This is a genomic window from Acinetobacter sp. AM, assembly GCF_003105055.1.
GTDB classification, from domain to species: Bacteria; Pseudomonadota; Gammaproteobacteria; order Pseudomonadales; family Moraxellaceae; genus Acinetobacter; species Acinetobacter tibetensis.
Window position 1 is genome coordinate 1 of the sequence record NZ_QETG01000017.1, and the last position, 57671, is coordinate 57671.

Here is a 57671-nt window from a genome sequence, read left to right on the forward strand (position 1 = left end):
GCAGACTTCATATGTGAAGTCTTTAAATTATCTAAAGCATGTAATGTATCGTCAATGTGTGTATAAGTCCTATTATAAAAATGCTCAGAGTCCTCCTTTATTTCAGAAGCTTGAAAAATCAAGAATCTCGCGTATGTGTACTCATTTCGTAATTCATCAAAATTTGAATGAAATACTAATGATTCTTTTAAACTTAAAGTACTATTAATCTTTTGAACCATAGATGGAAGACCTAACACGTCTTGAAATACTATTTCCTCATTCAAAAGATCATTCAAGTCATTAATAAATAATTTATTCTGGGCAACCCAATTTAAATAACGTGATTCAGTTTTTGTACTTGTTTTTTGTTTATATTCTATTAAATAATCAAATTCATTTTCTTTAAAGTTCTGCTCATACCATTGATGAAAAATATACAATGAATGATCTTGTTGAAGTGATATTTTTTGCTCTTCTTCTAATTGGTCAATATTTAAATATGCCTCTAATATAAAATTGTTTGCAAAATAATAATGAATAAATTTATGAGAATCTTCATATAATTGTTCGGTTCTAAACAGAATATCCTTTGCTTTAGATACTATTGCTACAGGATTTCTATTAATCTCGATTGCTTTATCCCAATAATATTGAGCACAAAAGCTTCGCCCTTGCGAGGAAAGAAAATTACCTAAATTTGTTAATACATCAGAAAGTAAACTAATATTTTTAGTTTCATTTCTTAAAAAGTAAACAGATTTTTGATACAAATTAACCGTATTAATTAAGTTTTTTGAATACCATTCTTGATCGCTATACTGATAAAGACCAGAACTACAATTCCCCAAAATATAATAAAAATATCCTTTGCATGTATCATTTTCGAATGCAAAAGATGTTTGCAAATGCGTATTCAATAATTCAACTAGCTCTGCCTCCCTATTTGTATCTAATAATAATTCATCTGCCAACTCAGCTAATGCATTTAGTTGCTTTATATTTAATTTAAACATTCTAATTAAATGTGAGGTTGATACTATACTTTCTACATGAATTCCAACTGAGTTACAAATTCTTCCTCGGTGGAATAGATAGTATTTAGTTATAAAAAAGCCGATGCATTTGCATCGGCTTTTTTCACATCATCGGCTAAAAACCGATTTTGCTAAACTTAAACAGTTTCAAGCGCAGCATTCAACGTTGCACTTGGACGCATTACAGCAGTTACTTTCGCTGTATCTACAGCATAGTAACCACCGATGTCCGCAGCTTTACCTTGAACAGCAGAAAGCTCCGCAATGATTTTGTCTTCATTTTCAGCAAGTACTTTTGCAAGTGGCGCAAACTTCGCTTTCAACTCAGCATCTTCATCCTGAGCAGCCAAAGCTTCAGCCCAGAACTTCGCTAAATAGAAATGGCTACCACGGTTGTCCAACTCACCTGTACGGCGTGATGGAGACTTATCATTGTCCAATAACTGACCAGTTGCTTGATCTAAAGTCTTCGCAAGAAGTTTAGCCTGAGCGTTATTTTCTTTAATGCCCAACTCTTCAAGCGAGACTGCAAGCGCCAAGAACTCACCTAAAGAATCCCAACGTAAGTGGTTTTCTTCTACGAGTTGTTGTACGTGTTTAGGCGCTGAACCACCCGCACCAGTTTCGTACATACCACCGCCCGCCATTAACGGAACGATAGACAACATTTTCGCTGAAGTACCCAATTCCATAATTGGAAACAAGTCAGTCAAGTAGTCACGTAAGATATTACCTGTTACAGAAATCGTATCTAGGCCACGCGCTACACGTTCAAGTGTATAACGCATTGCACGTACTTGAGACATGATCTGAATGTCTAAACCAGTAGTGTCATAATCTTTCAAGTACTTTTGTACTTTCTTGATGAGTTCATTTTCATGTGGACGGTACGGGTCAAGCCAGAAAATTGCAGGCATGCCTGAGTTACGTGCACGATTTACTGCAAGTTTTACCCAGTCACGAATCGGTGCGTCTTTCACCTGACACATACGCCAGATATCGCCTTCTTCCACGTTCTGTGACATCAACACTTCACCAGTTTCTAGGTCAGTGATGTTTGCAACACCCGCTTCAGAAATTTCGAAAGTTTTGTCGTGTGAACCGTATTCTTCAGCTTTTTGCGCCATTAGGCCTACGTTTGGTACAGTACCCATAGTTTTCGGGTCAAAGTTACCATTCCACTTACAGAAATTAATCATTTCTTGGTAGATACGCGCAAAAGTTGACTCAGGCATTACTGCTTTACAGTCATAAGGTTTGCCGTCAGCGCCCCACATTTTACCGCCACCACGGATCATTGCAGGCATTGAAGCATCTACAATTACGTCGTTTGGAGAGTGGAAGTTTGTAATGCCTTTCGCAGAATCAACCATTGCAAGCGCAGGACGGTGTTCTTGACAAGCATGTAAGTCTTCGATGATTTCTTCACGTAAAGACGTCGGTAAAGTTGCGATCTTCTCGTAAAGACCAGCCATACCGTTGTTTACGTTAATACCCAGCTCATCGAACAATTTGCCATGCTTTTCGAATGCATCTTTATAATAAATCTTAACGCAGTGACCAAATACAATTGGGTGCGATACTTTCATCATGGTTGCTTTAACATGCAATGAGAACAAAATACCTGCTTCACGACAGTCTTCGAGTTGTTTCTCGTAGAAGTCACACAGTGCTTTTTTGCTCATGAACATTGAGTCAATGATTTCGCCATCTAAAAGCGCAACTTTTGGCTTAAGTACAATGGTTTCACCAGACTTAGTGATCAATTCCATTTTCACGTTACGCGCGCGATCAAGCGTCATCGATTTTTCACCATGATAGAAGTCACCTTCTTCCATGTGTGAAACGTGAGTTTGTGACCATTGCTTCCACTCGCTCATAGAGTGCGGGTGTTTTTTAGCATAGTTCTTTACTGCAGCAGGTGCACGGCGGTCAGAGTTACCTTCACGTAAGACAGGGTTTACAGCTGAACCTAAGCACTTACCATAACGTGCTTTAATCGCTTTCTCTTCTTCTGTTGTTGGGTTCTCAGGATAGTCAGGAATCGCATAGCCTTTTGATTGAAGCTCTTTGATACATGCTATTAACTGAGCAACAGATGCACTGATATTTGGAAGTTTGATGATGTTTGTGTCAGGATCTTGTGTAAGACGACCTAGTTCTGCAAGATTGTCTGGCACTTTTTGCTCTTCTTTTAGGCATTCAGAGAATTCTGCAAGAACACGTGCGGCAACAGAGATATCCGTTTTAACGATCTCTACACCAGCAGATTTAGTAAAGGTCTCAATGATCGGCAGTAGCGAATAAGTCGCCAACAATGGCGCCTCATCAGTCAGTGTGTAAATGATGTTTGACTTTCCACCAGCCATATATAGCCCCTTGTGTTAAATTGAGTATTGAGAACTAGACTTTTGACCCAGTCCTACGAACCGATTGCTTGATTAAACCCTGAGAGTATCGGCCTTCAACGCTTATCAGTCAACGATATATCTTGTGATAACGACATTTCGTCAGAAAATACCCAACAGTTTATGTGGTTTTTTTAAACGTTTTTTAAAGTCAATCATTTACATATAGAACAAAATATCCCCCTGCACTATTTATTCTTGTTGTTATTCTTTCAAATCGCTAATGTTCATATGCAATTCAATATATGGCGATGCGATAACCAATTCATCTTAAATTACAATCTATTTCCTCCTGAGTCTTGAATATTTGTTGAACTTTCAAATTTCTCATTTTTATGAAAACCACTTGATCAGGCTCTATGATAATGCTAATTATGATTCAAATTTAATAAAAAATTAAGCAATAGCGTATCAAAAAAGGATGAAACATGGACACTATAAAAGGACATACATTATTTAACAATGATCAGGTGATGCAAGACATTGGTGCCCGCTTGGTCGACTATAGAGACTGTTATGCCAAAGTGCAGCTCTTGGTTGAAAAACGGCATACTCAAGGGCATGGTACTTGTCATGGCGGAATTATCTTCACTTTAGCAGATGGTGCTTTTGCCGTAGCTTGCAATACAGGTGATTACCCTGCCGTGGGACAGCACTGTAATATCAGCTACATTAAACCTGGACAGATAGGCGATGTACTCACTGCAACTGCGGAGTTACGCTCCCAAGCAGGTCGTTCCGAATTTTACGACATTCAGGTGGTGAACCAAAAGCAAGAAACAATTGCAGAGTTTAGAGGTGTATCACGGATGTTGGTTCCAACTAAAAAAGAACAACCATAACGCTGAGTTGGCTCTGCATATCCATTGTTCATTAATGTTCTGTCGCTTCTGGTGACGGTTACATAATGAAATGTTGATCTCTGATTGATTGTTTAAAATCAATCTTTTTTAAGCTTTAGGATCAATCAGATGGTTAAATATTTCTTGCCAATTGTTGGACTTGGCCTCTCTTCTTTCTGCTTTGCACAAAATCCCTTAAGTGTTCATGTACTCAATTTAGACAATGGTTTACCGTCTACAAATGTGAAAGTCGTACTTGAAACGCAGCAAAACAATCAATGGGTCGAGATCAATTCAGGTACGACCAATGAACAAGGTCGAATTACTGAGCTTTATCCCAAAGACACAGCTTTACAGAAAGGCATCTATAAAGTTACCTTCAAAACAGGTGACTGGTTCCGTCAAAAGAATCAACGTTCATTCTTTCCAGAAGTTCCTGTGGTATTTGTAATTGATGGCTCACTTGATCATTACCATATTCCACTGTTAATTAGCCCTTATGGTTATTCTACTTACCGTGGGAACTGATGCTTCAAAACTGGTTTTGAATGCAATATAAAAAACGATGCTTTACAGCATCGTTTTTTAAACTCTATTTAAACCCGACAGCTTAAGCTTTTAACCAGGCATCTGCCTTCGCCTGATCTTCCACTTTTAATTCCACAGTGGTTAAGCCAATTTCACCAGCTTGAACTTCAAATTGCATCAGCTCATCACGACGGAAGGCAAAAATAGTGAACGTCTCTTTACATTTTGCATATTGCGCCAAAAGCTTTTCACTGGCTTTTAAGCCATCAATCGCAAGGATCACGTCGTTAGCTGAAAGACCTGCTTTCGCAGCAGCACCATCACGGCGAGTTTGCTGAATCAGTACCCCTTCTGGCTTGTCTACAACTTTCATGCCAAACGGCAATGATTTGTCATTTTTTAAACTATAGCTTAAGCCAAATTCTGGGAATAATTGATCAAGCGGTAATTCATCGACTGTATTGATTAAATGGTTAATTTGTTCAATCCAATTGTCACCTGTCAACTCATTACACAGTTCAACAATCGTGCGTTCGTGTACCTGTATACCCTTTTGCGCATTTTCATACAATTTGCGCATTAAAGCATCTAAGCTTGAACCCCGTAAACGCAGACCTAAATCTAGACACAATGCGACTAAACAACCTTTGTTGTAATAGCTGGTGCCTGCGTTGTTCGAGTTTTCATCCTGACGATAGAACTTGACCCACGCATCAAAACTGGATTCCGCTACGCTTTGCACATTACGACCAGGGTTCTGTAGATAACGATCAATCTGGGTTTTTAATAACTTTAAGTAAGATTCTTGTGATACCACGCCACTGCGTAGCAAAATCAAATCATCATAATATGAAGTAAAGCCTTCAAACACCCAGAGCAAAGTGGTGTAACTTTCTTTATTTAGGTCATAATTAACCAAATTTTCAGGACGAATAAACTTGACCAACCACGAATGGAAATATTCATGGCTGCACAAGCCTAAAAAGCGCTGATAATCTTCCGAAGGTTCTACAGGTTCATCAACTTTCGGCAAATCACTACGCGGTGTAATTAAACTGGTGCTGTTTGGATGCTCTAAACCACCATAGCTATTGCCTGTTGCCATGGTCATAAAGGTATAGTTGGCAAACGGTGCCGAACCAAACATTTTAATTTCAGTGGTACAGATTTTTTCGATGTCCTGCTGCATACGCTCGGCATTCATGGCATGTTGCCCTGAAACCACAAATTCATGCGCGATGCCTTCAACATTGAAACTAAAACGAGTTTGCTCTGCCAACTCAAACGGTGCATCAATCAGTTCTGCATAATTTTTGGCTTTTAAGGTATAACGACCTTTGACCAAACTTTTAGATGCCAAGCCTGTTGCCAATTGGAAATGTTTTAATTCATCAGGCAAGAACAGTTCAACTTCAATTTCTTTTTCTTCCTGACCATCTAAACCTAAACAGGCACATGCAGGATTGACATATAAACGGTTCTGATCGACATAAGCACCACGTACGGACAAATCATAGGCATAGACATCATATTCAACCGTAATAAATTCATGATCCGTGTTGAACAAACGCCATTTATTCTTTTCAAATTTCTGAATTTTTAGAATGCGCCCCGATTCATCATACGCGCGCACAGATTCGATGTGTTTAGAAAACTCACGAATCAAGTAACTACCAGGAATCCATGTTGGGAGAGAAAGGACTTGAGTTGGGTTTGCCAAAAAACGCAGTGTGACATGTACAAGATGCTGACGATAATCGTCAAATTCGATTTGATAATGCAACATAATAGGCAGTTCAAAATAAAATAATTAATCTTAGCAGCTAGCTTAGCATTTTTTTCTAAACCGATGCAGAACTGTGTTATTTGTCTGCAACTCGGACTAGCCATCAAGTTAAAAAAGGCATAGCATTCCACTAGTTTTGTCAGTTTCTTGCTGATGGATTAGCTTGATAGGAATACCTTTGAAACGTTTCATTTACCTCCTCGCTTTATTTGCTTTGCTCTGCACTTCTTTTGCAAACGCAACACTCCTTAACTTAGTTCCCGAAAGTGTTCAAGCCGAATCATGGACGATTTTAGACACCCAATCTGGACAAGTGATTGCTGAACATAATAGCCATGCGCAGCGCGCACCTGCTTCATTAACAAAAATGATGGTCGGTTATATTGTGCTGAAAGAAATTCAAGCAGAACATTTGCGTAAAGATGAGGTACTCACAGCCACACCTGTAGTGAAAACAGTCATGTGGGATGAATCTCAAATGTACCTAAAGGAAGGCGAAAAAATTTCGGTAGATCAACTTCTGGCAGGCTTAGTTGTGATGTCGGCAAATGATGCGGCCGTGACACTTGCCGAGCGTATTTCAGGCAGTATTCCAAAGTTTGTCGAACGTATGAATCAGGAAGCAAAAGCGCTCGGTATGAAAGATACTCACTTTCAAAACCCAGCAGGCATTACTATGCCAGAGCACTATTCATCTGCAAATGATTTAGCACAATTAGGACAAGCGATCAGTAAGCAAACGCCAGACTATTTTTATTATTCCAAGCAACAAAGTTTTAGCTATAACCAACGCTTCCACCACGCAACTAATTTAGTCCTGAAAATGGACCCTACCGTTGATGGTTTAAAAACAGGCTATACCAAAGCAGCGGGTTATAACCTTGCCCTCACTGCAAATCGTCCAACCATGAACCCTGATGCACCAAATCGTCGTCTCGTGGTTGTGGTCATGGGAACCAAGAGTGCTGCAAAACGTGCAGAAGTTGCCTATGACCTGATGAATTTGGCATATACCTACACACGCAACGAAGTTGCAATTAAGGACAAGCAACTGATTGCTGAGCTACCTGTGGTGAAATCCACACTGAAAATGTTTAAAGTTCAAACGCAAGCACCTGAACTAATTACAACGTCGTTGTATGATCAACCTTATGCGATTGACTTAAGTACCTACGATAAGGCCAATCAGCGTATTATGCTCAATACAGGTGATGGCAGCTTACATCCAATTAACCCTTTGGCAGAAACAAAAACACATTTAAATATTGAAATGAATGAGCATGCTTTGACTGCTCCGTTGGCGAAAGTCATGCAGTTGGCAACCGTACATGTTTATCAGAACAACCAACTGATTCGTACGATTGCAATTGAAGATGATGTTCAAATTGAAGAAGCCAATGTATTTGAGCGCTTCTTCATCTGGTTAAAACACATCCTCCCATTTTTTGGTTCAGATGATTTTAAAGTGAAAATTTATCCACTCCATTAAAGTTAAATGCTTTAGTTTGGTTTATGTAAGTTGTTGTAACTTGTAAAACAATTCCAACACAACGAATAAAAGAAGATGGCATGTTAAGCCATCTTCTTTTTTTTAATAATAAAATAGGTCGGTCAAAATGAACGAACTACATAAAATTGTGATTGTCGGTGGTGGCGCTGGAGGGTTAGAGCTGGCTACTTTATTGGGAGAACATTTTGGTAAACAGGCTAAAGCCAAAATTATTTTGGTTGACCAAAACCTAACGCATATTTGGAAACCGTTATTACATGAAATTGCAGTCGGTACACTGAATGCCCACAGCGAAGAACTGAATTATTATGCTCATGCAGCGCAACATGATTATGAATTTGTCTTAGGTCGCTTTACTGAATTAGATCGAAGCAATAAAAGTATTTTATTAGAACATCCACTTTCTGGTGCGAACGAAGATCAGCATCACTATTCCCTTCGCTATGACACACTTATTTTTGCCCTCGGCTCTACATCGAACGACTTCAACACAGAAGGCGTACGTGAACATTGCCATTTTCTAGACAGTCGTGCACAAGCCGAGCAATTTCAGCAACAACTTTTGCACTTGTATGTGGCCGCACAAACTCAGTCTTCGCCCACGGATTTGAATATTGCCATTATTGGCGCGGGTGCAACTGGAGTAGAATTGGCGGCAGAACTGGTACAGAGTACACAAAGCTTTCATCAATATGGGCTCAATAAAATCGACCTCAAACGAGTAAAAATCGCACTCATTGAAGCTGCTGACCGAATTTTACCTGCACTGTCAGAGAAAATATCGCAACATACTTTACGCGAGCTACATCATGCCAATATTCAAGTTTTGACCCATAAGCGGGTCAGCAAAATTGATAAAAAACACATTTATTTCGCTCATGGTGCCAGTATTCCCGCAGATCTAAAAGTTTGGTGTGCAGGGATTCAAGCGCCAAAAGTATTTCAACAATTGACGGAATTTGAAAAAGATCATTTAAATCGTTTAAAAGTCTACGCGACCATACAAACCCAAACAGACCCGAATATTTTTGCTTTTGGTGATTGCGCACATTGTCAACCCATTGCCGATGAACCTGTACTTGGACCTCGCGCACAAGTCGCGAGTCAACAAGCGCATTTCTTGGTGAGTGCAATGTCTGCACGAATTAAAAACAAAGCACAACCGATGTTTAAATTTGCAGATAAGGGCTCCCTAGTGTCATTAAGTCATCATAAAGCTGTAGGAGAATTACTCGGGCAAGTGAATGTGCAAGGTTGGGTGGCGAAATCACTCTACATCTCGTTATATCGTATGCATCAAGCAACCTTACATGGATATACCCGCACAGCTTATTTTATGGCAAAAGATGCAATGAACAAAAAACTGGCACCTAATATTAAATTGCATTGAATTTTTTCAAACTGCCCTTATTAACTTTAAAATGTCGTAAAAAAGTACAAATTGCAGAATTTTTGATGAAATACAGTCAACAAATTCTGCTTTTCACTTTATGATGTACCCTTAAAAATTGAATGGATCAATAACATGACTGCTATTGCAAATAACCACGTGGTTTCTTTCCACTACACATTGACTAACGCAGAGGGTGAAACTCTCGACCAATCTCAAGGTGAACCACTTGCATATTTGCACGGTGCGGGCAACATTATCCCTGGTTTAGAAAAAGCGCTTGAAGGCAAAACAGTAGGCGAAAAATTTACTGTTAACGTTCCTGCTGCTGAAGGCTATGGCGAATACAACCCAGACCTAGTACAAGAAGTTCCAGCGCAAATGTTCCAAGGCGTTGACAACATTCAAGCGGGCATGCAATTCCAAGCGCAAACTGATGACGGCGTTCAAATCGTTACTGTTAAAGCAGTTGAAGGCGACAACGTAATCGTTGATGCAAACTTCCCACTTGCTGGTCAAGACTTAACTTTCGCAGTTGAAATCGTAGAAATCCGTGAAGCTTCTCAAGAAGAATTAGATCACGGTCACGTACACGGTGCGGGTGGTCATCACCACTAAGATCGAAAGATCAAAAAAGGGCAAATTTAACTTTGCCCTTTTTTACACCTAGTGTTTTATTTTTATACATCTCATCCTACTGAATTTTAGCAAATCGTTTTAGAATCAAGATAAGTTGTTTATTCAAGTACTAAGCTCATGCAATTGATTTGGTTCCGACAAGACTTACGTATACAAGACCATGCTGCTCTTTGGTATGCCACGCAAACTGACTCCTGTATTGCTGTGGTTATCTTGTCTCCCGAACAGTGGGCTATTCACCATGATGCTCCTGTTAAAATAGATTTTTACTTACGTCAATTACATTCATTAAAAGAACAACTCCATCAACTCAATATTCCTCTCATCATTCACCAAGTGCCTTTGTGGAAAGATATTCCTCAAGCTCTACTGGATTTGAGTACAACATATGCAGTAGAAACGCTTCATGCCAATATTGAGTTAGGTGTGAATGAGTTAAAGCGTGATAGCGAAGTTCAAAATCTACTCCAGCAACATAAAAAATCATTAGAACTTTATCAAGATCGTACGCTTTTCCCAATTGGTTCCATCCGGAATAAATCACAGCACCCCTATCAAGTCTTTGGTGCATTTAAAAAATATTGTTATGAACAATTCAGTTTGAGTCTACCTCAGTGCTACCCGACACCTATCGCTCAAGCACCTGTTAATCTCATGGTAGATAACAAGGTTCCTAAACTCACTGAATTATGGAGCAATACACTTGATGATGATTTTGAAACTCAATGGCCTGTCGGTGAAGACTATGCCTTACAACGCTTAGATGATTTCATTAAAAACAAAGTTAGCTACTATCATAATGAAAGGGACTTTCCTCATTCACAGGGTACCAGTCAAATATCAGCTTATTTAAACATTGGTATGCTTTCCATTCGCCAATGTATTCAAGCTCTATTCAGAGCGCAACAAGGACATTTCCTCCCTGAAAATTTAGGACAGCAAACATGGTTAGATGAACTGCTTTGGCGTGAGTTTTATCAACATATCCTGTATGACTTTCCGCAGGTATCTAAGCACCAACCTTTCAAAGCAAGTACCCAATATATTCAATGGCGTGATGCACCTGAAGATTTAGCGGCATGGCAACAAGGACGGACTGGCATCCCGATTGTTGATGCAGGAATGCGACAACTGCTTGCCACGGGCTGGATGCACAATCGTGTCCGTATGATCACTGCAATGTTCTTATGTAAAAACTTACTGATTGACTGGCGGCTTGGCGAACAATGGTTTATGCAACATTTAATTGATGGTGACTTAGCTGCAAATAATGGCGGTTGGCAATGGTGCGCATCCACAGGTACAGATGCTGTACCCTATTTTCGGATCTTCAACCCAATTAGCCAATCACAAAAATTTGATGCCAATGGCGACTATATTCGCAAATGGCTACCCGAGTTAGCCCATCTCGATGCCAAAAGTATTCATGAACCATTTGCCAAAAATGCAAACTTAAAACTGGATTACCCTCACCCTATCGTTGATTTAAAATCCAGTCGTCAGCGGGCAATTGATGCCTTTAAAGGTATCTAATCCATTTAGCTGATAAAGTACACTAAAGTTTCTTTATCAGCATTTTCAAACTGTTGCCCATCGTAGGCAGAAGAATATGGAAGTGCTCTAATAATAAACAATTTATACGTGATTTTTCATGTTATACTTCACTCAATAATCTACCCAGCTACATTCTTTTCGAATCTGGTCTTTCTATAACCAGATTCTTGCTGACTTAATTCCTAGATTAAATAACTTGATATCTCCTCGGACTAAAACGTTGTCCTGATCAAGTTTGCTTTACTTACATTGAGCAAATCTATCTCACAAGTATGATCTTGCCCAAAGATTTTGATTGGCGATATTTCGCTACTCCCAAAAGTCAGATCTTCACATGAAGAATGCTGTTTTGTTGACTTGCGCTATGCTTGCATACAACAACATGAAGTGTGGTTAGCTTTGATGAATTTGAGTCAGTTATGAGCCATTCATCAGATCTTATTTGACTGAATCATAAGTCTAATATGCACTTAACTGTGCATATACAACTTCGTCAATCGGTACATCTGTATATAAAGTATCTAGCGAACAAGGCAATAAAGGGTAGATGAATCTCTTTTTTTTCCTTCAATGAGGTGCTTATGCGTACATTTCTAGTGGTTTTACTCACATCATATTACTTGGTTGGCTGCCAAGGAGCTGTGACACCTCCTCCACCGTCTACACAACCACTTATTCAAGATACGCCAAGTGGCTGGGTTGGCTAAATTAAAAAGCCCCTTTGTTTTAAGGGGCTTATTTTTAAGTGGTGCTTGATAAAACATTCATAAAGAACCACTCAAGCGTGATCTTCAGATTTTTAAGCTGCTTGTTCATCACGCTTAAAGACCAACTCACCTTGCATTGAACTGACTGCATCAAAATAATAACCATCGGTATTGAAAGATTTTAAATCTTCTACGCAATTCAATTGATTCTGAATGATATAACGCGCCATTAAGCCACGTGCTTTCTTCGCATAAAAACTAATGACTTTGTATTTGCCATTTTTCTGATCTAAGAATACAGGCTTGATAATTTCAGCCTTCACTTTACTTTCTTTCACAGATTTATAGTACTCATCCGAAGCCAAATTCACCAACAAATCTGAATTTGCCTCTTCTAAATCAGCATTCACCAATTGCGTAATCTTGTCACCCCAAAACTCATATAAATTATGACCACGCGCATTGGCTAATTTGGTGCCCATTTCTAATCGATACGGCATCATCAAGTCCAAAGGACGCAATAAACCATAAAGACCAGACAACATACGTAAATGTGTTTGTGAAAATTCCAAGTCTTGCAAAGTTAAATCGTAAGCATCTAAACCTGTATAAACATCGCCTTTAAAAGCAAAAATGGCCTGACGAGCATTGGAAAAATTAAACTCAGGTTGCCAGTCACGGAACCGAGCTACATTTAATTGGGCAATTTTTTCACTGACACTCATTAAACTGGCGATTTCTGAAGCAGATAGTTTACGACTTACGTCTATAAGTTGTTGTGAATGCTCTAATAGTCTTGGTAAAGTGTATTGGTCAGTTGGAAGTGCAGATTCATAATCTAAAGTCTTAGCAGGAGAAATTAAGGCAAGCATATACAATTTGATTAAAAAATAATTAAACAAACTATAACAGTAGACTTATTTTTTTTCCAATCTGTGTTTTTACTGATCATAATCGGTAAAATAGCGGATTCTCCTGCTATTAATCCATTTATCTTATGTCCGAGCAAATTTTCATTCCCGGTCCAGTGGGTCAAATTGAAGTTTTCGTTGATTATCCACAAGGCGAAGTGAAAGGATTCGCGGTAATTTGCCACCCTCATCCATTGCAAGGCGGCACGCCACAACATAAAGTTCCAGCACTTTTGGCTCAAATTTTAGCTGAAAATGGCTGTGTGGTTTATCGTCCAAGCTTCCGTGGCTCAGGTCAGAGTGAAGGTGTTCATGATGAAGGGCATGGTGAAACTGACGATGTATTAAAAGTTATTCATCATGCGCGTTTACAGCATATTGGCTTGCCTTTTTATGCGGGCGGCTTTAGCTTTGGTGCACATGTCATGGCAAAATGCTACGATGCTTTACCAAGTGAACTCAGATCCATTCAAACTATTTTGTGTGGTTTGCCGACTGCGACTGTTGCAGGTGTTCGTCACTATCAAACGCCTGATCTTAAAGGTGATATTCTATTTATTCACGGTGAAGCCGATGATGTAACTTTACTCTCAGACATGATTGCTTGGGCAAAGCCACAGCGTCATTTGGTCACAGTTTTACCAGGTGCGAATCACTTCTTTACTGGGTATTTAAAACAGTTACGTATTGCGATTTCACGTTTCCTGCTGGTTTAATCTGCAAATATCAAGAAAGAAATCATGATCATTCAAGATGGTTTCTTTCTTGAACCTATACTCTCACTGAATATTACTCGTTATATTTGATCTACTGGATTAAAATCTTGAATCGGTCTAACGGATGCTATTTCCTCTTTTCACAATTCATTCCTATCCTTATTGCAACACTTTTATTTGGCTAAGATACCAATTTATCTGCCTGAATTTCTTGATTAATGCATAATTAAACACTCTTCGATTATCGACATTCATGCAACATGGAGTATTGCTTTACAAGTTTATTTTCTGATATCTTTTTGGCATTTTATGCACATCATTATTTAAATAATTAATTGTACAATCAATACTTTAGCTCGCTATAGCTTTCCACTTTTAAATTTCAAAACTACGGTCAACAATTCTATGAAAACATTTTTTGGGGCAATTTTACTTGCTTTAGCCACTACATCAAGCTTTGCACAGGATATTACTGGTACTTGGCACTTTATTGATGACAAAACAGGTGAGCCTAAAGCTCTGGTAAAAATTGAAAAACAATCAAATAACACGTACGCAGGTACTGTTCTCAAACTGACCCCACGTCCTGGTTATACGCCAAAAGAATTTTGTACTCATTGCCCTGCACCGTATACCAACAAACCAATTATCGGCATGAAAGTCATTACAGGCTTAAAGACGAATGATCATATAAATTATAGTAATGGTAAAATTATTGACCCTGTTTCTGGAAAGATCTATAGCTTAAAAGGTAAGGTTAGTGCGAATAGTAAAAAGCTCTTTTTACGTGGCTATTTCGGTGTTTCTGCTGTAGGTCGTAGTCAGACTTGGTTACGTGTGGAATAAGATCTGTTTTGCATACTATCGCATTTGGTATTCTTTAAATCAAAGGTACCATAAATGATCTGAGTGCTAAGTCATACGTAATTTAGCACTTTAAAGTCATTTGAATACAACGTGCTGCTAAAATTTTTCGATCCAATTATAATCTTTATCCACATGCCCATCACTTAGCCGTAATTCAACATAAGGGCATTTAGCATGTTCTAACTTATCTGATAATATTGTTACGTCTACTACTTCTAATTCTCTTTTATAAAATGCATCTGTCTGTGGCTTAGTCAAGCCATAACGAAGTAGCCCGCAAGAAATTGGCTGTAAATCATCTCGTTTAAACATTTCAACTTGTAATGTATTTTCTATATCACCAACATGATATTCAGTTAACGATGCAACTGCAACATAATGTTCAGAACATAAAATTTGAGGGCTAAATACTTTTTTATTCAGAAAATTAATTTTTTTATTTTCAAATATAAAAATATTATAAGATTCATTTATCCATTCACATTTTTCAATTAATTTTTCTGGTGCTTCAAATTTTTCAAGAGATACAAAACTGCCAAATTTTCTATTTAAAGAAGATGAATCCAATTCAAACACTGAATTCAGTTCTTGCTCATACTGCTTAGGTTCATATGTACATCCATCATAGCCACCATTTGCCAAAAGAGTTTGCTGATATAAAATATGTTGATCTGCTTTACGAATAAGTTGAATAACCGTATGCAACGAATCAATATTCTTAGAGCGATAGATTACCGTTCCTTCCTGTTGAGTCGGATATCCTACAGCGATATTTCCTGAATTTAAATATCGTGTCCAAGAATATCCATTATCAATATAACGTGGAGGAAAATACAAAGCATGTTGGTTATTCTGTTTTAACTTACATTCAGCCTTTTTATTATTAGATTCTGGAACATCAATCGTTTTGTTAAAATCTAATTCAATCGTCTCATTGATTAAACTTGATAAATCCACAGTATCATTAGCTACTTTCTGCCCATTCAACCATCTGTATGAATTGTTTTGCTGTACCTGAGTTAAAGTTGGTATTACATATCCACTATTCTTAGGGCGAAATAAATAATGTTTTAGACCTTCTTCTTTAAAGCCTGTTTGATATTTAGACACGTAGGATTCATTTTGATAAAGTTTAAAACTTAAAAACACAATAAACCCAATTCCCAGAACTAAGCCTATTTTATCCCAGAAAGGAGATATTTTAGTTAATGCTAGCGCCAAGATTAAAAAGAATCCTGAATATAACCATATCACAGCACCTATATTAACTTTAGTAATTGCTGTAGAAAATCCAATACACATAAGAACACATGTAACAATACCATACATCCATGCTTTGGATTCAAATGTTTCCAGCATCTCACTTTCTTTAAAATAGCATCTCACTGCTAATAAAAAAGTTAAATTTGCCCATACAGGAAACACTTTAGGAATAGGGACAATCAAAAAATGATATAAAATTGATGTCACCATGACGCCAAAACCAACCATACCATCAACAGCAGGCACGCACCACGATAGAAAAAATAAAAATATCGCAATAAATATAGCTATTTTAGAAGACATTTTTTTATTTTTGTGGAAATAATGGTTTTAAATATTAACCATTCCTCCACTCAAATTCACTAAAACTTTGATCTTTTTTTAATGTATTTTCAACTGCTTGTGCCAATTGGTTCAATAAGCTTTGTTCCGTAATACGATCCAACCAGTCCTGATCCTCGGTTGGATATGAAGTAATTTCACAAACAAGATGCCCTTCTTGATCTGAACTTTGACAGGTAATGGATAAAGGTAAAGCGTGATTATCGACACTTACAGCAACATGATCACCACTTTGCGGCAAGGTATGAAATCCATATTGATTCAGCTTACCTACCAACAAATCTGCCACATATTCTTGTGTAATATGACATTGGTTCCCTGATTCCACCATATGTTGATGCTGCTCGCAATTGGCAGTGAATTGTAATTTTCGCATAGCTCTACCTAAAGGCTTTTTTGTTTTATGGGTTTAGCATAAGCAATAAAAACAAAACAGCCAAGCATTTGCTTGGCTGTTCAATCATAAATAACGGACTTGTTGAGTCAAAATGCTTATTCAGTGACCTGAATTGCTAAACCGGCTTGATTGCTAAGTTCAGTAAATGTCGGAAAACTAGTTGCAACAGTTTCTGTACCCATAATTTTAATCTCACCTGAACTACGTAAGCCAGCCATACTAAAGCTCATCGCAATACGGTGGTCATGATGGGATTCAATCTCACCGCCAGTGAAAATCTCAGACCAATCTCCAGATTGACCTTTACCTTCAATAATGATGCCGTCAGCCGTCGGAGTGCAGTCAATGCCCATAGTTTTCAGACCATCTGCCATCACTTGAATACGGTCAGATTCTTTCACACGCAATTCCGCTGCACCTGTAAGTACAGTTTGCCCTTCGGCACAAGCCGCAGCAATAAACAACGCTGGGAACTCGTCAATCGCTAGTGGTACTTGGTCTTCAGGCATATGAATACCTTTTAAAGTACGACTGCCACGAATACGAATATCTGCAATGGGTTCGCCACCTGCAATACGTTCATTTTCAACAGTGAGATCAGCACCCATTTGTTTCAAAATTTCAATCACGCCTGTACGCGTTGGGTTAATGCCTACAGCTTCAAGCGTCACGTCTGAACCTTCAGTAATTGCAGCACCAACCATAAAGAATGCAGCAGAAGAAATATCAGATGGTACCTGAATGTCCGTACCGACCAACTTACCGCCACCTTGCAGTGAAATATGATTACCTTCCGTTTTTACTTCATAACCAAAAGCACGCAACATACGCTCAGTATGGTCACGTGTTGGCTCTGGCTCAGTCACAGAAGTTTCACCTGCTGCCCACAAACCTGCCAATAAAATACCTGATTTCACCTGAGCAGAAGCCATTGGTAAATCATAGTGAATGCCTTTTAATGGCTGGCTACCTGTAATCGAAACTGGCGGTGTACCACGTTCACCTGTCGTTTGAATTTGTGCACCCATTTCACGTAACGGTTTCGCAATACGTTCCATTGGACGTTTTGACAACGAAGCATCGCCCGTCATCACAGAGTCAAATTTTTGTGCAGACAGCATTCCCGACAAAAGACGCATCGAAGTACCAGAGTTGCCCATATACAACGCGCCCGCAGGTGCTTTTAGACCATGCATGCCAACGCCATGAATGGTCACTTCACCATTTTTAGGACCTTCAATACTCACGCCCATATCACGGAAGGCTTGTAACGTTGCTAAAGCATCTTCACCTTCAAGGAAACCTGTTACATGGGTCGTGCCTTCTGCAATCGCACCAAACATGATAGAGCGGTGAGACACAGACTTGTCTCCAGGCACGGTAAATTTACCTTGGAACGTCTTAGGGCCTGGCAAAATGGTAAATTGTTGTGTCACCTTATTTTTCTCCATCAGGGGTTTCTTGGCTAACATGTGATTGAAATGTTGTCGTGCAGCTTGAGCATTGCCAAGCAAGCCCATTAAGGCTGGCGAATCTTCATCTTCAATCAGTTTTCTAAGTACAGCAAGTTGTTGTTCAAAACCATCTACAGCATTCAAAATAGCTTTTTTATTGGCAAAGAAGATGTCATGCCACATTTGCGGATCACTGGCCGCAATACGTGAGAAATCACGAAAACCGCCCGCAGCATAACGGAAAATATCCAAATTATCTGCGCGATTGGCCAATTGCTCGACCAAGTTAAATGCCATCAAATGCGGTAAATGACTGGTATGCGCCAACACTTCATCGTGTTTTTCCACATCCATGCAAATGACTTCTGCTTTTGCCGCTTGCCAAAGGGTAATCAGTTTTTCAACCGCCCAAGGTGCACTGCTTGGAAGAGGCGTCAGAATGACTTTATGATGCGCAAATAAATCAACTTTACCCGCATGAACACCTGTATGTTCCGCACCCGCAATGGGATGGCCTGGTACAAAACCAGCAGGCAGCATTTCGCCATAAACGGCTTTGGCTGCATCAACAACATTCCCTTTGGTGCTTCCCACATCGGTAATGATGCAGTTTTCTGACAAATAAGGCTTGATGGTGGCTAAAACTTTTTCTGTCGCTCGTACAGGTAAGGCAAGTACCACCAAATCGGCACCTTGCACAGCATCAACTGGATTAGTAAAACCTTCTGCAATTAAGCCTAAAGCTTTTGCATCGTCCAAGGTCTTACTTGAACGTGTTGATGCGACAATTTGTTTCGCCAGTTTTTCAGCAACTATTACACGAGCCAGACTTGAACCAATCAGGCCAAGTCCAATAAATGCAACTTTTTCAAATAATGGCTGTGTCATCTTTTATGCTTTCGCCTCTAAACCCCACACTTTGGCAAGTGCATTTCAACGATATCTATATGCTTAAGTTTGTTTAACTTAAAGATTCTTGCAAGCAGTCTCGACATTATTGATCTAATCAAAATTAAGCTTCAATCATGCAAGACAGCAAACCATCTTTTATAGCGAATATTAGAGCACAGCAATTGGATAAGAACCCAATACACGCACTTCTTTGACTAAAGGACGAATTTCTTCAATTGCTGCTTTCACATTTTCTTGTTCAATATGCCCTTCAAGATCAATAAAGAACACATAAGCCCATTTTTCTGGTAAAGCTGGACGCGTTTCAATACTGGTCAAACTAATTTGGTGTTTTGCAAAAGGTGCTAAGATTTCAAGTAATGCACCCGCGCGGTCATGTGCTGAAATCAACAAAGAGGTTTTGTCATTACCACTTTGTGGCACTTTTTCACGACCAATGACCAAGAAACGTGTGGTGTTTTCTGGATTATCTTCAATATTACTGTGCAGAATTTCTAGCTCATAAATACTTGCAGCAACATCCGATGCAATCGCAGCCGAATGCCATTCATTACGAATACGGCGCGCCGCTTCTGCATTTGAATTGAGTGCAACACGTTCTACACCAGGGTAATGTGCATCCAACCATTTACGGCATTGTGCCAAGGTTTGTTGATGCGCATAAATCTGTTTAATACTGTCTTTACGCGTATTTTCGGAAATTAAGAATTGATGATGAATACGCAGTTCCACTTCACCAATCACATTTAATGTCGATGATTTAAAACAGTCTAAAGTATGGTTCACGACCCCTTCAGATGAGTTTTCGACTGGTACTAAACCGTAGTGTGCACTGCCCGCTTCAACTTCACGGAATACTTCATCAATCGTTGGTAAAGGACGAACCACCGCATCCTGACCGAAATGCTTAAGCACAGCCGAATGCGTAAAGGTACCGACTGGACCTAAAAACGCAATACTTTGTGGTGCTTCTAATGCTAAGCATGCTGACATAATTTCACGGAATAAACGTGCCATTGTTACATCGGACAAAGGACCTTCATTGCGCTCCATGACATTACGCAGAACTTGTGCTTCACGTTCAGGACGGTAAAACATTGGATTCTCTTCAGATGCAAACTTTGCTTTTGCTACTGCTTCGGCCAAGCGCGCGCGACGATTAATCAGTTGTTGAATCTGTTGATCGACAGAATCAATATCTTCGCGAATCTTGGTCAAGTCCAGAGAAGTCGTAGTGTTTTGATCGTCGTTGATCATTGTTATTTCGCCCTTCGAAAACGTGAATGCCGACAGTATATCAAGACTTCAATTAAATGGTAGGCAATAAAATCTGGATTCATCCTGATTTCAACGCTATAGCCAGTAATATTTGCCAAAATCCAACTAAAGTTTTGAATTATCGAGTAGATATAACGTCTGGCTTAGCAATCTTGGGAATAAGATGATTTGAATACATAGACTGAATGATTGAAACCCTCCATGAAATGTCCTGATAAATACAACTCAACCTTAAAAATTGCTGAATCACGTTATTTTTATTATTTTTTATTTAAAACATAGCACTAGAAAATTTCTTTAAGAATATGACATGATCAAGGCATATTACTTTAGATCACAATTTAACCACAATTTAATATGACGTATTTCACAATTTGTCTGTTATTTTAGATTTAAAAATGCTATTCGGAGAATAAAAATGCCAAAAAGAATTGCAGTTTTAGTCACGCATGACTTCGAAGACATGGAATATGTCGAACCCGTTGAAGCCTTTCGGGCTGCGAGCCATAGTGTAATTAATATTGAAAACAAAGCTGGCAATATTGTTTATGGGAAAAAACGTCGATATTCCGTCACTATTGATTTAAGCATTGATGATGTTACAGTCCATGAATTTGATGCCTTGCTTATTCCTGGTGGTTATTCACCAGATCACTTAAGAGCAGATGAGCGCTATGTCGATTTTGTCCGTCGCTTTGCCAATGCACAAAAACCGATTATGAGTATCTGTCATGGTCCACAATTACTGATTAATGCAGGCGTTGTAAAAGGTCGGCGTATGACCACTATGAAATCTGTTGTTGTCGATTTGCTTAATGCGGGCGCAGTGTTTTATGACGAAGCCGTGGTGAATGACAATAATTTGTATATTTCTTCGCGCTCTCCAGAAGATCTACCCGCATTTATTCGCGAAAGTTTGACTGTGCTCAAGCTTTAAGTCAAAAAAAGAGCCTTTCGGCTCTTTTTTATTATTAGCGTCCTATCATTCCACGCGCGACAATTTCTTTCATAATTTCGTTGGTTCCACCATAAATCCGCTGAATTCGAGCATCGACAAAGAAGCGGGAAATTGGATATTCCGTCATATAACCATAACCACCAAACAATTGTAGTAATTGATCTGCAACTTTCATTTGCATGTCGGTTGAAAAACTTTTTAATGCTGCGGCTGTTTCTACATCAAGTTTACCTTGCATATAGAGCTCTACATTTTGATTATAAAAAGCTGCTGTCGCCAGCTCATCAATTTTTGCCTGTGCAAGTACAAAACGCGTGTTTTGAAATTGACCAATCTTTTGTCCAAAAGCCTGACGTTCTTGTACATATTGTGTGGTCACATCGAGTGCCCCACGAATCGCCCCTAAAGCCGTCGCGGCAATCGCTGTTCTTTCACGTGGCAACTCTTGCATAAGATAGTTAAATCCATGCCCTGCTTGTCCCAATAACTGATCCTTAGGTACTTGCACATTATCAAAAAATAATTCTGAAGTATCCTGAGAATGCAACCCGATCTTGTCTAAATTGGTTCCTTTCTTAAATCCATCTAAATGGGTATCTAATAAAAGTAATGAAACCCCTTTAGCTCGTGCTTGCGGATCGGTTTTCACTGCAAGGACCACGAGGTCAGCATGTTGTCCATTTGAAATAAAGGTTTTAGAACCATTCAGTACATAATGATTGTCTTGCAAAATTGCAGTGCTACGAATTGCCTGCAAATCTGATCCAGCGCCTGGCTCAGTCATCCCAATCGCACCCACGACCTCACCCGTTACCATTTTGGGTAACCAATATTGTTTTTGCTGTTCGGTTCCAATATGTAAAATATAAGGCGCAGCAATTTCAGAATGACATGAAATCGCGGTAGAAAGTGCGCCATATCCTGCACGAGCAGACTCTTCTACCAACATTAAAGAATAATGGGTAGGCACACCATAGCCACCATATTGCTCAGGTACATCTACACATAAAAAACCATTTTCACCCAATTTATTCCATACCGAACGCGGCATAATGCCTTCGCGCTCCCATTGGTCATAATCTGGGGCAATATGCTCTTGCATAAAGCGCTTAAAATTATCTTTAAATAGTTCTAAATCTGCATCGTAGGCTAACATTATTCTTCCTGAGTTATTTTTAATCTTCATCTGACATGCTAGGCAATTTTACTGCATCTGTCATGTGCAGCTTTTGTCTTATTTATGGCTACTTTAGGTCAATGCAAAAACAAAAAAGGAAGCCGCAGCTTCCTTTTTTAAACAAATCGCATTAAGCGTGAGATGGATTACTTTCTTCTAGCATAAGCTTATCCACTTCCTCAGGATTCGCTAAAGCATAATCTAGTTTTTTCTTGTCAAGCTGACCGACCCATTTCGCAACCACGATAGTTGCCAACGAGTTACCCACCAAGTTAGTTAAAGCACGAGCTTCTGACATGAAACGGTCAATACCTAAAATCAGTGCTAAACCAGCAACTGGAATATGACCTACCGCAGATAACGTTGCTGCCATTACAATAAAGCCTGAACCCGTTACACCTGCAGCGCCTTTAGAAGAAATCAACAACACCAATAACAAAGTAATTTGATGTGAAATATCTAATTGAGTATTGGTCGCTTGAGCAATAAAGACCGCAGCCATGGTTAAGTAAATTGAAGTACCGTCCAAGTTAAATGAATAACCTGTTGGAATCACGAGACCCACTACAGATTTTTCACAACCTGCAATTTCAAGTTTCTTCAACATACGTGGCAAAACAGATTCTGAAGATGATGTTCCTAAAACAATCAATAATTCTTCGCGAATCATACGAATCATTTTTAAGATACTGAAACCACAAAAACGGCTGATGGAACCCAGTACAATAAAAATGAACAATAAACAGGTAAGGTAGAAGCAGATAATTAACTGAGCCAATTGCGCTAAGCTGCCAATACCATATTTACCAATGGTAAATGCCATTGCACCAAAAGCACCAATAGGCGCAAGCTTCATAATCATATTTACAATATTGAAGAAGACATGCGAAATTTGGTCAATTAGCTTAAGAACTGGCTTACCAGAATCACCTAATTTATGTAGTGCGAATCCAAATAAAATAGCAAATAACAATACTTGAAGAATTTCACCTTCAGCAAAGGCACCCACCACAGTATGTGGGATGATATTCATTAAGAAATCGACAGTGCTTTGTGACTGACCTGATTCTACATATTTAGAAATACCCGATACATCTAAAGATGCAGGGTCAATGTTCATGCCTACACCAGGTTTGGCAATGTTAATCACCAACAAACCAATCAATAAGGCAATCGTAGAAACGATTTCAAAATAAAGGAGAGCAATACCACCCGTTTTACCCACCGATTTCATGCTTTCCATGCCAGCAATACCGCTAACAACTGTACAGAAAATCACTGGGGCGATGATCATTTTAATCAATCGGATAAATGCATCACCTAAAGGTTTCAGCTGTTCGCCTAAACCTGGGACATATTGTTCAGCACCATTTACAATCTGGGTTCCACTTGGAGAGAAATGACCAACCAGAATACCTGCAATGATGGCAACAATCACTTGAAAATACAGTGATTTATAGATGGGTTTTTTAGCCATAGCGTTACTTCTAAACATATTTCTAGAACTAGAAACATCCAATATTTGTCTATTCCTAAGAATACACAGCCCTTAAAAATTCCTTTTATAATCACTACAAAAGGCTATAGGTATTAAGTTAGTCTTAATACCTTCTCATTAAACTAAATAATAATATCCGCGATTCCATCGCAGTTAGACTATTGAAAATGAGTATTTTCAATATGATAGAATAAACAACTAATAAGAAAAACTTAACAGTCATCCTTATTCGATGGAATTCTACCGAACTTTTGAACAGTAAATCTACATATATTTTTAAATTCGATTAAATTGTGTTCGATTTTTATTAGACATTGGTCGTATACCTAACCCGTCATTTTTCTTTCTTTTACATCAAAATCTTTCTATTATCCATTTAAACATTCTCCCTCGAAACACGAAATTACACAGTGATCTAAGCAAATGACAACCAAAAGAAATTTATACAAAGATTTTGAGCATCCATTTGCCCAATTTGTCCGTATTGTCGGTAAAGGCAAGAATGGTGCACGATCACTCACTTATGATGAAGCCTATCAAGCATTCAAAATGATTTTGAACGATGAAGTCTTGGATGTGCAATTGGGTGCTTTTTTGATGCTGTTGCGTGTTAAAGAAGAATCTGTAGATGAATTGGCTGGTTTTGTACAAGCAACACGTGACTCACTAAATTTTAAAGCCCTCGACGTAGATTTAGATTGGTCTTCGTATGCAGGGAAACGTAAACATTATCCTTGGTTCTTATTGGCAGCATTAACATTAGCTCATCACGGCTATAAAATTGTCATGCATGGTGCTGCGGGGCATACCTTAAATCGTGTTTATACCGAACAAGTGCTTGAATATTTAGATTTCCCTATCTGCCAAAATCAAGATGAGGTTGAGCAGCAACTACAACAACGTAATTTTGCCTATTTACCCTTAGAGGTTATTTCACCCATCCTGAGTGAACTGATTGCATTACGCAATGTCATGGGATTACGCTCACCAATTCATACCCTAGCAAGACTGATTAATCCGTTTAACGCTAAAGCCACTTTACAAGCCATCTTTCATCCTGCCTATCGTAGCTCTCATCAACAGGCTGCCTTTAAACTCGGTTATCAAAACAGTGCTGTCATTAAAGGTGAAGGTGGTGAGTTCGAACGTAATCCTGATGCCAAAACCTTAATTTGTGGCATTAAAAATGGGGAACTCTATGAACACGAGCTTCCTAAACTGACAGACAACCGAAGTCCTGTCGAAGAAGAACTCGATTTGGCTGTATTTAAATCTGTCTGGCAAGGTCAGCAACAGCATGAATATGGTGAAACTGCGGTCATAGAAACTATGGGCATTGCCTTGTATACCATGGGAGTATGCGAAAGTTACCCTGACGCGATGCTGAAAGCGAAACAGCTTTGGTTAAATCGTTTTTAATTCTGCCATTCCAATGTAATGACAAAAATATGACAATTAACAAAAAGGACTCCAATTGAGAGTCCTTTTTCACATCTTGGCTATTTGCAAAACTGTTTTGACTTAAACAAAACGAATTGGCTTAAATTCAGGTTCATTCTTGTGATGATCATCATCGCACTCTTCACCTTCTTCTTTCGTGCCACGATCAATATAACCACTGCGCTCTGTTTCTGGTAAATGCTTCATTTCCCACGCATACACGGCTTGCATACAAATTTCACGTTGCTCTTTGGTTAATGCAACACCATTTGGCCATTTACCAATTTCAATTGCGGTCTTTAAACGACTAACAATATCAGGATCGAGTACAGCCAGCATTTGTTCAATATTCATATTTAATCCTGTTGTTGCAATGAATCAAAATCACGATTCCAACCTAGTTTGGTACGACAAGCCATATAAAAGTCATACCCAGGCGGATGCAAGAGGTTTAATTTAAATGGATGTTTGCGGATATGCAAACTATCTCCCACATTGAGTGAAACACTATGTTGCCCGTCGGCACTGACCATTGGCAATACACGATTTTCACGAATGAGTATTTTAATTTCGCTATGTCCGCCCACAACAATGGGACGTGATGACAAGGTATGTGGGTGCATTGGGACTAAGGAAATCGCATCCATACTTGGATGTACAATAGGTCCGCCACCCGATAATGCATAGGCGGTTGAACCCGTTGGTGTAGAAACAATCAGCCCATCACTGTGCTGACGGTACACATATTGCCCATCGATGTTTAATTCAAAGTCAATCATGTGTACAGATTTACCCGAATGCAGCACAACATCATTTAAGGCAATTGCATCATGAATCGTTTCACCTTTGGAGCGAACTTCCATTTCCAACAAAAAACGACGGTCTTGCTGAAACTCACCTTGTAAGACTCGATCTAACTTATAGATAACTTCAGTCGGTTTAATGTCGGTAAGAAAACCCAAACGTCCACGGTTTACCCCCATAACAGGCGTATTATATTTCACCAAAGAACGTGCAGCATGTAACAAGGAACCATCACCCCCAACCACAATAACCAAATCTACAACCTCACCTAATAAGGCTCGACTGACCGTTTGTGTATTTTTATAAGGGACAAGCTCGGCGGTTTCTGCATCAAAAACAGGATGTAAACCCAAGCTCATAAGATGATCGTGAATGAGGCTTAAAGTTTCAACAACAGAAGATTTGTCTGGTCGACCAATTAATCCAATATTCCGAAAAGACTTGTGTGAAAGTTGCACCTATGTGATCGCTCCGTTAGGATTCTGGCTTATCATATCATTAAACCCGAATGAAATAAAAAACCTTATAAATAGCCTGATTAGCTCAAACATTTATATGGCTTTTCGCATCTGTGACAGATTTATTATTGCAAATTGGGAAAAAGCTTCGCATGATTAGCAAAATTTATCAGGATCTTATCACCTTTTATGAAGTTTGAACGTGGCATAGGATTATTCGCACTTATTTTCTCCATATTGGTCATTGGTATTTTTCTAGCATTTAGTTTTTACCTGATTCGTCTAGATAATATTGTGAGAGAAAAGTTTGAAGGTAAGCGTTGGGATATTCCTGCGAAGGTTTTTGCTCGTCCGCTAGAAATTTACACCAATGCCCCTATTAGCCAAAAAGATTTCGATCAAGAATTGAAACTATTGGGCTATAAAAATGCGGATAGTTATGCCAAATCGGGCAATTATGTCAGCACCGGGGATACTTTATATGTGCACACCCGCGGCTTTGACTTCGGTGATAGCATTGAACCTGAACAAGTCTTAAAAGTCAGCTTTGCAAATGACCAGATTAGTGAAGTGAGTGCAACCAAACCATCTTCTACAGGGATTGCGCGTTTAGAGCCTTTATTAATTGGCGGTATTTATCCGCAGCACAATGAAGATCGCGTCCTGATTAAATTATCCAATGTGCCAAAGCCTTTAATTGAAGCCTTAATTGCAACTGAAGACCGTAACTTCTATAAGCATCATGGTATTTCTGTTCGAGGGACTGCGCGAGCTTTGGTCAGTAATGTGACTGGAGGAAAACGCCAAGGTGGTTCGACGCTCACACAACAGTTGGTTAAAAACTTTTATTTAAGCCCAGAACGTACCTTAAAGCGTAAAGTCAACGAAGCCTTAATGGCGCTCTTGGTTGAACTACATTACAACAAAGATGAAATTCTGGAAGCTTATTTAAATGAAGTGAATTTGGGACAAAACGGTAACTATTCTATTAATGGTTATGGTTTGGCATCACAGTTCTATTTCGGTTTACCCTTACGTGAACTCAATATCTCGCAACAAGCCTATTTGGTTGGTTTAGTACAAGGTCCTTCTTTATTCAATCCATGGCGTAACCCAGAAGGTGCTAAAAAGCGTCGGGATATCGTGTTAAATAATATGTTGGTGATGGGATATTTATCGCAAGAACAATATGAACGTGAAATTGCACGCCCATTAAATGTTTTAGCAAAACCCACTTTAGGACCTGCACGCTTCCCAGATTTTCTAGATATTGTGCGTCGTCAATTACGGACTGAATATCAAGAGTCTGATTTAACCAACCAAGGTTTAAAAATCTTCACCACACTTGATCCGATTGCACAAACCAATATCCAAACTGCATTTAAGAATTCTGTTGCACGTTTAAGCAATAATAATCCAAAACGCTTAAAAGACTTACAAGGTGCAGTATTAGTTTCTCATCCTGAAAATGGTGAACTGGTTGCTGCGGTAGGTTCAACCCAAGATTTTACTGGTTTTAACCGCGCACTTGATGCAAAACGCCAAGTCGGTTCATTACTCAAACCTGTGATTTATCTCAATGCAATTGAGTCTGGACGTTACAACTGGGCCAGTCCAATTGAAGATAGCTACATTAGCATTCCAAGTGAAGGTAAATCATGGACACCGAAAAACTATAGTGGTGGTGAACATGGTGTAGTCCCAATGGTACAAGCCCTGTCCAATTCTTATAACTTATCTGCAGTTCGTCTTGGACAAGAATTTGGGATTGCGAGCTTTACTAATCATTTGAAAAAATTTGGTGTGACTTCTAACATTCCAACCTACCCTTCTATCTTTTTGGGTGCGGTAGATATGTCTCCGATGGAAGTCATGAGCATCTATGGAAACTTTGCTACAGGCGGTTTCAAATACCCAATTAAATCAATCCGTTCGGTGGTCGATTCTAATGGTCGTGTTTTAGAGCGTTATAGTTTAACTGTGCAACAAACCATCGATCCTGCGGCGGCCTATATTGTGAATTATGGCTTACAACAAGTGATGAATTCAGGCACAGGTCGTTCTGCTTACAGCAGCCTGCCAAGTTCATTAAAGCTTGCTGGTAAATCAGGCACCACCAATGATACCCGTGACTCATGGTTTGCAGGCTATTCAGGCAATTATCTCAGTGTGGTTTGGCTTGGTTTAGATGATAATAAAGTCACTGGACTGACTGGTTCTTCAGGTGCTTTACCTGTTTGGACCAATGTGATGAGTCAATTACGTCAAAAACCAGTCAATTTACGTCAAACCGACGATGTGCAATGGCAATGGATCGATAGTGGCTCTGGCAACTTATCGGCTCAGGGTTGTGAAGGTGCATTGTATATACCGTTATTAAGGAGTGCTGTACCACGTCGTGCTACAGCATGCGGCTTTCCTCACTACCAAGTGGAACCAGTTTACACACCTGATACGGAAATGAACCAGAACCAACCAGCACAACCCGATAGTATGGACAACTATATCCGCGAGAGTGAAAGTGACATGCAAAATGACTTGGATCAAAATTCAGGTCGTGTCATTTCGAGCGGAACTTATGCCAACTAAGGAATTTTAATTGCATATGCTGAGATCCATTCTCCTTTCTGCTGCTGTTGTGGCTTTAGTAGGCTGCCAAAGCCTACCAAAGCCAGAAAGTGCTAAACCTGCTGTTACCACCGAAAAGCCCAAAGCTGCTCAACCAAAATCTTCTGGTGTGGTCATTACACCGTATGATCAACCAGAAATTAAACGGCAAAAAGTGCAAGTCGTGGTGCCTGAACAAAAATCTCAGCAGAAATTTGAAGATGGACGCTCACTTCCAGCCTTTAAACAATTAATGCAACAAACACAGCAAGCTTATAAACAAGGGCGTTGGAATGATGCAGAAGCGGCTGCCTTACGTGCACAACGTCTAGCACCGCAGTCAGCGGAAACTTTCTTGTTTCTGGCTTTAGTTGCCAATCAAAAAAATCAGCCTGCCAACGCAGAAGCTTTAGCTCGTCGTGGTTTAAGCTATGCGCAAACCCAAGCCATGAAAAAGCAACTTTGGGGAGCCGTAGCCAAAGCGGGTCAAAAGCAAAATAACAGTAAAACCGTACAGCAAGCACAACAGGCATTAAAGACACTTTAATGCCTGCTTGTTCTACATTTTATGAATAAGTTACCAACGTTTTTTAAAGATACCGAATCCCTGCAATACCGTAAGCATGATGTGATTGCGCTTGTTGTAACAGTTCAACATGCATCCCCCCCAAAGCAAACACAGGAATATCCACTTGCTGAGCATATTCTTGAAAACGTTGCCACCCTAATGGTTCTACATCAGGATGGGTCGCTGTTGCCAAAACTGGACTCAAAATGATGGCATCACAACCAATATTTTGTGCATGTTGCATGGCCACAACATCATGACATGCCGCAATAAAACGGAAACCGACAGGTAATTCTCCACGCTTAAATGCCATCAACTGATGTTGTTTAAGATGAATTGCAGCTACTTTTCTCTGCATTGGCAGCGTCAATTGTTGCCATGCGTGCAGATTGACAATTAAATGACTTGCCTGCTGTTCAGACAATTGCTCTAAATCTTCTAAATCTGCTGCTTCATGTTCAACACGCCAATACAATAATTGCTGCGGTTTAAGTTGTTCCAAATCATTCAAATGCTCAGAAATTTTAATTTGGTTTGGCCAGTATAATCGCTGCAAAATATTAAAATTGGCTTTCGGAAAATTCAGACTCAGTAATTCTGTACGGCTATACCATGTCCATGGCTGTTGGATTTCATTTAATAATGCTTCGGGCACCATGGCATGAAATAAATGTAAATTCACCACCACATCATCATATTCATGGCAAATCACATCAAATGCATGCCAGTCATTCAGTCCAACCCCAACTTCCTCAAAGACTTCACGGCGACAAGCGTCTAATGGCGTTTCATTCGCTTCGACTTTCCCTCCAGGAAATTCATGCTTATTTCCTTGATGTTGTTCAGCACTGCGCCATCCAACCAAGACTTTATTTTGATGCAGTAATAAGGCAATTGCGACATGAATATTCGGCTTGGACATAACAAGTTCCATCACAGTAAAGTAGCTTCAGTGTAAGTAAATTTAGTTTTTTTATAAATTGCTAAAATTCTCGTTGACAGATCTATTCGATAATGATTATCATTTAAATCACTCAAGAATACACCACGGAGCAAACAAAAATGAACGCACCTTTTAGCTTATTTACACGTCACACTGAATCTGCACATGCACTACCAATGCTACATTCCAACAACCTTTTTGCACTTGGACGTGAAATTCGCATCATGCATGCAGGTGAAGAATATCGTCTACGCTTAACTCGGAATAATCGTCTTATTCTCACGAAATAAAAACAAAATAAATTGATAATAATAAACGTGGGAACTAGCAGTATGTCAGCGCGTACTGCTTTTTTATTTACAGGCTAAATAGAACAATATCTCAAATTTCAGGTGTTTCAAATTTTCTAAAATACAATTCTACTTTTAAGCCGCCATAAGATGAGACCGAAAAATCTATGCTCGCGTGATGTAGTTGCACAATTTTTTTACAGATCGAAAGCCCTAGCCCCGAACCTGTCGTTTTACTGCCTAAAGCCCGATAAAAACGCTCACCCAAACGCGAGATCGTATCGCTGTCCACCCCTTCACCTTCATTTTCGATACAGAGACACACTTGTTGTTGCTTGACCATGACTTGAATATAAACACATTTATGGGGTTGGCTATAGCGTATGGCATTATCCAAAAGATTACGTAAGCAAACCGTCATTAACTCAGGATTTACCTCAATCCAACAGGGCTCCAAATTAGACACCACTTGAATCTGCTTCTGCTGCCTAAATATTTCCAAACTGTTCCAGACGTCCATCACCAGTTGGCTTAAATTAAGCGATGATAGCGGTAAATCTGCCGTTTCTGTCGGATCTAAACGCGCGAGAAGCAAGAGGTTTTCTAGCACTTGGGTACCACGGCTAACATCTTGCTGAATTTGTTGTAATTCTTGCGTAAATTGGAGCTGATCTTGGTATTTTCGTTGGAGTACTTGTAAGCGCAACTGAATTGCAGACAGTGGTGAACGTAATTCATGCGAAGCATCTGCGGTAAAGCGCTGCTCTGCTTGCAGTGATTGATCTAAACGTTGTAATAACTGATTCAATTGCAAAATAATCGGCTGAAGCTCATCAATGATGGGGGCATTCTGCGTAATTGGCGTTAAGTCTTGCGCACTCTTGTCCGCTATTTTTTTAGATAACATTTGCATGACTTTGAACTGACGTGCAATCGCGAAATGTGCAAACAACCATTGCAACAACCACAAGACCATTAACAAAACCGCATATACAGCAAAACTACTCAAGACATTTTCAAAACGAACTTGCATGGGTTGATAAATCACCACCTGCATCTGGGTATCCCGATCAAAGGATTGGTAACTTCGCCACAGCGCATGTTGAAACCAAACGTAATCAAAATGCTCATGCTGCATATTTGAAAAATTCACCATAGATGCCAATTCAAATGAATCCGATTGAAGCACTACTTTTTGCTGATGGATCAATTGATATTGCAGATCAAATTCACCACTCAACTGTGCGATATGCGGTCCTTCATTTTGATTAGGCTGAACAAGAAGCAAAGCATCGGCAATTTCATCCATAATTTCGTCTTGCATACTCATGCTTTGATACATTGAGATACTTACCAACAAAGCAAAAGCGACTACACCTGCTGCGACTGAACTCAGCACAGAGATCTTTACCAGTCTCTTTTGCAGCGAAATATGTTGGGCAGCCATTTAACCATCCTGATTCATTCGATAGCCTAGTCCTCGAACTGTTTTTATCAAACTAGAGCCAATTTTCTTACGTAATTGATAAATAAATACTTCTATGGCATTACTTTCAATTTCTTCGCCCCATGCATATAGCGACTCTTCGAGTTGTTCTCGGGTCACAATATGTTCAGGTTTTTGCATTAATTTATATAAAATCTGAAATTCTTTCGCGGTAAGATGAATCACCTGCCCATTTTGCTGAACAACCTTGGCTTGTGGATCAAGTTGTAAATTGGCAAAAGATAAATACTGACCTGTAGATGATTGCTGCAAACGTAATTGTGCACGGACTCGCGCTGATAATTCTTCCAAACTAAACGGTTTGACCAAATAGTCATTGGCCCCTAAATCTAAGCCTTCAACACGGTCATGAATGCTGTCTCTTGCCGTAATAAAAATGACTGGAATATCTTGCTGGCGTTTTCTGATGGTTTTAAGAATGTCATCTCCCGTGGCTTGCGGTAAACCTCGATCCAACAAAACACAGTCATATTGATGCTGTTGTATGGCGTGAATCGCGTAGTCTCCACGTTCAACCCAATCCACACTATAACCATCCATTTCTAACCAAGTTTTAATACTCTCGGCTTGGGAATGATCATCTTCAGCTAATAATATACGCATCATGTACTCACATTAGGTACTCAATCTCAGCATGCCTTGATCTGGTTTAAAATGCAAAAGCCACATGTTTTGCATGTGGCTTCAGTTCAATGGATGTCTGATTAAAAAGTTAAAGTATCAACATCAATTTCAACACGTTTGGTTGGAAGATAATCAATATCTACTTCACCTGTTAGTGTAACTGGTGTTTTTGCCGATACGGGCTGACCACGCCATAATTCATCATCAATATCGACCGTAATACTGCCCGTCTGGTCTTGGAACTGATATTTCTCATCACCCAAAGCCTTGATAACATAGCCTTTCAGTTTTACGGGCGTGTCATCTTTTAATGTTAATGCCTGCTTGACGGTAATTTGTGTTGGAGCAATCGCCTGCTGATTCACTACTGCTGTATTGGCAAGCGCAAAACTACTCACTGTAACTACCAAAGCTGCACTTACTGCTATTTTAGAAATTACATTCATTACTTCACCCTCACATATTCATGTCTTGATTTGGTTAATGCAATTAAAACAAAATAACATGAGTTGAATCTTAAGATGGGCTCAATGCAGCATATTTCAACACAATGAGCAAAACCTGGACCGAACAATCAAATACGGTGATTCATTTGAATCAAATCAATCACCAACAAGTCTTAATTCAATGGCACGACTCTTAACACTTCTTCTAAAGTGGTCATACCCGCAATCACTTTACGTGCACCCGCAATACGTAAAGGTTCAATGCCTTCTTTTTTCGCCTGTTGACGTAACTCATTTAAATTTGCATTTGCACCAATCAATTGTTTGGTGGTTAAACTCAGTGGCATAAATTCGTAAATACCGACACGACCTTTATATCCTGTATGACGACATGCTTCACAACCGACAGCGCTATAAACTTTTTCGGGCATTTCCATAATGTAATCAAACGTTAAATGTTCCCATTCATTTTCATTGATATGACTTTCTTTTTTACAATGTGGACAAAGTTGACGTACCAAGCGCTGTGCCAACACACCAAGAATTGTTGCCGCAGTCAAAAACGGTTGCACACCTAAATCATGTAAACGGGTCAAGCTCGATGGCGCATCATTGGTATGTAACGTTGAAAGCACCAAGTGACCCGTCAATGCCGCCTGAATTGCCATATTGGCTGTATCGTGGTCACGGATTTCCCCCACCATAATAATATCGGGGTCTTGACGCATGAGTGCGCGCACGCCATCAGCAAAACCCAGCTCAATAGCAGTGTTCACCTGCATTTGGTTAAAACTCGGTTCCAGCATTTCAATCGGATCTTCAATGGTACATACATTCACTTGATCCGTTGCTAACTTCTTCATGGAAGAATATAAAGTCGTGGTTTTGCCCGAACCTGTTGGTCCTGTCACCAAAATAATGCCATGACTATGTGAGGTTAAACTTTGCCAATCGCTTAACAAGCCGCCTTCAAAACCTAATTGCTCAAAACTGCGCACCAAAACTTCAGGATCAAAAATACGCATCACCAACTTTTCACCAAACGCTGTAGGTAAAGTGGATAAACGTAGTTCAGTTTCTTGTCCTTTAGGCGTACGGGTTTTTAAACGTCCATCTTGTGGTTTACGCTTTTCCGCAACATTCATGCGACCCAAAATCTTAATTCGAGAAATCACCGCCGTCAGGGTATTGGCAGGCATGTTGTAAATGGTATGTAACACTCCATCAATACGAAAACGGACTTTACCCGTATCTTTACGCGGTTCCATGTGAATATCACTGGCACTTTGTTCAAATGCAAACTGCAAAATCCAATCGACCAATTTCACAATATGCTGATCATTCGCATCTGGATTTTGCGTGTCACCTAATTGTAATAAAGCTTCCACACCCTTATTTTCACGATCATGAGTACCGGACTTCTGCGAGTTCGATACCGCACGACTCACTTGATAATATTCAACCAAATAACGCTGTAACTGTTCTGGACTGAGCAACACCCGTCGAATCTTTTTAGGCAATAAACTGCGCTCTAGATTACCAACCCATTCCGTTTTATACGGTTGATCCGTCGCAATTAAAATTTCATCCGCTTTCACTTCTACTGCAAGAATTCTGTTACGAACAGCAAACTCTTGCGACATTACATTGGTCAGCGCCCCCACATCCGCTTTGAGCGGATCAATCACATATAAAGGGAGATTAGACTTATCTGCCAACCATTGCATTAAACGATTCAAGGATAAAGTCGCTTGAGGGTGAAGCTGATCTCTTAAATTAAAATTTGCAATCCACTGCAAAGGATGCCATTTAAGTTGCTCACGTTGACGGTGTGTAGTTTGTACTAATATTTTTTCACGCTCATCAATGCGGCCATCTTTAAATAATTGCTCTAAACACCAAGTCGTATCAATTTCAAAATTAAAATTCATTATTCTAAGCCTCAATTTCTAGCGACACTATAACAGACTTTATTTCTAGGATGTTTATCGACTTAAATCATTAAAACTACTGATTAATATATTGATATCTCCAGATTGATTTTTTTAATCTCGGTGAGTTAGTTCATAATTTCTGTCTGAATTATGGTATAAAGAATAAAATATCCTCAGTTAGGGGAAAAATATAAAAAAACCATTATTTACATAAATACAGATCAACAATAACAAGGTTTAAATTACTCATGTCCAATCTCCTCTTCAATCTGGCCTTAGAACAGGCATCCTTTCAAGAACTGTTAACAATGATGGCAGTTGCTTTGGGCTGCGGCTTAGTTATTGGATTAGAGCGAGAAAGAAGCAAACAACGTGAAAACCCAAACAGTTTTGCAGGTGTACGTTCTTTTGCCATCTGTGCCTTGATGGGCGCACTATGTTTTTCCTTGGGCCCGATCATTGGTATTGTGGGTGCCATGATTATTGGGGCAATAACGGTATTTTCACTTCGCAACCAAATAGATGACCCAGGTGTAACAACTGAATTAGCCTTTGTGATGACTTATTTTATCGGGGCACTGTGTATATGGCATGCACCTTTCGCAGCAGGATTATCGGTCATACTCACCATCATTTTAATGCTAAAACACCCAATTCATGGCTTGGCTAGTCAATGGATAACAGAGCGTGAATTTCGAGATGGTCTATTCTTACTGGCTCTGATTTTGGTTGCATTGCCGCTAACGCCCAACACGCCACTTTGGGGGCCGGTATTAAACCCTCACATTATTCTTAAACTACTGGCTTTAATTCTTGCTGTTCAAGCACTTGCTCATATTGCAAAACGCTTACTCTCTGCCCAGAATGCACTCATTTTATCTGCATTAGCCTCTGGTTTTGTATCAAGTACAGCCACTATTGCCAGCTTAGGTATGGAAGTGCGTGCAGGACGTGCGGAAGCAGTGCCCAATGCCGGTGCTGCATTACTATCTTGCGTAGCTACCCTTTTACAACTCCTCCTCATCGTCGCAGGGATTAATTTAAATTGGTTCAAGCTCATTATTCTGCCAGCATTCGTAGCCATGAGTATTCTGATACTGTGGGGACTGTGGCTCATGCGTAAAACTAAACCCACTACTCCAACAGAACATCCAGATGGGCGCATGTTTAGCCTTAAAGAAGCTGCAATTATTGCAGCAACACTCACAATTATTCAGGCAGTCGTTTATGGGTTAAGTTTACTTTTAGGCGATGCAGGCTTAATTATAGGGACGCTTTTAGCATCTTTATTTGAAATCCATGCCGCAATGGCTGCAATTGTTGTACAAGGGGATCCCTCCAACCATACGCTTGTCTATGCCCTCATTTTAGGAATGGTAGCCCATGCAATCGCCAAATCTATTAATGCAAGCCTCACAGGAGGACGTAAATATGCCCTAGCCTTTGCACCTGCTCAAATTTTACATATGCTGGTTTTTATTTTGATTTTATGGTGGATGATTTCTTAAATAATTCTATGTATATTATTCACCCTATTCCCTTAAAAGCAGGATTTAAACTCACATTTGGCAAAATCCTTTATTTTATAAAAATATTAATAATCAATATGTTACACATTAATTGTTTTAAATGAGACTTAAATTGCATTTTAAATCGATTCATTTTTGTATTATGGTGTGATACAACCAATTATTAATTAACAATCACTTAAAATAATAGCTGAACTTATTTCCTTATTTTCTGTTGTCAAAGGTTCGTGCAATGAACGACATTGGTTTTAAAAGCTTTCATGATGCAGGACAGGCTGTTCTTAATTTTTTATATCAACGCTTTGGTTTTGGTCTTTGGATGATTACCCGTGTTGAAGGTGACGACTGGATTATCTTACAAACAGAAGATCATGCTTATGATATACATGCAGGACAAGTCTTTAATTGGGCCGATTCATTTTGTTCTCAGATGGTCTTGAGCAATGGTCCTAAAATTGCCCCGCTATCCGATGATATCCCCGCTTATCACCAAGCACCCATTGCACAGCAACTCAAAATTAAAGCCTATATTGGTCACCCCCTAACCAAAGAAGACGGCAGCCTATTTGGAACTTTATGCGCGATTGATCCAGAACCAAAATCTGAGAGCCTTAAAGAAGAACAAAATTTAATTGAGTTACTGGGAGATTTACTCAGTCAAATCTTACAAACTGAACTGAGAGAAATTGAGCAGACGCGTAAAAATGAACGTTTACAAGCCGAAGCACTCCGTGATCCACTCACAGGTTTGTATAACCGTCGGGCTTGGGATCAGTTTATCCTTGCTGAAGAAGAACGCTGCCAACTCTATGGACATCCCGCCACAGTATTTATGTTAGATTTAAACGATCTCAAATTCATAAATGATATGCACGGACATGCGGCTGGTGATGAACTCATTCGTCAAACAGCGGTCGTTTTAACTGAAAGTTGCCGTAATACCGATATCATTGCACGTCTGGGTGGAGATGAATTTGCAATATTAACCGTAGAAAATGACTTAGAATCTTCCCAAGCTCACCAAAAACGAATCGTTCAAAACCTACAGGCAAAACAAATTAGTGCAGCAATTGGCTTCGCGCTACGTGACCCAAGTGATGGCATTCTTACTGCCTGCTTACAAGCCGACAAAAACATGTACCAAGATAAACTCAAGCGCAACTACGGCCTAAATGGACTCTAAGGTAATCACCTCTAAGCTTTGACCTTGAATGACAAAACTTACATCTAGCTGAGCAAATTTCATTTTATAAATTCGCTCACTATCTTCCTGATAAGCTGGTCTTGGGTCTAATGACAATACCTGATCTAATTCTTCAAATCGTGCTTGAGTTGTAAACTGCTGTGCCAACAATCGCTGCTTTTCTAATAGGGCTAACTCGGACCAATGTACGTTCATTCGTGTTGGTTCTTGTTGCGCATAACCACTTTGCGCCTCAAATACAGCATCAGAATAATGAATATAGGGTTTAATATCTAGAATGGGGGTTCCATCTAACAAATCACTCCCTGTGAGATAAACTCTGACAGACTTCCCCTCTTTTTTTACCGCTTGTAACTGTACAACAGATAATCCTATCGGTGCAGGTCGATACATGCTGCGTGTCGCAAAAACCCCTATTTTCTTATTTCCCCCCAAACGTGGTGGACGAACTTGCGCACGGAACTGGTCTTTTTTATGCTGATTCTTATTGTCATGAAACTGCCAGACTAACCATAGATGACTAAATTCTTCAATCCCTTCAAATGCAGCCAGATCATTATAAGGCGCTTGCATCTCTATATAAGACTGCACTTGAACCAAATTGGGCTGTCGTGGAATTCCAAATTTTTCCTGATACGGTGAGTGCATAATTCCAATAATGGGGAGCTGAATTTCAGACATAATCACTTTTTCTGATAAGTTCAATTAAATATATTCAGTTTATCGAGAATGATTTTAGATTAGAATAGCAAGCTGTTCTAATTTGATAATTTATTGAGACCTTTCATGGCTGCTTTTAACGTCGAAAAGATTACTCACGTACACCACTGGAATGACACGCTCTTCAGTTTTAAGACGACACGTGACACCGCATTACGTTTTAAAAATGGTCAATTTGTGATGATTGGTCTTGAAGTCAATGGTAAGCCACTTATGCGTGCTTACTCTATTGCAAGTGCAAATTATGAAGAAGAACTTGAGTTTTTCTCAATTAAAGTACCCGATGGTCCTTTAACTTCTATTTTACAACAAGTCAAAGTTGGTGATGAACTTTTAGTTTCTAAAAAACCAACAGGTACATTGGTTCTTGATGACTTAAACCCAGGTAAGAATTTGTATCTTCTTTCTTCAGGTACGGGTCTTGCACCATTCTTGTCGACTATTCGTGACCCTGAAACGTACGAACGCTTTGAAAAAGTCATTGTTGTACACGGTACACGCTTCATTTCTGAATTGGCTTACCAAGACCTTATTCTGAATGAGTTACCAAACAACGAATTTTTCGAAGAACTTGGCATTAAAGACAAGTTAGTGTACTACCCAACTGTGACCCGCGAAGAATATCCAAACCAAGGGCGTGTTACCACAGTCATTGAAACTGGCGAAATTTTTGAAAAGATTGGTTTACCACGTTTCAATCCAGAAACTGACCGTGCAATGCTTTGTGGTAGCCCAGCATTCCTTGATGATGTCGCTGCACTTTTAGATCAACATGGTCTTAAAGAATCACCACGTATGGGTGTTCTTGGCGATTACGTGATTGAACGCGCATTTGTTGAGAAGTAATCCTCTTTTCAAGTTAAAACCGAGGAAATCCCTCGGTTTTTTTTATTTTTCAGTAAGTTAATTTTTACCTAAAATGTACAATTTTTAACCCAAAGCGCAAAATTTCGTCATAAACTCCAATAAATCGACTAAAAAGTGTTGTCGAGATCAACAAAAGCACCTATAATTCGAATCAAGAACAGACAGGTCTGTCTAGTTCTATATGTGACTTTGTTGAGCTGATGTAATTTATAATCAATCCAGAGGGTACTTTATAATAATTATAATAAACGATATAAGAAAGGAGATTCTAAGCTCCTCTAAAACATTAATATTTTAGACAGCTTCTGCTCGGGGCCGGCTAAAATATTAATATCAGGGAACTATCAGCGAGGCGTGAATACCATTTATGGTATTCACGCTTTTTTATTTAGATGCCTGCTCTAATTACTTCACTTATCCGTTAAATGGAAGTCTATTTAGACTTCCATAAGCTCAAGCTGAATCAGCTTATAGACTCGTTTCCAATACTCATCAATTTTAACTAAGTTCTTGTCCATTTGAGCTTGTATGGTCATACCATCCAAAATACTTGCCAATAGACTAGCAAGCTGAAAAGACTGGGCGATCCCTAATTTTTCCAGTGCAACCCGGATACGTTCAGTCAACCACTCTTTGTATTCCATTGCAGGTTGCATGGTTGAAGGATAAACCTTGGAAACCTCCTCAACTGCTTTTTGAAACATACATCCATTAAAATCGTCCATCTGAAACCAAGCGTGGTACCAGTAAAAAATGGTTTTAATATGGTCTAAATATTCTTCAGCCCGACACTGAGCAATTGCTGCATCTAAAGATTCTTGTAAGTTCATATTTCTACGGTGTAAGCACTCTTCAATTAGTTTCGCTTTAGAAGGAAAATATTTATAGAATGTCATTTTAGCGACACCCGATTCACTAATAATTCGATCAATCCCAATCGAGTTATAGCTATAAGAATTGAAAAGATGAAGCGCAGTACTAATAATGTCGTCTTTTTTGGACATGCTATTTACCTACCAAACTTATCTTTAAGCAGAAGTGGGTCAAAATGAAATAAAAAAAGGGCATCTTTTTTAAATAAAAAACATATGAGTTACATTATATCATTATTTAAATGTGATGACTGAGTTGATACGTAAAGTTTCGTATGTGTCTATTCTATAATAATAAATCAATAAAAGTGAAGCATGCTGTGTAAATCTTTATAGCATATTTAACTTTTTTTTAATATGATTAAATCATTCAAAATCTGATATCTCGAACATGAGTACACTTGCTTTTACACAATCAGAAAATGCGCGATTGGAAGCTTTAAATTTTATTCGGCATTCGGTGGAACCATCTCTATGGCATCGGCATATCGAGCAAGTGAACACACTCAAACAGTACAGTCTTCAACATCCATTATTTCAACAAAAAATTCTAGAACGCTTACATAACCAAGCGCTTTCACTTGAGCAGCTCAAGTTAATTCATATCAATTATTTCGCCGCAATTGTCAAAGTCTTTACCGATGCATTAAGTATGCTCATCTATCAAGCGTACCAACTAGAACAGCACCCAAACATTCATAGGCAGCAGCGTATTCATGCGAAGGCTTATGCACGTTACCTATTGTCGTTAAACCTGATTGATGAGTTGGGTTTTAACACCTATCAATTACCACTCAGTTCTCCAAGTAAATCGCATTTGGTTTATTTCATGGAATTACTTCAAGCTTTAGAGATTGATCCATTTAATGAACAAGAAGTATGTAATGAAGCGTACGAACTTGACCAGTTTATTCAATCACATTTAGACTCATACGAGCACTTGTTATTAATTTTAGCCTGCGCCGAATTACAAGTGATTAAATATAGTGAAGCGTTACGCATCAATTTAGAGAAATATGATTCGCGCTTAACTGAAGGTTATTATGATTGCCACGGTATTGTTGATCATACAAATAGATTAGCCAATGATGATAATCATGAAGATGATATTTGGTCGCTTTTCACCCAAAGTTACCAAGGCATTCAAAGCAACGAATATCAGGCTGTGGTACAGGAATATCTAGATCTTTGGGCAAAGTTTTGGAACAAAATGCATCTACTCAGTACATAATTTTATCTTGCCATGTTCACATCGACATATCTTTGGTCGATGGCTTTACGGCATAAGCGACTTTACTTAGAATAACCACAATTACAATAAACTTTCTAAAAAAATCAATGGTTTTTCCCAATCTAAAATTTGAAGATTTTTTACATCCACGCCCGAAACCGACTGGCATTGATGTGCAATGTAAATTACAACATTTTGCAATCATTACCTATGCCATTGACCCAGCATGCTTTAACGACATCATCCCGCCTAGATTTAAGCTTGATACCATCGAATATCAAGGTAAAGAGCAAGTACTCATGTCAGTTGTGCCATTTATCAATGTGGATTTTAGCTCTGCTGTTTTTCCTTTTCCCAATTTCAGCATGGGACAAACCGATTACCGCGTCTATGTGATTGATCAGCACACGCAAGAACGTTGCGTTTGGTTTTTAGGAACCACGTTAGATTCATGGACACTCATTGTCCCTCGCTATTTATGGCAACTTCCTTGGCAGTCCGCAGTATTCAATTTTGAATGTCATCAAGATGAGTACGGCTACTACAAGCAATATAAGATGCAAACCCAGTCGGCATGGGCAAATGCTGAATTACAACTCGCACAATCCGAACATGACCCTTGGAATTATGCAGGCTTCCCCGACTTAGAAAGTCATTTGGTTTATCTCACCCATCCCCTCGCAGGTTTTTATCATCGTCGTGATGGTAAATTAGGGACTTATCGCGTTTGGCATGACCGTCTACAGTTAAAACCAGCTCAATTACTTCATGCAAAATTTGACTTGCTTGATCGACTGAATTTGGTTTCGTTTGAAGATCAACTGAATCCTTATAGTGTGCTGATTGAACCGATCAATGAATTCACCATTTATCTGCCACCACAAGCCATTCAGTGAAATAAAAAGAGAGCATAGCGCTCTCTTTACTCATTAACACTCTTCTAAGTTACTCACAGTTTTACCGCTATTACGCTCTGCCAATGCCTGTTTAATAACACGATAACCACCTGTTAAACCGAGAATTGACATAATTAAAGCCACAATTAAATCAGGAATTAAACTGCCTGTGCCAAACACCCCTATTGCAGCAAAAATCACGGCAATATTACCAATCGCATCATTACGGCTACACAACCAAACCGATTGCATATTGGCATCGCCATCACGAAAAGCATATAAAATAAAAGCTGAAATCACGTTAGCAATTAAAGCTAAAATACCAATCATCCCCATCGTAATGGCTTCGGGTGGAATACCTTGAACATAGCTATACGCTGTTTTTGTGATGACGATTAGGCCAAAACTCGCCATCGTCAAACCTTTCAGCAACGCAACAGTGGCACGCCAATATAAACTTGCACCCAACACCACCAGTGAAATGGCGTAATTGACTGCATCACCAAAAAAATCGAGTGAATCTGCCCAGAGCGCTGAAGAGTGCGCATAAGCCCCACCGATCAGTTCAACAAAAAACATCATCAGGTTAATAATCAGTGCAATCCATAAAGCTGTTCTAAATTTACTATTGGGTTTGACTGGTGCGGGTTCATGACTACAGCTACAAGCCATTTCCATACTCCTTGATCTATATTATGCTTATTTAAAACTATGGACTCGCTCTAAGGTCAAGCCATGCAGCATTATTTAATCCACCAACTCGCAAAAAAAACGCAATTACCTGTTGATACAGTACGCTTTTATGAAAAAAAGCATCTGATTATTCCTAGCTACCGTGCCGAAAATAATTATAAATATTATGATGAAGCAACCTTAAAACGGCTGCAATTTATCAAACAGTGCCGCGGCTTGGACATGTCACTTGCCGAAATTCAACAATTGATTGATCTCATTAAACAACCACAACAAGGGTGCCAAGTTGTCGATCAAATGATCGAACAGCATATTTTACAAGTGGAAAAAAACATTGCCGAATTGATCTCATTTCAAAGCCAGTTACAGGAACTACGTCAATCCTGTTCCAGCAATACCACCATTGATCACTGTCAGATTTTGAAAAATCTAGGTTTATCAGAATAAAACCGACTAATTTACTGGGTTGAATCCTTTTTTTATATCCATACAATAAAGACATATTATTTGTATGCCTTTATTTTGTCATGAGCATTCACCACGTTACCGAACTTCTCTCTCCTGCTGGATCTTTAAAAAACATGCGTTACGCATTTGCTTATGGAGCCGATGCGGTCTATGCAGGACAACCACGTTATAGCTTACGTGTTCGTAATAATGAGTTTGATCATGACAACCTCGCCATCGGGATTCAGGAAGCACATGCTTTAAACAAAAAATTCTATGTCGTGGTGAATATTCAACCGCACAACAGCAAGCTCAAAAACTTCATTCGTGATTTAGCACCTGTGATTGCCATGCAGCCAGATGCACTGATTATGTCTGACCCTGGCTTAATTATGATGGTACGCGAGCAATTTCCAGACATGCCAGTACATCTTTCAGTACAAGCGAATGCCGTGAATTGGGCAACCGTGAAATTCTGGAAAAATATGGGGCTGACTCGCGTGATTTTGTCCCGTGAACTGTCCCTAGAAGAAATTGAAGAAATTAAAAATCATGTTCCAGACATGGAAATTGAAGTATTTGTACATGGTGCATTGTGCATGGCCTATTCTGGACGTTGCCTCCTTTCAGGTTATATGAATAAACGCGATGCCAATCAAGGCGCTTGTACCAATGCTTGCCGTTGGGATTACAAACTGCACCAAGCTCAAGAAAATGAAACAGGTGATGTGATTCCTGTGCATCAAGTGCAAGAAAACCCGTGTTGCAATAGTGATGCAGATGAACAGCATGCCATCGCCCAGAACCAATGCGCGGAACCCGTTTTACTACAACGTAATGAAGAAGATATGTTTGCCGCTGAAGAAGATGAACACGGCACATATTTCATGAACTCTAAAGACTTGCGCGCAGTACAGCATGTCGAGCGTTTGACCCAAATGGGTATTCATTCCCTCAAAATTGAAGGTCGCACCAAATCTTATTTCTACTGCGCGCGTACCGCACAAATTTATCGTAAAGCCATTGATGATGCGTTGACAGGCAAACCCTTCGATCCATCGCTGATGTTACAACTGGAAGGCTTGGCAAACCGTGGTTATACCGAAGGTTTTTTACGTCGCCATGTCCACAGTGAATACCAAAATTATGAAACAGGCTCTTCACGTTTTGATCATCAACAGTTCTGTGGTGAAGTGTTAGAACGTCACGGGGACTACATTAAAATTGATGTGAAGAACCGTTTTGTGGTGGGTGACTCATTGGAACTCATGACCCCTCAAGGCAATATTCAATTTGTACTGACCGAAATTTTGGATAAAAAAGGCAATTCTATTCCAGATGCCAAAGGCTCAGGTCATATTGTTGATATTCCTATTCCTGCCGATGTCGATATGCAATATGCCCTGCTGATTCGTAACCTGCCAAACTCAGAAATCAATATTTCGGCTTCTTCACTGGCTTACGTGGCAGGTTAAATCATGGCTTTGAGAATTACGGATGCTTGTATCAATTGTGATATGTGCTTACCAGAATGTCCGAATGAGGCGATTTTTGAAGGACAAAAAGTTTATGAGATTGATGTAGCTCGCTGTACAGAATGTGTCGGTTTTTATGAATATCAAACCTGTATGGCAGTCTGCCCGATTGATTGCATTGAAGTTCATCCTGAACACATTGAAAGCAAAGCGGTATTAGAAGAGAAATTTAAAGCGCTCAATATTATTTAAAAATAAAACTGTTTTGACCAAGTTATTGGGGGAAAACAATAAACAATAAAAAAAGGAACATCGGTGTTAGCGTCCTCAGTTCCTATAAAAAGTAAAAAGTTTAATAGCAAGCCAACATAACTCAGTGTATGTTGGCTCTTTTTTATTATTGACCAGAACGGATCATGTAATCAAAAGCAGATAGAGACGCTTTTGCACCTTCACCCGTCGCAATAATAATTTGCTTGTATGGGACAGTAGTACAATCACCCGCAGCAAATACGCCTTTCGCATTGGTTTCATTGCGTTCGTTAATCACAATTTCACCACGTGGAGTGAGTTCAACTGCGCTTTCTTTTAGGAAGTCCGTATTTGGCAATAAACCAATTTGTACGAAAATCCCAGATAACTCAACAGTGTGCTCAACATCGGTTGCACGGTCTTTATATTTCAGGCCTGTCACTTGAGCACCATCACCAATAACTTCAGTAGATAATGCATTCATGATCACAGTGGCATTTGGCAAGCTATTTAACTTGTCTTGCAGCACTTGGTCAGCGCGCAGTTTAGTATCAAACTCAACCAAAGTCACGTGCTCAACAATACCTGCCAAGTCAATTGCCGCTTCTACACCAGAGTTACCGCCACCAATCACGGCCACACGTTTGCCTTTGAACAATGGACCATCACAGTGCGGGCAGTATGCAACACCACGGGTACGGTATTCTGCTTCGCCTGGTACATTCATTTCTCTCCAACGCGCACCAGTCGAAAGAATCACTGTTTTCGATTCCAGTTTGGCACCATTTTCAAGTTCAACTTCAACCAAACCATTCGCTGTTTGATCTGCACCAGTAATTTTATTCACACGTTGCAAGTTCATGATGTCTACACCGTATTCACGAACGTGTGCTTCCATATCTTGTGCGAATTTCGGACCAACCGTTTTCTGTACAGTAGTAAAGTTTTCAATATCCATGGTATCCATCACCTGACCACCAAAGCGTTCAGCCACAATACCTGTTTTAATCCCTTTACGTGCTGCATAAATTGCCGCTGTACCCCCCGCAGGTCCACCACCGATTACCAAGACATCAAAAGCATCTTTAGCATTTAACTTGGCTGCTTCTTTCTCAGCAGAGTTGGTATCTAGTTTGGCAATGATTTCTTCCAACGTCATACGACCTTGACCAATATGCTGGTCATCTTGGAACACCATTGGGACAGCCATAATTTTGCGTTGTTCAACTTCTTCTTGGAAGAATGCACCATCAATCATGGTTGCAGTTGAACCTGGATTATAGATGGCAATCAGGTTCAAAGCTTGCACGACATCTGGACAGTTGTGACAGCTTAAAGATACAAACACATCAAAGTTAGATTTAATATTTAAACCTTTAACCTGATTTAACACTTCTTCAGAAACTTTTGGTGCGTAACCTGATACTTGTAACAATGCCAAAATTAATGAAGTAAACTCATGCCCCATTGGCAAGCCCGCGAAGTGTACACGGGGTTGCTCTCCTGCTTTGGCAATTGCAAAGCTTGGACGACGTGAATGTTCACCATCAAAGCGTGCGGTCACTTGGTCTGATAACACTGCAATTTCAGTCACCAACTCTTTAATTTTTTCAGATTTTTCTGAAGCATCTAAAGACGCGATAATTTCAATTGGGCTTTCAAGACGTTCTAAAAGTGTTTTTAATTGCGCAGAAGTATTTTGATCTAACATTGCTAACGACTCCAGTGGAGAGATAATTAAGTTGATGAAGACATCATAGTAAAAAACATAAAATTGGTAAAACAGTTTGTATTTATAAATACAATCGAATTATTAGATAGTAATTCAAAATCTTACATAACATGAATGACTTACCCAGTATTTTTTAAATTTTGCTCAATTCTACGTGTTCTTGCAGAAAAGTACCGTGATAATAAGTAAAGCATTAAACTTAAAATAGAACTTACAATAAATGATGAAATAATAATAACTTGCAAAATATTTTCCCACTTTTGAGCCTGTTCAATTTTTGGAGAAATAGATTTTGCTAAAGGCGTTATGGCCTTACCATAAAGCTGTTGCTGCATCGACCATAATTGTGAAGCACTAAAACCATATTGAATAAAATTAGGGTCGTTTTTCTCGGCATCGACCAAAGTCAACACATAAGGAATGGCCGCATTTTCATCAGCAGGCGAATGTAATAAGGCAATTTGCGCCAGTACGTAAGCTTTGACAGGCGGTGCTAATTGGGTGTGATCTAAATATTGTGCCAATTCACTTTCATGTAAACTGTTTTTATACTCTATTGCAGTTGCATAAGGATCTTCTGCTTCATCATTCCAGTCATATTGAACATAAGTTAGAGTTGACCAAATACATATAAATGCGATGATCCAGCCTACAAATTTCAAGACAAAAGATTGAAAACGAATCGCAAAAAAGCGAAGTTTCTTAAGAAAATGAATAACAAAAAAAGCACCAATAAAAGCACTGGTTATTTTTAAGAACAACCAACCAAACCAAGACAATAAATTAAAAAAGTAATTTGGTGCTTGCCCAAACTGCATCAGAGTACGATCTGCCGATACAGGAATATGCAGTTGTTTAACCTCAAGGCTAATGCCAAACCAACTGTAAAGTATCTCCTGCTGTAGAAAATAACTGATCAAAGCCACAAGTGCCAAACTGGTTGTGAATATACACCACCCCATCAGATGTGTTTGCCGACGCTTTAAAATCTGCACACCTTGCTGAATATTGGTGGTATTGACTGCATATTCATCTTCTAATTTGGACAAGTGACCTCCTACAACAGACTAAAAAAATTTAGCGTTGATTTGACTCTAATACCAACTGACTCAAATTACTTTGTAAATTACGTAACCGCTGTGCTGCCTCTTCTCGCTTCTGCATCCCTTCTTTTTGTACTTGAAGTACGTCATTCACTGTTTGGATTAAGGTATTTTGGACGTGCTCAAGGGTGTCGATATCAATCACAGAACGCTGATTGGCACGCGCAGTATCGACTGAATTTTGATGGAGTAAATCGGCATTACGGCGTAATAAATCATTGGTCGCATCATCAATGGTATTTGCCAACTGCACACTATTTTTTTGCTCTTGTAAGGAAATGGCCAAACTAATTTGGTTTTTCCAAGCGGGTAATGTAATGTTTTTGATGGCATAGAACTTATCCACCAACATTAAATTATTGGACTGGATAATCCGAATCATAGGCAAAGTCTGCATTGCAGATTGCTGTAGCACCTGCAAATCACTGACTCGTTTCTCCAGATTATTCGATAGATGATTCAGATCATAAATTTTCTGGGTAATGGTCTGATCTTGTTCTTGTGAAGTGAGTTGAGCAATTTGCTGCTGAACTTCATGCTGCTTAATCTTGCCCGCAGCCACATAAATGCCTAACTGCTTATATTCATCTTGTACTGAGTCAAACATGTGTTCGAGTGTTTTAACTCGGTCTTTTAAGCCAGATTGTGACGCTTCAATTTCTTTAACCAAAGCATCAATTTGCTCCTTGGTGGTATTAAAGTGCTGATCAAAACTTTGCTTCGCACCTTTGAATTTACTTAAAATACTGCCCAAAAAGCCTGAATTTTTAGACTGATTCAGAATACTGCTGCTATTTAATTGCTGTGCCACTTGTACAACTTGATTCAACTTTTGTCCCGTAGCATCTAAATCTTTGTTTTGCACCAAATTCAGCAATTCATCTGTATACGTCGATGTTTGAGTCGCAATGTGCTTACCGTATTCAGCAACACTCTGATGACTCATATCTTCCAATTCCTTGGTTGCCGTCATCACCTCAGCCAAATCTGAAGGCTGCAAACCTAGCTCTTTTAAATTAAGTTGCTGAAACTGTTGTTCCGCCATTTCTGGTGTCATGGCAACAGTTAAATGATTTTGCTCAGAATTGGTCATAATTCACCTAATTTTATGAAGAGTTCCCCGAAGGTTTCTCTAATGATTTTCTTAAAGTTTTAATCAGTTTTTCACGGCTATTATCTAGCTTTAATAGCTCGGAAGTCGAGTCTGTCTGTTGACTTTGTTTGACATGATATTGCCAAGCGGGAATTAACACCTGTTGCGCTTCGGTAAAACGGTCAAGTAAACCTAAAGACAGTTGCTGAGAAAGCTGTATTTGCTGCATGGCAATATCATTACTGGCCTGTACAGTTTGCAAACTATGTATTTTCTTGGATAAGCGTTCAGAAAATTGATCTAAGGGATGCTGCGTACGTAGCATTTTCGGATACTCATGTACAAACTCTTGTGCCGCAACCACATAATTTGCCATTCTTAACCGTAAGCCTAGTAATTGCTGAAATCTTGATTGTGACTTCTGTATTTCTAAGCGTAATTTTTGACTTAAATGCTGGCAACGATCTAACAGTGTATCAAGATTTTTATAGTAATCGATTTGTCCTGAACCATGTTCAATGTCTATGCCAAGCCACTTTTGCAAAGCATTAAATCTGCGCTTTTTTAGATATTTATTCGATTGAGATAAGGCTTGAATAAGCTCTTCAATACTTTGCCTGAACTGTTGTGTGAGCAATGGATCAATGCCCTGCAACAACACAGCCTGAGCTTGAACAATCTGTTCAGCGTAATTCACCAATAATGCCGGATTATCAAAAATCGGCACCAATTCATTCCGTTGAATAGCTAAAACGTCCTGTCGATTGACCTCTATTTCAGATAAAGGAATCAGTTCAGTAACTTGCATTGCAATTTAGATCATGACCAGTATATCTCTGTTTTAACATAGCCATTAAAATTATCAACTCTGTATTTTTTATATCAAGGTAAAAGCAGCCAATTGTCGGGATCTAAAATAAACAATAAATAAATTACAATCAGTTAAAAAAGCCATTCCCCGAAAATAACAACAAAATAAACTTATACATTCATCAAACTGGCTAACTTTTTATTCGCCAAGAGAATAATTCAACAACTCCACAATCTTTCTCCATAATTTTAGTTTAATCTTACGCAACATTACATTTGGAAACATAAAGTTATGGATGCGTTACAGCCTTCTTGGAAGTTTAGTGCACTTACTTTCGCTCTTTTGAGTGTCTCAATTACAGGCTGGGCTGCCGATAACGCACAAGTCGCTACAGCAGAACCTGTACAAGTTCTAAAGACATTAAAGCTCCAAGCAGACTCCTCAGCAAATAAGAATAACGATATTAGTGCCATTGCCAAAACCATTATTAATCGTGAAGAAATGCTGAAATATGGCGATCAATCTGTCAGCGATGCTTTAAGACGTGCAGCGGGTTTTCAAATGCCATCGGCTGCTGGCCCACGTGGTCCCGGTGGAGCATCAGGTATGCGCTTCCGTGGTGGCGGTGCGCCTATTTTCATGATCAATGGTGAACCTATACAAGGCGGGCCTCGCGGGGGTATGTCCATGATTGATACCCTTACGCCAGACATGATTGAACGTATTGAAATTACCAAGCAGCCGAGTGTCACTCAAGCTTCTGTCGCCGCCTCTGCCGTCATTAATATTATTTTAAAAGAACCCTTACAAAGTTCACGTCTTGGCGGAACAGCTCGAGTTAGCTATGGATTTAACCACTCTGGAGCCTCAGAAGAAGAGCGTAAAAATATCACTTTACAGATGGATGGGCGTGATAGCCCTTGGTTATATAGCTTATCTGCCAATCAAAATTGGGATGACAGCACTTCAGTCACGGAAACTCAAACAGCAAACCAAACTCGTGTACAAAAAAATGTCGCTGAACGAAAAGGATCAATGATCAGTCCACGTCTTGAGTATGAAATTGATGACGAAAAGAAAATCGTGGCAGAACTGTTTTACCGCAATTATGAACGGGATGGATCACGTTCAGACCAAGTTCAGCAGGACAAAAATGACAGTATGCGCCTAAATACGCGCTTCGAACGTCAGGTGAATAAGAACTCGGACAAAGTCCGTCTGTCTTATGAAAAACAAAATGAAACTGAACTTACCCGCTCTCCACTTTCGTCCCTGTATATAGATCAGCAGATTGAAGAACTGGGTTTGGCATATGACGGTGTCCGTCAATTTGATGAACATCGTCAAATTAAGTTTGGCTTAGATACACGTTCAAGCCGCTTAGAAAGTAATACAGCCGATACATTAGATGAACAGCGTTATGCGCTGTATAGCGAAGGCAGTTGGCGTTTTACCGATCAACAAACTTTGACAGTTGGTTTACGTCAAGAATGGATAGATCGTACTGGCTTAGTCGATTATGACGACCAAAACCTTAGCCCAGTCGTTGCACATCGTTATGATTTTGATGATCATTGGTCACTTCAAACCAATATCAGTCAAGCATTTCGTAGCCCGAAAGCTGCCGATTTATTACCCGCAGTATCTATTTCTACAGACAGTGATGCAGGCAGCTTAAATAACCCTGACCGTGGCGGCAATCCATTTTTACGCCCAGAAAAAATCACGGCATATGAGTCCACTTTAGGCTTTAATACACCTGCGGGTGGTGTTAATGTGACGGGCTTCTATCGTCAAATTGATGACTATATTGAGTCGGTCATTCAACAAGAAAATGGACGTTACGTAAAACGTCCACAAAACCAAGATCATGCAACCACCTATGGTGTCGAGCTCTCTGGACGTTATGCATTAAAACAAAATGCTCAAGGACATTCGTGGATGCTCAACGGTCAACTCTCGACCATTCGTGCCAAAGTCGAAGATGATATGACGCATCAAGATCGTTTAGTCAGTGATGTTGCACCCTATACAGTCAGTATGGGGCTTTCTTATAATTATCAGCCGTGGCAACTTTCGACCAGTGCCAATCTCAGCTATACCCCAGAGTTTACCCGTGCTTTAGAAAATCAAGCTTATGATCGTACCAGTAACGAACGAGTCAATCTGGACATCAGTGCAACTAAACGCTTTAAAAAGGGTTGGGCGACCACATTAAGCGCGCGTAACCTGCTCAGTACTGACTACAAAGAACGTCTGAATTATCAATCCGATGGCAGTCTATATCAAGCACGTACAAGTCGAGCCATTCCTAGCGTATTGTTCAGCGTAGAAAAAAATTTTTAAATTATTCATTATGTGAATCTAAAAACCATCAAGTGACTGAAACGGCTTGATGGTTTTTCATTCTTAAACTTATTTCATTTATTTAAAACACAATTGCTTGTTTCTATTTTAATTCGACATAAAAAACATCCTCTCATTATTCAAGCCAATAACCCTGAATATGAAAGGATGTTTTCGAATTTATAAAGCTAAGCCAAAAATGCAGGCTTCTAGGCTACAACATTAAGCAACGTGCTTTTGAACCAAAATTGATCCTACAGAATAACCCGCACCAAACGAACACAGTACGCCATATTCACCATCATTCACTTCGTGTGCAGAACGATGTAATGCAATAATCACACCCGCAGAAGAAGTATTGGCAAACTCATCGAGAATAATTGGAACTAAAGCTGGGTCTGCTTCAGCAGCTTCTTTACCTACAACTAATTTCAGAATCAGTTCATTCATGTTGGCATTCGCTTGGTGTAACCAGAAACGCTTTACTTGACTCGGCAAGATGTTGTTCTTTTCCAACTGAGCTGTAATCATTTTTGCCACAAGTGGACAAACTTCTTTAAACACTTTACGTCCATCTTGACGGAATTGTTTGTCATCACGTGAAGTGAGTTCAGAACCGTTTAAGAAGCCAAAGTTATTACGAATGTTGTTTGAAAATTGTGTAAATAAGTTGGTATCTAAAATTTCAAAGCCTGTTTTTGTCTCGGTATTTTCAATGATCGAAGCTGTTGCAACATCACCAAAAATAAAGTGGCAATCACGTGAACGGTAGTCCGTATGACCTGAAGTTAACTCAACGTTTACTAACAACACACGGCGCGCACCCGACTTAATGGCATCATAGGCTTGTTTTAAACCAAAAGTTGCCGCAGAACATGCCACATTCATGTCATAGGCATAACCTTGAATACCCAGTGCCGTCTGAATTTCAATCGCAACCGCTGGATAGGCACGTTGTAAATTTGAACATGCTAAAATCACAACATCGATGTCTTCTGCAGTCACACCTGCATTTTCCATGGCTTGCTTTGCAGCAATCACGCCCCACTCTGCCTGAATAGATAACTCATCGTCACTGCGCTCAGCTAAACGTGGGCGTAAACGGTTTGGATCAAGTACACCTGTTTTTTCAACCACATAACGGCGTTTTACACCAGACGCCTTTTCAATAAATTCGGCACTAGAACCACGGCGTGCTTCTAACTCGCCTGCTGCAATTTGCTCAGCATGGTCTTGGTTATACTGTTCCACATAAGCATTTAGACTTTCGACTAGCTCTTCATTGGTAATGACGTGTTCTGGGTGGAACAAGCTTGTACCTGTAATACGGATGCCCATGTAAAACTCCTTCTCTGAATTCGCTCAATTTTAACCGATACTAAGACGTTCCCATAGCTTTTGTAGCCGTGTCGCAGAAATAGGCATCTTGGTTTTCATCGGTTGAGAAAACAGCGAAATACGCAACTCTTCGATCATGAAATACAATTCTTTCAAACGAACGTCATTTTTATATTGAAATAATTTATCCATCCACGGATCAATCTGCCCAATGGCAGCAACATCTCGCTGTAGATTATTGGGCAACCGATCCAAACGCAATAGCAAAGCGGCTAAATAACGTGGATACTCAGTCCACACATCTACAGGTTTGCTATAGACAAAATTCGCCAACTGCATTAGGTCTAACTGATCTTCAATATCATCCATACTACGGCCAAAAATATCAGCATCTAGCATTAATAATTTCTGACGTATGTTCTGCCACTGAATAAAAATATCACTCATTATTTTTAACGCCTGTTGACCCTGCGTTAAAAAGTTTTGCTTAACCGTTAAGAGTAATTGCTGAAATTCAGCTTGATTAATTGGCAGATCAGTAATCGCTAATTGCAGCGTTGCATAGACCAGCATCTGTTCCAACTGTGCTTTGTCTCCCAATGGCGAATATGCCAATGCCATCGGCTTGGAAATTTGCTTTTTCAATTGACGAACCAAATCCCCCAATTGTAAATGCATCAGATGAATAATCCCTTCTCGATGCTGCTTAATCGCTTCATTCTGATCATTAAAGGTCTGTATCACAACGCCTGAATTATCTTTAGCATCTAAATTTGCAAAAACTTTAACAGGAACCAGTGCTTGATATTGTTTAACCACAACACCTGTAACCTTGTGCGAAGCTTCAAATACAAAATCTTCTGGGAAAGTTTGAAACTGTCCTTTGGCTTGCTTGACGGGGCTATGGGTTTCAGTACGGCAGCGTGCTTTTAATTCAGCTAAATTACGCCCCTTCTCAATCACACGCCCTTTTTCATCAACTACTTTAATAAAAGGCAACAAATATTGATCTATTCTTTCAAAAGAAAAATCTTTTTCGGTAATCTGCTCGCCACGGAGTTGAAATGCCAAGAAGCTAAATAAATGCTCACGTAGGTGTACCGTATCTATACGCTGCATTAATTTTTTTGCAGTATCAGGAATCGGGACTAAATTACGACGTTTATCTTTTGGCAACGCTTTTAATAAGGCTTCAATTAAGTCTTGTCGCCAACCTGGAATTCCCCAAGACCAAATGTTTTCATCCACTTGTGGTAAAGCCTGCACAGGTATTTTAACCGTAGCCCCATCTTCGTCATGGCTTGGGTCAAAACGATAACTTGCGGCTAAACGCAACTCACCATTATGCAAATAATCGGGGAACTGTTGTGTGGTTGGACGATCATTCAGCCATAGCGCATCGTCCTCTACATACAGAAAGCGCGGCTGTGTTGGCTCAATGGTGGCACGCCAATCTTCAAAACTACGACGACTGGCAATTTCAACAGGTACTTTTGCCGCATAAAACTGATAAATCGTTTCTTCATCTACGACCAAATCACGTCGACGCAATTTGTCTTCGACCCGTTCTACCTCTTCCAATTTTAATAAATTATGTTTTAAAAATGGCGGAAGTATGCCCAGATTACCTGTCGTCAAAGCATCTCTAAGAAAAATTTCATGCGCCGCAAGATGATCAACCTTTTCATAATTGATCATTCGTTTTGGTTCAATAATCAAACCAAACAATGAAATTTGTGCATAAGCATTCACAATGCCTGCTTTCTTCGACCAATGCGGTTCAAAATAATGGTATTTCAATAAATCACGAGCAGCCAAAAGAATCCATTCAGGTTCAATTTTGGCTAAGGTACGCAAATAAACCTGTGAGGTTTCCACCATTTCAAACGCCATAATCCACGGCGTATTGCTCTTATGTAAAGTTGAAGCCGGAAATACACGTGCCTTCTGCTGGCGAACTGCCATAAAAACGTTGCGCTCATCAGTTTTATTGGCAATAAACGACAATAAACCTGTTAATAAAGCACGATGTAAGTTTTCATAACTGGCTTTTTTATCATTAAAGGAAAGGTTTAAGCCTTTGGCCAGATCCAACAATTGTTCATGCGTTTTCTTCCACTCACGTAGGCGCAACCAACTTAAAAAATGTTGATGTGCGAAAGTACGACGCTTGTTCTCACTCATGGACTCAGTAGGATCATGTATCGCTTCCCATAACTTCAAATAAAACAGGAAGTCTGAATCGGCTTCACGGAACAAGGCATGTTTTTGATCTGCCTGCATTTGCTTATCCGCAGGGCGCTCACGTGGATCTTGTACCGCCAAAGCCGCCACAATAATCAACACTTCATTTAAAACGCCAAAATGGGCACCACCTATAATCATACGGGCTAGTCGTGGATCAATTGGCATTTTTGCCATCATCTGCCCGACTTTGGTCAATGAATCTCCCCCAACCCCTCTTTTAGAAAGAGGAGTGTTTTCAAGCCCTCCTTTATCCAAAGAGGACTTAGAAGGATTTTTCTCAGTCATTGCACCCAGTTCAACCAAGAGTTTACGACCATCATTCACAAGCCTGTGATCTGGCGGTTCAATAAAATCGAAGGCTTCGAGCGAACCTAAACTCAGACTTTGCATTTGCAAAATAACAGAAGCCAAATTGGTACGTTTAATTTCAGGTTCAGTAAATTCAGGACGACTTAAAAAATCTTCTTCACTGTATAAACGAATACACACACCCGGTGCGATACGTCCACAACGCCCTTTACGTTGATTAGCTGCTGCTTGAGAAATTGCTTCAATGGGTAAACGTTGCACACGTGAACGATAGTTATAGCGTGAAATACGGGCAAAACCACTATCAATCACATAGTGAATATTCGGTACAGTCAAAGCGGTTTCGGCAACGTTGGTCGCAATAATAATGCGTCGACCACCACCTGAAGAATTAAAAATCTTTTGTTGATCTGCCAAAGCCAACCGCGCATAAAGCGGTAAAATTTCAGTATGACGTGGACCATATTTCTGCAAGGTTTCTTGTAATTCTCGAATTTCCTGCTCGGTACTGGCAAAAATTAGAATATCGGCATGTTCAGGATGACCTTTTTCCTGTGCATCTTGAAAACATTCTTCTACCGCTTGCACCACCGCACGTGGCAGATTCTCTTCAAAATCATCAAATTCATCATCATCACTCCCACCGATGCTTAACTCGGAAATTGGACGATAACGTACTTCAACGGGAAAACTTCGGCCTTCCACTTCAAAAATGGGCGCGCCATGAAAATA

48 protein-coding genes and 1 pseudogene (1 of these 49 running past the window's edge) are annotated in these 57671 nt (G+C 39.5%); 23 read left to right on the forward strand and 26 right to left on the reverse strand.

Annotated elements, in window-relative coordinates:
* Both DCO44_RS10285 and DCO44_RS10290 read right to left on the reverse strand, forming a co-directional pair.
* Positions 1-995: pseudogene (locus DCO44_RS10285) on the reverse strand (hypothetical protein); the annotation flags it as partial.
* A 158-nt stretch (positions 996-1153) separates the two neighbouring features.
* A complete protein-coding gene (locus DCO44_RS10290; RefSeq protein WP_116761611.1) occupies positions 1154-3385 on the reverse strand; it encodes an NADP-dependent isocitrate dehydrogenase in 2232 nt (743 codons plus the stop codon).
* Between the two features lie 467 nt (positions 3386-3852).
* Here DCO44_RS10290 and paaI point away from each other — a divergent pair, with 467 nt between their 5' ends.
* Together paaI and uraH are read left to right on the forward strand one after the other, a co-directional pair.
* Positions 3853-4266: a hydroxyphenylacetyl-CoA thioesterase PaaI gene (gene paaI / locus DCO44_RS10295; RefSeq protein ID WP_116761613.1), complete on the forward strand. Its 414-nt coding sequence runs from the start codon at positions 3853-3855 to the stop codon at positions 4264-4266.
* Positions 4267-4395: 129 nt separating this feature from the next.
* The gene (uraH, locus tag DCO44_RS10300; RefSeq protein ID WP_116761615.1) at positions 4396-4794 is read left to right on the forward strand and encodes a hydroxyisourate hydrolase; all 399 of its coding nucleotides are present in this window, start codon (positions 4396-4398) and stop codon (positions 4792-4794) included.
* 82 nt (positions 4795-4876) lie between these two features.
* Here uraH and DCO44_RS10305 read toward each other — a convergent pair whose 3' ends face one another.
* Positions 4877-6580 (reverse strand): M61 family metallopeptidase, encoded by a 1704-nt coding sequence (locus tag DCO44_RS10305; RefSeq protein ID WP_116761617.1) that lies wholly within the window; start codon positions 6578-6580, stop codon positions 4877-4879.
* Between the two features lie 178 nt (positions 6581-6758).
* Here DCO44_RS10305 and DCO44_RS10310 point away from each other — a divergent pair, with 178 nt between their 5' ends.
* From DCO44_RS10310 to DCO44_RS16930, 5 genes are all read left to right on the forward strand, one after another.
* A complete protein-coding gene (locus DCO44_RS10310) occupies positions 6759-8069 on the forward strand; it encodes a D-alanyl-D-alanine carboxypeptidase PBP6B (protein WP_116761619.1) in 1311 nt (436 codons plus the stop codon).
* A 127-nt stretch (positions 8070-8196) separates the two neighbouring features.
* Positions 8197-9480 carry an NAD(P)/FAD-dependent oxidoreductase gene (locus DCO44_RS10315; RefSeq protein WP_116761621.1) on the forward strand — a complete coding sequence of 428 codons (1284 nt, stop codon included), beginning with the start codon at positions 8197-8199 and terminating at the stop codon, positions 9478-9480.
* A 135-nt stretch (positions 9481-9615) separates the two neighbouring features.
* The gene (gene slyD, locus DCO44_RS10320; RefSeq protein WP_116761623.1) at positions 9616-10098 is read left to right on the forward strand and encodes a peptidylprolyl isomerase; all 483 of its coding nucleotides are present in this window, start codon (positions 9616-9618) and stop codon (positions 10096-10098) included.
* Positions 10099-10236: 138 nt separating this feature from the next.
* Positions 10237-11652 carry a deoxyribodipyrimidine photo-lyase gene (phrB, locus tag DCO44_RS10325; RefSeq protein WP_116761625.1) on the forward strand — a complete coding sequence of 472 codons (1416 nt, stop codon included), beginning with the start codon at positions 10237-10239 and terminating at the stop codon, positions 11650-11652.
* 602 nt (positions 11653-12254) lie between these two features.
* Positions 12255-12380 carry a hypothetical protein gene (locus DCO44_RS16930; RefSeq protein WP_264757391.1) on the forward strand — a complete coding sequence of 42 codons (126 nt, stop codon included), beginning with the start codon at positions 12255-12257 and terminating at the stop codon, positions 12378-12380.
* A 92-nt stretch (positions 12381-12472) separates the two neighbouring features.
* Here DCO44_RS16930 and yaaA read toward each other — a convergent pair whose 3' ends face one another.
* Entirely contained in the window at positions 12473-13252 is a 780-nt protein-coding gene (gene yaaA, locus DCO44_RS10330; RefSeq protein WP_116761627.1) for a peroxide stress protein YaaA, read from the reverse strand.
* Positions 13253-13377: 125 nt separating this feature from the next.
* Here yaaA and DCO44_RS10335 point away from each other — a divergent pair, with 125 nt between their 5' ends.
* Both DCO44_RS10335 and DCO44_RS10340 read left to right on the forward strand, forming a co-directional pair.
* Entirely contained in the window at positions 13378-14007 is a 630-nt protein-coding gene (locus DCO44_RS10335; protein WP_116761629.1) for an alpha/beta hydrolase, read from the forward strand.
* Between the two features lie 405 nt (positions 14008-14412).
* Positions 14413-14853 carry a DUF2147 domain-containing protein gene (locus DCO44_RS10340; protein ID WP_116761631.1) on the forward strand — a complete coding sequence of 147 codons (441 nt, stop codon included), beginning with the start codon at positions 14413-14415 and terminating at the stop codon, positions 14851-14853.
* A gap of 117 nt (positions 14854-14970) precedes the next feature.
* Here DCO44_RS10340 and DCO44_RS10345 read toward each other — a convergent pair whose 3' ends face one another.
* The 4 genes from DCO44_RS10345 to pheA all read right to left on the reverse strand — a co-directional run bounded on the left by DCO44_RS10345 (position 14971) and on the right by pheA (position 20499).
* Positions 14971-16383, reverse strand: coding sequence for a hypothetical protein (locus DCO44_RS10345; protein ID WP_116761633.1), 1413 nt, complete (start codon positions 16381-16383; stop codon positions 14971-14973).
* A 91-nt stretch (positions 16384-16474) separates the two neighbouring features.
* Positions 16475-16855, reverse strand: a complete 381-nt coding sequence (locus tag DCO44_RS10350; RefSeq protein ID WP_116761635.1) for a hypothetical protein — start codon at positions 16853-16855, stop codon at positions 16475-16477.
* 116 nt (positions 16856-16971) lie between these two features.
* Positions 16972-19218 (reverse strand): bifunctional prephenate dehydrogenase/3-phosphoshikimate 1-carboxyvinyltransferase, encoded by a 2247-nt coding sequence (locus DCO44_RS10355; RefSeq protein ID WP_116761637.1) that lies wholly within the window; start codon positions 19216-19218, stop codon positions 16972-16974.
* Between the two features lie 171 nt (positions 19219-19389).
* Positions 19390-20499 carry a prephenate dehydratase gene (gene pheA, locus DCO44_RS10360; RefSeq protein WP_016167477.1) on the reverse strand — a complete coding sequence of 370 codons (1110 nt, stop codon included), beginning with the start codon at positions 20497-20499 and terminating at the stop codon, positions 19390-19392.
* Positions 20500-20938: 439 nt separating this feature from the next.
* Here pheA and DCO44_RS10365 point away from each other — a divergent pair, with 439 nt between their 5' ends.
* A complete protein-coding gene (locus DCO44_RS10365; protein ID WP_116761639.1) occupies positions 20939-21457 on the forward strand; it encodes a type 1 glutamine amidotransferase domain-containing protein in 519 nt (172 codons plus the stop codon).
* A gap of 34 nt (positions 21458-21491) precedes the next feature.
* Here the strand turns inward: DCO44_RS10365 and DCO44_RS10370 are convergent, their stop codons facing one another.
* Both DCO44_RS10370 and DCO44_RS10375 read right to left on the reverse strand, forming a co-directional pair.
* Positions 21492-22634 carry an acyl-CoA dehydrogenase family protein gene (locus DCO44_RS10370; protein WP_116761641.1) on the reverse strand — a complete coding sequence of 381 codons (1143 nt, stop codon included), beginning with the start codon at positions 22632-22634 and terminating at the stop codon, positions 21492-21494.
* 151 nt (positions 22635-22785) lie between these two features.
* The gene (locus tag DCO44_RS10375) at positions 22786-24132 is read right to left on the reverse strand and encodes a dicarboxylate/amino acid:cation symporter (protein ID WP_116761643.1); all 1347 of its coding nucleotides are present in this window, start codon (positions 24130-24132) and stop codon (positions 22786-22788) included.
* Positions 24133-24576: 444 nt separating this feature from the next.
* On the opposite strand from DCO44_RS10375, the gene DCO44_RS10380 reads away from it, so the two are divergent.
* Positions 24577-25572: a glycosyl transferase family protein gene (locus tag DCO44_RS10380; RefSeq protein ID WP_116761645.1), complete on the forward strand. Its 996-nt coding sequence runs from the start codon at positions 24577-24579 to the stop codon at positions 25570-25572.
* 102 nt (positions 25573-25674) lie between these two features.
* Here DCO44_RS10380 and DCO44_RS10385 read toward each other — a convergent pair whose 3' ends face one another.
* Both DCO44_RS10385 and DCO44_RS10390 read right to left on the reverse strand, forming a co-directional pair.
* Positions 25675-25947, reverse strand: coding sequence for a YeaC family protein (locus DCO44_RS10385; RefSeq protein ID WP_116761647.1), 273 nt, complete (start codon positions 25945-25947; stop codon positions 25675-25677).
* A gap of 2 nt (positions 25948-25949) precedes the next feature.
* Positions 25950-26855: an NAD(+) kinase gene (locus DCO44_RS10390; protein WP_116761649.1), complete on the reverse strand. Its 906-nt coding sequence runs from the start codon at positions 26853-26855 to the stop codon at positions 25950-25952.
* Positions 26856-27044: 189 nt separating this feature from the next.
* Here DCO44_RS10390 and mrcB point away from each other — a divergent pair, with 189 nt between their 5' ends.
* Positions 27045-29444 (forward strand): penicillin-binding protein 1B, encoded by a 2400-nt coding sequence (gene mrcB / locus DCO44_RS10395; protein ID WP_116761651.1) that lies wholly within the window; start codon positions 27045-27047, stop codon positions 29442-29444.
* A 16-nt stretch (positions 29445-29460) separates the two neighbouring features.
* Positions 29461-30009 carry a tetratricopeptide repeat protein gene (locus tag DCO44_RS10400; protein WP_116761653.1) on the forward strand — a complete coding sequence of 183 codons (549 nt, stop codon included), beginning with the start codon at positions 29461-29463 and terminating at the stop codon, positions 30007-30009.
* Positions 30010-30052: 43 nt separating this feature from the next.
* On the opposite strand, the gene DCO44_RS10405 is transcribed toward DCO44_RS10400, so the two are convergent.
* On the reverse strand, positions 30053-30952 hold the full coding sequence (locus tag DCO44_RS10405; RefSeq protein WP_116761655.1) for a thiamine phosphate synthase: 900 nt from the start codon (positions 30950-30952) through the stop codon (positions 30053-30055).
* 140 nt (positions 30953-31092) lie between these two features.
* Here DCO44_RS10405 and hemP point away from each other — a divergent pair, with 140 nt between their 5' ends.
* Complete coding sequence (gene hemP, locus DCO44_RS10410; RefSeq protein ID WP_044739433.1) at positions 31093-31263, forward strand: hemin uptake protein HemP; 171 nt, start codon at positions 31093-31095, stop codon at positions 31261-31263.
* A gap of 91 nt (positions 31264-31354) precedes the next feature.
* Here hemP and DCO44_RS10415 read toward each other — a convergent pair whose 3' ends face one another.
* From DCO44_RS10415 to DCO44_RS10430, 4 genes are all read right to left on the reverse strand, one after another.
* Positions 31355-32710 (reverse strand): sensor histidine kinase, encoded by a 1356-nt coding sequence (locus DCO44_RS10415; protein WP_116761657.1) that lies wholly within the window; start codon positions 32708-32710, stop codon positions 31355-31357.
* Positions 32711-33373, reverse strand: a complete 663-nt coding sequence (locus DCO44_RS10420; protein ID WP_116761730.1) for a response regulator transcription factor — start codon at positions 33371-33373, stop codon at positions 32711-32713. It lies immediately after the preceding gene.
* Positions 33374-33474: 101 nt separating this feature from the next.
* A complete protein-coding gene (locus DCO44_RS10425) occupies positions 33475-33840 on the reverse strand; it encodes a NirD/YgiW/YdeI family stress tolerance protein (RefSeq protein WP_116761659.1) in 366 nt (121 codons plus the stop codon).
* 173 nt (positions 33841-34013) lie between these two features.
* Positions 34014-35771 carry a GspE/PulE family protein gene (locus tag DCO44_RS10430; RefSeq protein WP_116761661.1) on the reverse strand — a complete coding sequence of 586 codons (1758 nt, stop codon included), beginning with the start codon at positions 35769-35771 and terminating at the stop codon, positions 34014-34016.
* A 251-nt stretch (positions 35772-36022) separates the two neighbouring features.
* Between DCO44_RS10430 and DCO44_RS10435 the strand changes: the two genes are divergently transcribed.
* A complete protein-coding gene (locus tag DCO44_RS10435; RefSeq protein WP_116761663.1) occupies positions 36023-37282 on the forward strand; it encodes an MgtC/SapB family protein in 1260 nt (419 codons plus the stop codon).
* A 253-nt stretch (positions 37283-37535) separates the two neighbouring features.
* Positions 37536-38486, forward strand: a complete 951-nt coding sequence (locus tag DCO44_RS10440) for a sensor domain-containing diguanylate cyclase (protein ID WP_116761665.1) — start codon at positions 37536-37538, stop codon at positions 38484-38486.
* Here the strand turns inward: DCO44_RS10440 and tsaA are convergent.
* Entirely contained in the window at positions 38472-39188 is a 717-nt protein-coding gene (gene tsaA / locus DCO44_RS10445) for a tRNA (N6-threonylcarbamoyladenosine(37)-N6)-methyltransferase TrmO (RefSeq protein WP_171304962.1), read from the reverse strand. The genes DCO44_RS10440 and tsaA overlap by 15 nt on opposite strands.
* A 105-nt stretch (positions 39189-39293) precedes the next feature.
* On the opposite strand from tsaA, the gene DCO44_RS10450 reads away from it, so the two are divergent.
* Complete coding sequence (locus DCO44_RS10450; RefSeq protein WP_116761667.1) at positions 39294-40073, forward strand: ferredoxin--NADP reductase; 780 nt, start codon at positions 39294-39296, stop codon at positions 40071-40073.
* 458 nt (positions 40074-40531) lie between these two features.
* Here DCO44_RS10450 and DCO44_RS10455 read toward each other — a convergent pair whose 3' ends face one another.
* The gene (locus DCO44_RS10455) at positions 40532-41098 is read right to left on the reverse strand and encodes a TetR/AcrR family transcriptional regulator (RefSeq protein ID WP_116761669.1); all 567 of its coding nucleotides are present in this window, start codon (positions 41096-41098) and stop codon (positions 40532-40534) included.
* Between the two features lie 259 nt (positions 41099-41357).
* Here DCO44_RS10455 and DCO44_RS10460 point away from each other — a divergent pair, with 259 nt between their 5' ends.
* Both DCO44_RS10460 and DCO44_RS10465 read left to right on the forward strand, forming a co-directional pair.
* On the forward strand, positions 41358-42197 hold the full coding sequence (locus DCO44_RS10460) for a hypothetical protein (protein WP_116761671.1): 840 nt from the start codon (positions 41358-41360) through the stop codon (positions 42195-42197).
* 107 nt (positions 42198-42304) lie between these two features.
* Positions 42305-43093: a DUF2071 domain-containing protein gene (locus DCO44_RS10465; RefSeq protein WP_116761673.1), complete on the forward strand. Its 789-nt coding sequence runs from the start codon at positions 42305-42307 to the stop codon at positions 43091-43093.
* Positions 43094-43126: 33 nt separating this feature from the next.
* On the opposite strand, the gene DCO44_RS10470 is transcribed toward DCO44_RS10465, so the two are convergent.
* Positions 43127-43765 (reverse strand): cation transporter, encoded by a 639-nt coding sequence (locus DCO44_RS10470; protein ID WP_116761675.1) that lies wholly within the window; start codon positions 43763-43765, stop codon positions 43127-43129.
* A 63-nt stretch (positions 43766-43828) separates the two neighbouring features.
* Between DCO44_RS10470 and DCO44_RS10475 the strand changes: the two genes are divergently transcribed.
* From DCO44_RS10475 to DCO44_RS10485, 3 genes are all read left to right on the forward strand, one after another.
* Complete coding sequence (locus DCO44_RS10475; RefSeq protein ID WP_044739419.1) at positions 43829-44233, forward strand: Cd(II)/Pb(II)-responsive transcriptional regulator; 405 nt, start codon at positions 43829-43831, stop codon at positions 44231-44233.
* A gap of 80 nt (positions 44234-44313) precedes the next feature.
* Positions 44314-45708 (forward strand): tRNA 5-hydroxyuridine modification protein YegQ, encoded by a 1395-nt coding sequence (gene yegQ, locus DCO44_RS10480; protein ID WP_116761677.1) that lies wholly within the window; start codon positions 44314-44316, stop codon positions 45706-45708.
* A 3-nt stretch (positions 45709-45711) separates the two neighbouring features.
* The gene (locus DCO44_RS10485; RefSeq protein WP_116761679.1) at positions 45712-45960 is read left to right on the forward strand and encodes a YfhL family 4Fe-4S dicluster ferredoxin; all 249 of its coding nucleotides are present in this window, start codon (positions 45712-45714) and stop codon (positions 45958-45960) included.
* A gap of 145 nt (positions 45961-46105) precedes the next feature.
* Here DCO44_RS10485 and ahpF read toward each other — a convergent pair whose 3' ends face one another.
* The 4 genes from ahpF to DCO44_RS10505 all read right to left on the reverse strand — a co-directional run bounded on the left by ahpF (position 46106) and on the right by DCO44_RS10505 (position 50696).
* The gene (gene ahpF, locus DCO44_RS10490; protein WP_116761681.1) at positions 46106-47671 is read right to left on the reverse strand and encodes an alkyl hydroperoxide reductase subunit F; all 1566 of its coding nucleotides are present in this window, start codon (positions 47669-47671) and stop codon (positions 46106-46108) included.
* Positions 47672-47811: 140 nt separating this feature from the next.
* Complete coding sequence (locus tag DCO44_RS10495; protein ID WP_116761683.1) at positions 47812-48741, reverse strand: hypothetical protein; 930 nt, start codon at positions 48739-48741, stop codon at positions 47812-47814.
* Between the two features lie 28 nt (positions 48742-48769).
* Positions 48770-49888: a toxic anion resistance protein gene (locus tag DCO44_RS10500; RefSeq protein WP_116761685.1), complete on the reverse strand. Its 1119-nt coding sequence runs from the start codon at positions 49886-49888 to the stop codon at positions 48770-48772.
* A 13-nt stretch (positions 49889-49901) separates the two neighbouring features.
* Complete coding sequence (locus DCO44_RS10505) at positions 49902-50696, reverse strand: tellurium resistance protein (protein ID WP_116761687.1); 795 nt, start codon at positions 50694-50696, stop codon at positions 49902-49904.
* Positions 50697-50990: 294 nt separating this feature from the next.
* Between DCO44_RS10505 and DCO44_RS10510 the strand changes: the two genes are divergently transcribed.
* Complete coding sequence (locus tag DCO44_RS10510; RefSeq protein WP_116761689.1) at positions 50991-53045, forward strand: TonB-dependent receptor plug domain-containing protein; 2055 nt, start codon at positions 50991-50993, stop codon at positions 53043-53045.
* 222 nt (positions 53046-53267) lie between these two features.
* Here the strand turns inward: DCO44_RS10510 and DCO44_RS10515 are convergent, their stop codons facing one another.
* Complete coding sequence (locus DCO44_RS10515) at positions 53268-54383, reverse strand: beta-ketoacyl-ACP synthase III (protein WP_116761691.1); 1116 nt, start codon at positions 54381-54383, stop codon at positions 53268-53270.
* Between the two features lie 30 nt (positions 54384-54413).
* Positions 54414-57671, reverse strand: the 3' portion of a protein-coding gene (hrpA, locus tag DCO44_RS10520; RefSeq protein ID WP_116761734.1) for an ATP-dependent RNA helicase HrpA. Its footprint extends 666 nt past the window's final position; the window shows 3258 of its 3924 coding nt (coding positions 667-3924); the start codon falls outside the window, past its right edge; the stop codon is at positions 54414-54416.

Coding starts and splice junctions, on each gene's coding strand:
- DCO44_RS10290 (WP_116761611.1), bottom strand. CDS start 3,385: ATGGCTGGTGGAAAGTCAAACATCATTTACACACTGACTGATGAGGCG.
- paaI (WP_116761613.1), top strand. CDS start 3,853: ATGGACACTATAAAAGGACATACATTATTTAACAATGATCAGGTGATG.
- uraH (WP_116761615.1), top strand. CDS start 4,396: ATGGTTAAATATTTCTTGCCAATTGTTGGACTTGGCCTCTCTTCTTTC.
- DCO44_RS10305 (WP_116761617.1), bottom strand. CDS start 6,580: ATGTTGCATTATCAAATCGAATTTGACGATTATCGTCAGCATCTTGTA.
- DCO44_RS10315 (WP_116761621.1), top strand. CDS start 8,197: ATGAACGAACTACATAAAATTGTGATTGTCGGTGGTGGCGCTGGAGGG.
- slyD (WP_116761623.1), top strand. CDS start 9,616: ATGACTGCTATTGCAAATAACCACGTGGTTTCTTTCCACTACACATTG.
- phrB (WP_116761625.1), top strand. CDS start 10,237: ATGCAATTGATTTGGTTCCGACAAGACTTACGTATACAAGACCATGCT.
- DCO44_RS16930 (WP_264757391.1), top strand. CDS start 12,255: ATGCGTACATTTCTAGTGGTTTTACTCACATCATATTACTTGGTTGGC.
- yaaA (WP_116761627.1), bottom strand. CDS start 13,252: ATGCTTGCCTTAATTTCTCCTGCTAAGACTTTAGATTATGAATCTGCA.
- DCO44_RS10335 (WP_116761629.1), top strand. CDS start 13,378: ATGTCCGAGCAAATTTTCATTCCCGGTCCAGTGGGTCAAATTGAAGTT.
- DCO44_RS10340 (WP_116761631.1), top strand. CDS start 14,413: ATGAAAACATTTTTTGGGGCAATTTTACTTGCTTTAGCCACTACATCA.
- DCO44_RS10350 (WP_116761635.1), bottom strand. CDS start 16,855: ATGCGAAAATTACAATTCACTGCCAATTGCGAGCAGCATCAACATATG.
- DCO44_RS10355 (WP_116761637.1), bottom strand. CDS start 19,218: ATGACACAGCCATTATTTGAAAAAGTTGCATTTATTGGACTTGGCCTG.
- pheA (WP_016167477.1), bottom strand. CDS start 20,499: ATGATCAACGACGATCAAAACACTACGACTTCTCTGGACTTGACCAAG.
- DCO44_RS10365 (WP_116761639.1), top strand. CDS start 20,939: ATGCCAAAAAGAATTGCAGTTTTAGTCACGCATGACTTCGAAGACATG.
- DCO44_RS10370 (WP_116761641.1), bottom strand. CDS start 22,634: ATGTTAGCCTACGATGCAGATTTAGAACTATTTAAAGATAATTTTAAG.
- DCO44_RS10375 (WP_116761643.1), bottom strand. CDS start 24,132: ATGGCTAAAAAACCCATCTATAAATCACTGTATTTTCAAGTGATTGTT.
- DCO44_RS10380 (WP_116761645.1), top strand. CDS start 24,577: ATGACAACCAAAAGAAATTTATACAAAGATTTTGAGCATCCATTTGCC.
- DCO44_RS10385 (WP_116761647.1), bottom strand. CDS start 25,947: ATGAATATTGAACAAATGCTGGCTGTACTCGATCCTGATATTGTTAGT.
- mrcB (WP_116761651.1), top strand. CDS start 27,045: ATGAAGTTTGAACGTGGCATAGGATTATTCGCACTTATTTTCTCCATA.
- DCO44_RS10400 (WP_116761653.1), top strand. CDS start 29,461: ATGCTGAGATCCATTCTCCTTTCTGCTGCTGTTGTGGCTTTAGTAGGC.
- DCO44_RS10405 (WP_116761655.1), bottom strand. CDS start 30,952: ATGTCCAAGCCGAATATTCATGTCGCAATTGCCTTATTACTGCATCAA.
- hemP (WP_044739433.1), top strand. CDS start 31,093: ATGAACGCACCTTTTAGCTTATTTACACGTCACACTGAATCTGCACAT.
- DCO44_RS10415 (WP_116761657.1), bottom strand. CDS start 32,710: ATGGCTGCCCAACATATTTCGCTGCAAAAGAGACTGGTAAAGATCTCT.
- DCO44_RS10420 (WP_116761730.1), bottom strand. CDS start 33,373: ATGCGTATATTATTAGCTGAAGATGATCATTCCCAAGCCGAGAGTATT.
- DCO44_RS10425 (WP_116761659.1), bottom strand. CDS start 33,840: ATGAATGTAATTTCTAAAATAGCAGTAAGTGCAGCTTTGGTAGTTACA.
- DCO44_RS10430 (WP_116761661.1), bottom strand. CDS start 35,771: ATGAATTTTAATTTTGAAATTGATACGACTTGGTGTTTAGAGCAATTA.
- DCO44_RS10435 (WP_116761663.1), top strand. CDS start 36,023: ATGTCCAATCTCCTCTTCAATCTGGCCTTAGAACAGGCATCCTTTCAA.
- DCO44_RS10440 (WP_116761665.1), top strand. CDS start 37,536: ATGAACGACATTGGTTTTAAAAGCTTTCATGATGCAGGACAGGCTGTT.
- tsaA (WP_171304962.1), bottom strand. CDS start 39,188: ATGTCTGAAATTCAGCTCCCCATTATTGGAATTATGCACTCACCGTAT.
- DCO44_RS10450 (WP_116761667.1), top strand. CDS start 39,294: ATGGCTGCTTTTAACGTCGAAAAGATTACTCACGTACACCACTGGAAT.
- DCO44_RS10455 (WP_116761669.1), bottom strand. CDS start 41,098: ATGTCCAAAAAAGACGACATTATTAGTACTGCGCTTCATCTTTTCAAT.
- DCO44_RS10460 (WP_116761671.1), top strand. CDS start 41,358: ATGAGTACACTTGCTTTTACACAATCAGAAAATGCGCGATTGGAAGCT.
- DCO44_RS10465 (WP_116761673.1), top strand. CDS start 42,305: ATGGTTTTTCCCAATCTAAAATTTGAAGATTTTTTACATCCACGCCCG.
- DCO44_RS10470 (WP_116761675.1), bottom strand. CDS start 43,765: ATGGCTTGTAGCTGTAGTCATGAACCCGCACCAGTCAAACCCAATAGT.
- DCO44_RS10475 (WP_044739419.1), top strand. CDS start 43,829: ATGCAGCATTATTTAATCCACCAACTCGCAAAAAAAACGCAATTACCT.
- yegQ (WP_116761677.1), top strand. CDS start 44,314: ATGAGCATTCACCACGTTACCGAACTTCTCTCTCCTGCTGGATCTTTA.
- DCO44_RS10485 (WP_116761679.1), top strand. CDS start 45,712: ATGGCTTTGAGAATTACGGATGCTTGTATCAATTGTGATATGTGCTTA.
- ahpF (WP_116761681.1), bottom strand. CDS start 47,671: ATGTTAGATCAAAATACTTCTGCGCAATTAAAAACACTTTTAGAACGT.
- DCO44_RS10500 (WP_116761685.1), bottom strand. CDS start 49,888: ATGACCAATTCTGAGCAAAATCATTTAACTGTTGCCATGACACCAGAA.
- DCO44_RS10505 (WP_116761687.1), bottom strand. CDS start 50,696: ATGCAAGTTACTGAACTGATTCCTTTATCTGAAATAGAGGTCAATCGA.
- DCO44_RS10510 (WP_116761689.1), top strand. CDS start 50,991: ATGGATGCGTTACAGCCTTCTTGGAAGTTTAGTGCACTTACTTTCGCT.
- DCO44_RS10515 (WP_116761691.1), bottom strand. CDS start 54,383: ATGGGCATCCGTATTACAGGTACAAGCTTGTTCCACCCAGAACACGTC.